The organism is Bradyrhizobium sp. WYCCWR15520 (assembly GCF_056174665.1).
In genome coordinates this window covers 1-57,671 of the sequence record NZ_JBWBWM010000035.1, presented here as the reverse complement: position 1 = coordinate 57,671, position 57,671 = coordinate 1, and the positions used below count along the sequence as shown (strand labels likewise).

Sequence of the window (57,671 nt, the reverse complement as noted above, 5' to 3'; positions counted from 1 at the left end):
CGATCGGCATGTCGGCGGCGATCACCTTCCAGGTCGCGTCAGACGCTACCAGTTCGCGCTTCAGCCAAGCCAGTTGCGTCGCGCCAAAGATACAGGTGTCGCCGTGGTCGTCGCGCTTGTTGAAGGTGGAATCGCGGTAGCTGCGCATGTCGACCATGAAGACGTCGAGCAGCGGGCCGTAGGCGATCTTGCGATAGATACGGCCGTCCTCGTGCGCAGGTCTCGCGCGCATCGGCATGAATTCATGGAATGCGCGGCGGGCCCGCGCCACCAGAAGCGAGGAGCCGTCCTCGGCATAGCCGGTCTCATCGGCGGTGCCGACCGGCGCCCAGTCGTTGGTGACCTCGTGGTCGTCCCACTGCGCGAACAGGGGCACGGCGGCATGGAAGGCGCGAAAGTTCTGGTCGAGCCAGTTGTATTTGTAGTTGCCGCGGAACTGCGCGAGGCTGTGCGCGACGACGGACTTTTCCTCGGTGACGATGTTCCGCCACACCCCGCCGTCGGGCAGTTTCAATTCCCGCTCCACCGGGCAGTCCGCGTAGATGTGGTCGCCGGAATGGATGAAGAAGTCCGGACGGTTGTCGAGCATCGTCCGGTAAGTCCGCATCCCGCCACGGCTTTCATCGATGCCCCAGCCCTGCCCCGTCGTATCGCCGGACCAGGCGAACGACACGTTGCTCTTTGCCGTGGGCGCGGTGCGAAAATGTCCAATCTGCGCCTCGCCGGCGAGCCCCTGCCCATCGATATCTTCAAACCGCACGCGATAGAAGATGTCCTGCCCCGATGGCAGGCCGCCGAGCAGAACCTTCGATGTAAAATCGCTTGCCGGCAATGCATCGGCCGAAGCCGCGCCAATGATGGTCTTGAAGTCTTCGGCGGTCGAACACTCGACCTGCATCCGCGCGGCGCGGTCGGCGCGCGCCCAAACGACAGCGGATTCGGCCGAAACGTCGCCGGATTGAATACCGCTGGTGATGAGCGGCCGATCGGCGGCGCGGCTGAGATAGGGTCTGGCGAGGCTGCCGAGACCGGCGACGGCACATGTTGCGGCGGAGCGGACCAGCCATTGACGCCGGTTCAAGCTTTGCCCGGCGCGTATCGCAATCGGCATCGAAGCACCCTCGTCGAATCACGACGAAGGTGTGCCCGTTGAATTTGACTCGCGGCTGAAGCTTTTACGACAGGTGGATGACGTAGAATCGTAGGATGGGTGGAGCGAAGCTACGAACTAATTCTGCCAGTCGCAGATGCCGCCGGATCTGCACGGCCAGGTCTGAATCCGCGTGTCGCGCGCCTGCGCGTCCAGCGGATTGCTGTGGCGGCGCGCCAACTGGGCGCGGGCCGCACCCCGCGGCTTCTCCACGCGTTCCTGCGCAACATGCGGCTTGCGCTCCGGAGTTTTACGGACAACCACGCGCTCCGTCTTCACCGGCTTGCGATCGGTTCGGGCTTCGATCCGGACTGGAGCGAATTGCGTCTCCGGCCCGAGCCGCTTCGGCGAGAGCACGGCGCTGGAAAGATCGAGTCCGAGCAGTTCGCCCGCGCGATACTCATCGCCGAGCGCGGCGCTACCCGACACCAGGAGCCCCGCGCAAAGTGCCGCGGCAATAGCATTCTTCAGGACCATCGCAGGCCTCGTGAAACCAACCAACAAAGTGAGGAACCATCATCATGTAGTGAGTCGGCCGGACAATTCCAGCTGTTCCCGCCCTCAAGTTACGGTTGAGTGATCCCGGCCGCGAAGAAGTTCACGTGCCGAATCAACTGCCCCTACTCGGCGGCCTGCGCCATCGGCTGGCCGATCGTGGCCTCCAGCCGCGCGCACTCCGCACGATACTTTGCAACATTAGCTTCTTTAATATGGCCGTAGCCGCGAACAAGTTCCGCGGACTTCGCCAGCGCCACCAGACGCGGCCAGTCCTGCGGCTTCGCGCGGTCGAGATGGCGAAGGATCATCGCGGAGTACTCGCCCGGCAGCGCCCGCTCCATCCGCCGCTCGGCCGTGTAGCCAAACGGATCGAACGCGGTGCCGCGCAGAAACTTGAATCGTGTCAGGATATCGAACGCGCGGAAAATCCAGGCGCCGAACTCGCGCTTGCGCAAATGGCCCGTGACCTTGTCGCGTGACGCCAGCAGCGGCGGCGCGAGGCTGACTTTGACACCCTCTTCGCCGTCGAACTGTTCCTTCAACGCTTTTGCGAACTCGCCGTCGGAATAAAGCCGGGCGACTTCATATTCGTCCTTGTAGGCCATCAGCTTGAACAGGCCTTTTGCGAAAGCTTCCGTCAGTTCATGCGAACCGGGCGCGGCCTTGGCTTCGGCGGCGCGGACGCGTTCGATCTCGGCGAGATAGCGCTTCGAATAGACCTCGTTCTGGTAATTGGTCAGGAATTCGGCGCGGAAGGCGATGCTCTCCTCGAGTGTCCGCCGGACCGGCGCTGCGCCCGAACTCTTGAAGCGCGCCGCGGTGACGACGCGCTGCAGGTCGTGCGCGGCAAGCCGGCCCCAGGAGAACGCCAGCTTGTTCATCTCGATCGCCGCGCCGTTGAGGTCGATCGCCTTCATGATCGCCTCCAGCGACAGCGGGATCGCGCCGCGCTGGAACGCAAAACCGAGCATGAAGGCGTTGGTGGCGATGCTGTCGCCCATCAGCGCGGTGGCAAGGCCGGTCGCGTCGAGGATGTCGAGATCGGAGGCGCTGACCGCCTCGTTGAGCGCCTCCCGCATCGCGCCCGCCTCGAAATCGATGTCGGGGTTGATGACGAAGCTCGCAGTCGGTAGCAGGTCGGCATTGACGATCGCGCGCGTGAGACCGCGCTCGGCCCGGCTCAGCGAAGGGATGCTGGTCGCGACCACGATGTCGCAGCCGAGAATAAGATTCGCGTTACCGGGTGCGATGCGAACCGTCGAGAGATCGTCCGCCGTCGGCGCGATGCGGACGTGGCTCATGACCGCGCCGTTCTTCTGCGACAGGCCGGTGAAGTCGAGTGTCGAACACGCCATCCCCTCAACATGCGCGGCCATGCCAAGCAGCGCGCCGATGGTGATGACGCCGGTGCCGCCGATGCCGGTGACCAGGATATTGTAGGGACCCGCGAGCGCCAGGATATCGGGCGTCGGCAGGTCGGCGAACAGCGCCGACGGATCGGCCGCGGTGCGGTCGGCCTTGCGCAGCCTGCCGCCGTGCACGGTGACAAAACTCGGGCAAAAGCCCTCGATGCAGGAAAAATCCTTGTTGCAGTTCGACTGGTCGATCCGCCGCTTGCGGCCGAATTCGGTCTCCAGCGGCTGCACCGAGACGCAGTTAGAAACAGAAGAGCAGTCGCCGCAGCCTTCGCAGACCCGCTCATTGATGAAGATGCGCTTCGGCGGATCCGGATAGAGGCCGCGCTTGCGGCGGCGGCGCTTTTCCGCCGCGCAGGTCTGGTCGTAGATCAGCACCGTGAGGCCCTTGACCTCGCGCAGTTCCTTTTGCACCGCGTCGAGTTCGCGGCGGTGATGAACAGTTGCGCCTGATGGGAAGTAACTGCTGGGGTATTTCTCGGGATCGTCGGAGACAATGACGAGGCGTTTTGCCCCCTCCGCCGCAACCTGGTGCGCGATCTGCGACACGGTCAGGCCACCCTCGGCCGGCTGGCCGCCGGTCATCGCCACCGCGTCGTTATAAAGGATCTTGTACGTGATGTTGACGCCGGAAGCCGCCGCCGCGCGGATCGCCAGCAGGCCGGAATGGGTGTAGGTGCCATCGCCGAGATTCTGGAACACGTGCGGCTCATCGGTGAACGGCGCCTGCCCGATCCATGTGACGCCTTCCGCGCCCATATGCGAGATCGTCTGCGTCCGGCGGTTCGGCACCGACAGCGCCATGCCGTGACAGCCGATGCCGGCCATCGCGCGGCTGCCTTCGGGTATCTTGGTCGAGGTGTTGTGCGGGCAGCCCGAGCAGAAGTACGGCGTGCGCTGCAGCTTTGCTGCGCCGACGCCCTCCGCCGGCCGGTCGAAGGCTTCGAGCTTTGCGAGGCGCTGCTCCAGCGCCGGGCTGCGATGGCCGAGTTTTCGCAAGCGCGCGACCACAGCCGCCGCCACCATGGTCGGCGTCAACTCGCCTTCGCTCGGCAGCAACAGCGCGCCGGTCTCGTCGCGCTTGCCAACCACAGAAGGCCGCTTCGAGGCCTCGACGTTGTAGAGAATGCGAAGAAGCTGGTCCTCGATGAAGCCGCGCTTCTCCTCGACCACCAGCACGTCCTGCAACCCTTCGGCAAACGCGCGCGCGCCGGATTCCTCCAGCGGCCAGGTCAGCGCGACCTTGTAGATGCGCAAGCCTAGCGCCTGGGCCTCGGCGTCGGTAATGCCGAGATCGGCCAGCGCCTGCCGCAGATCTAGATAGGCCTTGCCGGTCGCCATGATGCCGAGCCGCGCCGGCTTTGAGTCCAGCACGATGCGGTCGAAGCGATTGACGCGCGCGAATGCCGCGACTGCCTGCATCTTCGGGCCGTGCAGCCGACGCTCCTGCTCCATCGGCGCATCCGGCCAGCGGATCGAAAGCCCGCCCGGCGGCATCTCGAAATCGTCAGGCGTGATGATCCTGATGCGATCGGGATCGCTGACGATCGACGCCGAGCTTTCGACCGTCTCCGAGATCGCCTTGAAGCCGACCCAGCAACCGGAATAGCGCGACAGCGCAAAGCCCAGAATGCCGAGATCGAGATAGTCCTGCAGCGTCGCCGGGTTGACCACCGGCATCAGCGCCGCGGCAAATACCTGCTCGCTCTGATGCGCCAGCGTCGAGGACTGGCAGCCATGGTCGTCGCCGGCCAGCGCAATCACGCCGCCATTCTTCGACGTGCCGGCAGAGTTGGCGTGCTTGAGCGCGTCCACCGAGCGGTCGACACCGGGGCCCTTGCCATACCAGATACCGAATACGCCATCGACCTTGGCGCCGGGGAACATGCCGACCTGTTGGCTGCCCCATACCGCCGTCGCCGCCAGATCCTCGTTGAGGCCGGGCGAGAACTCGATGTCATGCTGCTTGAGAAAGGTTTTCGCGCGCCACAGCGCGTGGTCGTACATGCCGAGCGGCGAGCCGCGGTAGCCTGATATGAAACCGGCGGTGTTGAGCCCCTGCGCGCGGTCGCGTTCGCGCTGCAACATGGGAAGGCGGACCAGCGCCTGCGTACCGGACAGGAAGATTCGCTTCGCATCCAGCCGGTACTTGTCATCCAGCCCAACTTCCATCAACGCCATTCGTTCGCTCCCCGTCGCACGTTCCGCCGGTTATTTGAACCGATCTAATTGCGAACAGAATGCACCGGTTTTGCTATGCGTGCCCAGCGTGAATTCATGGCCGCAGGACATATCTCGGCCCGCCTTGTGGATCAGCCCGCCTCTTGCGGGCCCCCGCCTTCTTTGAAACGTTTGGGCGTAAAGGGAGACACCAGGGATGACAGAACCGGCATTCAGGACCGAGTTATCGGAGAGCGGCAATCTGCTGGTGGGGCCGTGGCGCAGCCCCAAACAGATGCTCCACGCGCAGGTCTACGACTCGCACGCCTCGATCCACGACGACGCTACCGCGCAAAGACTCGGCTTTCAGGGCGGCACCATCGAGGGCCCGACCCATTTCAGCCAGTTCGCGCCACTATGCGAACGCATCTGGGGCCAGGCCTGGTTCGAGAGCGGATGCCTGTCCGCGCATTACCGCAACCCCGCCTTCGAGGGTGAGGAAGTTCAGGCCAATATCGAGAAGCCGAAGCCGGGCGAGAGGACTTGCGCGATCGGCATGACCAAGCGCGACGGCACCGAGATTTTGCGCGGCACCGCTTCCGTCGGCGACGTGACGGAAACGGCGTTGAGCCGGCGGCTCAGCGAACTGAAGCCGCTCGCCGATCCCGTCATCCTCGCCGACCTCAAGGTCGGCATGAAGACGGGACGGCAGACGGTGAAAATGGATTTCGACCAGCACATGGGCGATCTCTATCCGTTTTCGCTTGCCGACAAGCTCAAGGCCATCACTGAACCTTCGGCCTATTATTCCCAGGAGCTCAATCCCTGGGGGCGCGCGATCATTCCGTTCGAAATGCTGAGCGTGCTGTTTCAATACCGCGCCCGCGAGGACCGGCTGCCGGTGCGCGGGCCCGCCGTCGGGCTGTTCGCCGATCAGGAAATCCGCCTGCTGCGCGGTCCGCTATTCGTCGGGGAAAATTATTCGACCGAACGCGAAGTGGTGGCGCTGAGCGGCAGCCGCCGCACCGAAAGCGTGTGGATGCGCACCACGGTATTCGCTTCGGATGACAAGCCGGTTGCAACCATGTTGCTCAACATGGCCAGCATCAAGGACTCCTACGCCAACTACGAGCGGGAGCACAAAGCGCTCTACGGCTAGGTGAGATCAATCCGCCATCGCCAACAAGGACAATAACAAAATGGCCCGCCTGCCCTATCTCGAAGCCGACCAGGTCGCTCCTGAGTACCGCGATATGCTCAAGCGCAACACCAATTTGCACAAGCTGTTGGTGAACTCGCCGGACATGGCCCGCGCCTTCAACGGCGTCGGCAACTACATCCGCTTCAAGAGCAAGCTCGATCCGCGCTTGCGCGAGCTTGCGATCCTGCAGGTCGGCTGGATGGAGAAATCTGAATACGAGTTCACCCACCACGTGAAGATCGGCAGGGAATTCGGCGTCACCGACGAGGATATCGAAGGACTGATGGCCGAGACCGAGGGCAAGCCATCAATGCTGGAACCGCTCGCAAAGACGATTCTCCGCGGTGCCCGCGAGATGGTGCGGGAGCTTGCGATGTCGGAGGCAACCTTCGGCGAGATCAAGCAAAAACTTTCCGACGAGGAGATGGTCGACCTCGTGCTCACCATCGCCTTCTATTGCGCTGTGGTCCGCGTGCTGGCGACGATGAAGATCGACAACGAACCCTATTACAAAGAGGTACTGCAACAGTACCCGATCCCGGGAGTGGAATGAGATGCGCCTGAAAGATCGTGTCGCCATCGTCGTCGGCGCCGGCCAGAGTCCCGGCGAAGGCATCGGCAACGGCCGCGCCACCGCGCTGACCTTTGCGCGCGAAGGCGCGAAGGTGCTCTGCGTCGATTACAATCTGGAATCGGCGCAGGAAACCGTCGACCTGATTGCCGCGAATGGCGGCACCGCGGCGGCGTTCAAAGCCGACGTCACAGGGAACGCCGAGTTGAAGGCGATGGTGGCGGATGCGCAAACGCGCTGGGGCCGCATCGACATCCTGCATAATAATGTCGGCGTCAGCCTGTCCGGCGGCGACGCGGAACTGCTCGAGATCTCGGAGGAAGCCTTCGACCGCTGCGTGGCGATCAACCTGAAGAGCTGCGTGCTCGCCGCCAAGCACGTGATCCCGATCATGCGCCAGCAAAAGAGCGGCGCGATCATCAACATCTCCTCGATGGCCGCGATCACCACCTATCCTTATGTGGCCTACAAGGCGACCAAGTCGGCGATGATCGCCTTCACCGAACAGCTCGCCTACCAGAACGCGCAATATGGCATTCGCGCCAACGTCATCCTGCCCGGCCTGATGAACACGCCGATGGCAGTCGATACCCGCGCGCGCGAATGGGGGAAGAGCCGCGCCGAGGTCGAGGCCGAGCGCGATGCCAAGGTGCCGCTGCGTCACAAGATGGGCACCGGCTGGGACGTCGCCAACGCCGCCCTGTTCCTCGCCTCGGACGAAGCGAGCTTCATCACCGGCGTGACACTGCCGGTCGATGGCGGGTCGAGCGTGCGGCGGGGATAGAATCGTGGAATCGTAGGGTGGGCAAAGGCGCACCGCGCCGTGCCCACCATCGAACACCTCGCTCACAATGGTGGGCACGCTTCGCTTTGCCCACCCTACAGCAGCAGCGCCGTTTCGCGCTGTGAGCTGAATCACGGTATTCGAACCGGCCCGGCTGTTTACCTTTCGTTAGTAACCTTCTCTTAAGGGTTGCGGCGATTGGGCGGCCTTTTTGCCCCCTGCTCACGCGACCTGTGCCGGCGTAATTTTGTTTTTGGCCCCCGCGTGATTCGACAACATCGACCAATTCCAATGACACGATGATGTGACAGCGCATCGTCGCTTGTCGAAATACCGACTCGTTGCGGTCGCACGAATTTCATGTGCGCTCGCTATGAGACGCCACAAGAATTGTGGAAGCCGAGGCACCATGAACGAAGAATTCGACTACGACCTGACGCCGTCCCAGTGGGAAACACTGAGGGCATTGCGCACTCCGGCATCAAGATTGCCGCGCATGAGCCGCTACACGATCGACGGCCTGATCGTGCTCGAACTCGCCGTCATGAACGGCGACGCGCCCGCCATCACGGCGAAGGGACGCAAGGTGCTGATTCGCGGATCGTCGCTGTTGCTGCAGGATCTGGCCGCCTGACCGCGCGGCATTGCGCACCTGCAGCATAAATTTCGCATTGACCGCACCTGATTCCCTGACATATCGGAGTTCCATCGACTGAGTGGCAACTAGGGTTCCGGATGGCGAAACCGCCATCGCCGGTCCGAGCGTTGCGGAAAGCCGCGGTAGCACGCGGCTGCACCCGAGGGACAAAAGCCCAGAGGAGGAGATGTCGAGATCTTGTTCGCGCCAGATGGCACGGAGGTCTCATGTCGTTGCTCTCACTCTCCTTCGTTGTCCTCGCCGCCTTTATTCACGCCACCTGGAATCTGCTTTCGAAACGCGAGGCGCGGATCCTCGAATACTTCCCGCGCCTGCGCGAGCGCATGGACGTCGCCGCCGACGATTTCGAAATCGGCTACCGCGAGGCGCGCTATCTGTTCGAGAAGATGGGCGGCAAGGGCAAGATCGTCGTCATCGAGGGAACGCCGGCCGCGCCGACCAACCGCGAGCGCGTCCGCGGCTACCAGCGCGCCTGCCCCGAGTGGCGCGACGTCGCGCGCTGACTCAACCCTGAAGAGAGACAGGTTCGCTACACCACCGCAAAGCCGTTCCGAACTTGCCGCTGCCCGGAGCAGGCGTATATTCGACCGATGGCTGTCAGCTCACCCGATCTGAAAGCATTTTTGCTCGCCACGCCTTTCTTCGGTGGCCTCTCCGACGCCAGCCTCGATCGCCTGATCTCGATGCTGGTCGAGCGCCGCTTCGACGCCGGCGCCGCGATCGTCGCGGAAGGAGAACCGGGACGCTCGATGTTCATTGTTCTCTCGGGCGAGCTCGTGGTGAGCAAGCTCGGTGAGTCCGGACGTTCCATCCGGATGTCGATTCTCGAACCCGGCGATTTCTTCGGCGAAATGACGCTGATCGAAATGCAGAACCGCTCGGCCACCGTCGTCGCGCAGAGCGAGACCGTGCTGTACGAGCTGACGGCCGGAAACCTTTACGCGTACTACAAGGCCGACATCCACGGCTACGTGATCGTGATGCAGAATATCAACCGCGAACTTTGCCGGCGGCTCCGCCGCGCCGACCGTCGCATAGCCGAGCTGAGCGCCCGTGCCGATGGCTCATAGCGACGGGGGCAAGCCACTGGCCCATCCACGTCATTCCGGCTACCTTACGAAAGCAGCGAATCTTCCTCCGGCCTCGTCCGCGCGATGATCTCAGCCGCGCCCTTGTCGAGCAGTTCGAGACCAACCGTCCTGCCGAGTTCGCGCGGCCGGTCCGCCGCTCCCTGTCCGGACACTTCGATGAAACGGTCGCCGGCTTCATCCAGCACGGCGGCCGTCAGCGTCATCTCGCGGCCATCAAGCGTGGCATGGCCGGCGATCGGCGAATTGCAGTGGCCGTTCAAGACCCACAACACCTCGCGCTCGGCTTCTGCACAGAGCCGCGACGAGGCGTCCTCGATCTTCGAAAGGCGTTCGCGCGTCAGCCAGTCCTTCTCGACGCATTCCACCGCGACGATGCCCTGCCCCACCGCCGGCAGCATCTCGCGGACTGAAAAATCATAAGCAATCCGCGAGGTCATTCCGATCCGCTCAAGCCCCGACCGTGCCATAACAAGCGCGTCCGCAGGTCCCACCTCGCCGCCGTCGGGCAGCCGCTGCTTGTCGCCGCGATCGAGTTTTGCCACGCGCGTATCGGCCGCGCCGCGGAAATGGATCACGGTGGCTTCCGGAAATAGCCGGCGCAGATAGGCGGCGCGGCGCACCGCATTGGTGCCGATCTTGAAGCCCTTGCCATGCAAAGCGCGGAAGTCGTCGAGCGAGAGGCCGGGACGCAGCACCAGCGCATCGTTCGCGGCGTCGCGCGGCAGGGTCGCGGCGATGATCAGGCCCGGCGTTTCCTCGTTCCCAGGAACGTCCTTCAACGAATGCATCGCCGCCTGCAATTGCCCGGCGCGCATCGCCTCGCGAATCTCCGCGACGAAGGCGCCACCCTTGCCGCCATGGCGGAGCAGCTTGCTGGTCTGGTCCTGGTCGCCGCGGGTTTCGAACTTGACGATCTCGACATCGAGCGCGGGATCGGCCGCGCGCAAGAGCCGCGCGATCCCTTCCGTCTGCGCCAGCGCCATCGCGCTCTTGCGCGTGCCGATCTTCAAGGTCTGTTCCGACACAAGATCTCCGTTCGAAAGCGGTCCAGCGCTGATGTTTCGTGCGTAGGGGATAGAGCAAGCCGCCCATCAGAACAACGGCTTTGGCCGGCCGGCCCAACGTGTCTTCCCGCCAGACCGGCGTGGCCCGCTTCAAGCCCCGCTGGCCGATGGTCTGCCATGCCGAAAACGTTATTTGTGCAATGCACCAAAATCCATAGGGTGCCGCCTGCAAAAGGATTTTTCGTTGTCCGATACCAGTGCCGATGCCTTGGCCGCTTCAGGCCACCGCCCGATGGGCTTTCCCGAATTCGTCATCGTGATCGCCTCGATCATGGCGCTGAATCCGCTTGCGATGGACATGATGCTGCCGGCGCTGCCGAACATCGCGTCCGCCTTCCACATCACTTCAGTCAACCGGCCGCAGATGGTGCTGTCGATCTTTCTGGTCGGCTTCGGCGTTGGCCAGTTCGTGATGGGCCCCTTGTCCGACCGGTTCGGCCGGCGGCCGGTCCTGCTCGGCGGCATGACCGTCTATTGCGCTGCCAGCCTGCTCGCGATCGCCGCGCCCTCGTTCGAGACGTTGTTGCTGGCGCGTGCCTTGCAGGGCCTCAGCACCTCGGCCACGCGCGTGATCGCGACCTCGATCGTGCGCGACTGCTATGCCGGGCGCCGCATGGCGAGCGTGATGTCGCTGACGATGATGATCTTCATTGCCGTGCCTGTCGTCGCCCCGGCATTCGGCCAGGCCGTGCTGCTGGTGTCGCACTGGCGCGGCATCTTCATCGTGCTGATGCTCTATGGCGTGGTGGCGCTGATCTGGAGCGCGCTGCGCCTGCCGGAGACGCTGCCGGCCGAACGGCGCCGCTCGCTTGCCATTGGCGAAGTGTTCGACGCCTTCCGCCAGACCGTGACCAACCGCCAGACGCTGGGTTATGCGCTGGTCGCCGGCGGCGTATTGGGCTCGCTGTTCGCTTTCGTTTTCATCTCGCAGCAGGTGTTCACCGGGATCTACCAGCTCGGGCATTATTTTCCGCTGGCGTTTGCCGGCGTCGCAGTTGGAACGGCTATCGCCGGCTTCGTCAATTCCCGCCTCGTCGGCCGCCTCGGCATGCGCGTGATCTCGCATGCCGCGCTGATCGGCTTCGTCGTCATCGCCGCAACCATGCTGGTGGCGGCAAAACTGCAGATGCTGCCGTTGCCGCTGTTCATGGTGCTTTCGATTTCGATGATGTTTGCGTTCGGGTTGATGATCGCCAATTTCACCGCGCTCGCCATGGAGCCGCAGGGCCATATCGCCGGCACCGCCGCATCGCTGTACGGCTCGATCACCACGCTCCTCGCCATCGGCATTGGCGCCACCATCGGCCAGGATTACGACGGCACGCTGGTGCCGTTCGCGACCGGCTTCCTGCTCTGCACGCTGGCCGCGCTCGCCGTGGTGCTGGTGGTGGAGAAAGGCCGGCTGTTTCAACCGCATGGCATGAAGCTGTGATCGCTGGGCCGGCGTAGCGACGCAACTTGCGCCCTGCCCCGGCCGCATGGCTGAATGTCCGCCGGGCGCTGGCGTCATGTGGCGAAGCTGATAACAATTCCTCTGCTCACATCGCCTTCAGCATCGGGAAATCGGAAGATGGATAACCGCAGCACTATCTGGCGTGGCGTCGACACCATCAAGCCGCGCTTTGTCGCCCTGAGCGACCGGGTCTGGGCGATGCCAGAAGTCTGCTACACCGAAGCGCGCTCTTCCGCCGAGCATCTCGCCGAACTGCGCCACCAGGGTTTCCGCATCACCGAGAACGTCGCCGGCATTCCCACCGCCCTGATGGGCGAATGGGGCGAAGGCGGACCCGTGATCGCCTTCCTTGGCGAATATGATGCCCTGCCCGGCCTCAGCCAGGAGGCGGGCGTGGCCGAGCCGCGGCCGATCGAGGCCGGAGGCCACGGCCACGGTTGCGGCCACAATCTGCTCGGTTCGGCGGCGCTGCTGGCCGCCACCGCCGTGAAGGATTGGCTCGCCGAGCACAAGGTGCCCGGGCGCGTCCGCTATTACGGCTGCCCCGCGGAGGAAGGCGGCGCCGCCAAGACCTTCATGGTGCGGTCAGGCGCCTTCGACGACGCCGATATCGCGATCACCTGGCATCCTTCCAGCTTCTGGGAAGTCGTGGTGACGCCTTCGCTCGCCAACACCCGCGCCGATTTCATCTTCACCGGCCGTACCTCGCATGCCGCGGCCTCGCCGGATCTCGGCCGCAGCGCGCTCGATGCCGTCGAGTTGATGAATGTCGGCGTCAACTACATGCGCGAGCACATGCCGAGCGACGCCCGTGTGCATTACGCCCTGCTCGATACCGGCGGCATCGCCCCCAATGTGGTGCAGGCCCATGCCCGCGTGCGCTATTCGATCCGCGCCCGCGACTTGCCTGGCATGACCGAGCTGGTGGAGCGCGTCCACAAGATCGCGCAGGGCGCGGCGCTGATGACCGAAACCAAGATGGAGATGAAGATCATTTCCGCCGTCTCCAACCTGTTGCCGAACACGCCGCTCGAAGCGGCGCTGCACAACATCATGGAAGAACTCGGCCCGCCGCATTTCGACGACGCCGACAAGGGCTTTGCGCAGCAGATCCGATCGACGCTGACCGAGAAGGACATCGCCAGCGTCTATTATGCGATCGGCATGGATCCGACCGACCGGCCGCTGGCCGATTTCATCGTGCCGCTGGACGCCAGGCGCAATCCTTTGATCGGTTCGACCGACGTCGGGGACGTGAGCTGGGTCGTGCCGACCGTTCAGGTGCACGCCCCGACGGTCGCGATCGGCACCCCGTTCCACACCTGGCAGGTGGTAGCACAGGGCAAGAGCCCACACGCCCACAAGGCCATGGTGCAGGCCGCCAAGGCCATGGCGGGCCTCGGCGTCCGGGCGCTGACGGAACCGGAGCTGATTGCCGCCGCCCAGGCCGACCTGAAGAAGCGGACCGCCCGCACCCCCTATGTCAATCCGCTGCCTGACGGCGTCGCGCCGCCGCTGGACATGTCGCTGACCTGACCGGCTCCGGCCGGTCTAGCGAACAAATTTTTTGCAGTGCAGGGCGCGATTTCGCGCGGTTTTGACGCGCCCTGGCTGCCGGATTGCCAAAGCGATGTGCGACGCAGCGTGTTTCTGCCCAAGCAGAAATCATTTGCCGCTTCCATGCTGCCAATTGTTGACAGCCGGGCGTTGACCTCCGAAGCATTTGATGAGCCTTTTACCGGCGAACAATTTGGCGGCGCCGCCTCCGGCGCGCCTCAACCACAAGAACCAGACGGGGACAACGATGCTGGACACCGAACTGCGCACCATGATCGACGAGGTAAAGGACGGCCGCATGGACCGCCGCGGCTTCGTTCAGCGTATGCTGGCTTTCGGTCTCACCGCGCCCATGGCCACGCAGATTCTGGCGATCGGTGGCGTCGCCATGGCCGAGGGTCCCTCCGTCTACAAGCCGACCAAGCGCGGCGGCGGCGGCGCACTGAAACTGCTGTGGTGGCAGGGACCTACCCTGCTCAATCCGCATTTCGCCACCGGCACCAAGGACCAGGACGGCTCGCGCCTGTTCTATGAGCCGCTCGCCTGCTGGGATCCCGACGGCAACATGAAGCTGGTCCTGGCCGCAGAGATTCCCTCGCTGGAGAACGGCGGCCTGTCGGCCGACGGCATGTCGGTGACCTGGAAGCTCAAGCCCGGCGTCAAATGGCACGACGGCAAACCCTTCACCGCCGATGACGTCGTCTTCAACTGGGAATATGCCCGCGATCCTGCCACCGCCACCGTGACCATCGGCATTCACCGCGACATCACCGTCGAGAAGGTCGACGACCTCACCGTCCGCATCCTCTTCAAGAAGCCGACGCCATTCTGGGCCGACGCCTTTGTCGGCGCCCCCGGCAGCATCATCCCGAAACATCTGTTTGCGGAATACAAAGGCGCGAAGTCGCGCGAGGCCCCGAACAACCTGTCGCCGGTCGGCACCGGCCCCTACAAATTCGTCGAGTTCAAGCCGGGCGATGTGATCCGCGGCGAGCTCAATCCCGACTACCACATGCCGAACCGCCCGCACTTCGACACCATCGAGATGAAGGGCGGCGGCGATGCCGTCTCGGCGGCGCGCGCCGTCATCCAGTCCGGCGAGTATGATTTCGGCTGGAATATCCAGGTCGAAGACGACGTGCTGCTGCGCCTGGAAAAGGGCGGCAAGGGCAAGACCGTCTATGCGGTCGGCGGCGACACCGAATTCATTGCGCTGAACTTCACCGATCCTAATACCGAGGTCGACGGCGAGCGGTCCTCGATCAAGACCAAGCACCCGCTATTCTCCGATCCGGCGGTGCGCAAGGCGCTCTCGATGCTGGTCGATCGCGAGGCCGTCAAGAAAGTCATCTACGGCCGCGCCGGACGCGTCACGCCCAATTTCCTCAACGGCCCGGAAAAATTCGTCTCCAAGAACACGAGCTGGGAATTCAGCATCGAAAAGGCGGCCAAGCTGCTGGAGGACGCCGGCTGGAAAGCGGGCGCTGACGGTATCCGCGAGAAGGACGGCAAGAAGCTGAAGCTGTTGTACCAGACCGCGATCAACGGCCCGCGCCAGAAGACCCAGGCCATCGTCAAGCAGGCCTGCCAGAAGGCCGGCATCGACGTCGAGCTGAAATCGGTGGTCGCCTCGGTGTTCTTCTCCTCCGACGTCGCCAATCCCGACACCTACGCCAAATTCTACGCCGACCTCGAGATGTTCCAGATCCCGATGAGTCAGCCGGATCCGGCCCAGCACATGCGCCGCTATCATTCGCGCAACGTCGCCACCAAGGAGAACAAGTGGCAGGGCGTGAACTTCCCGCGCTGGGTCAACAAGGAATATGACGACACGGTCGACGCCGCCGAGGCCGAGACCGATCTGGTCAAGCGGGCTGCGCTCTACATCAAGGCCAACGACATCATGATGCAGGACATCGTTTTCATCCCGGTGATGCATCGCCTGAAGGTGGAGGCCTGCGCCAACACGCTGCGTCCGGTGGTCAGCGGCTGGGCCAACGAAACCGACAATCTGTTCGACTGGTACCGGGAGGCGACAGGCTAATCATCGAAGGGATTGTTCCCTCATGAGTCAGTATGTCCTGCGTCGCTTGTTGATCGCCGTGCCGAGCCTGCTCGGCATTTCGCTGGTTCTGTACATTGTTCTGGCGCTTGCGCCGGGCGATCCCTTCAGTGAACTGGCAACCAACCCCAACGTGCCGCCCGAAGTCGGGGCGGCGCTTCGCGCCAAGTTCGGTCTCGACGATCCGATCTACCTCCGTTACCTGCGCTGGCTCGCGGCGATGGTGCAGGGCGACTGGGGCTTTTCTTTCGTCAGCCGGATGAACGTGGACACGCTCATCCTGCAACGCCTGCCGACCACACTTTACGTGATCGGCTCGGCGCAAATACTGGCGCTCCTGATCGCAATTCCCGTCGGCGTGTACGCCGCGACCAGGCCCTATTCGATCTTCGATCAGATTGCCAACACGTTTGCCTTCATCGGCTTCTCGCTGCCGACTTTCTTCACAGGGTTGCTATTCATCCTGGTCTTCTCGATCACGCTGGACTGGCTGCCCTTTGTCTATTCAAGTGACATCAAGGCAACCGGAATACGCTGGCTGTTTGAGCAGATAAAGCAGGCCATCATGCCCGTGATGGTGCTCGGCCTGTTCCAGGCGGCTTCGATGACGCGCTTCGTGCGCTCGGCCATGCTGGACGTGATCCGCCTTGACTACGTCACCACCGCCCGCGCCAAAGGCCTCGGGCAACCCAGGGTGATCGTCAAGCACGCGATGCGCAACGCGATGATTCCGGTCGTCACCCTGGTCGCGCTGCAGATGCCGGCGGTGTTCGGCGGCGCCACCGTCACCGAGCAGATCTTTCGCATCCCCGGGATCGGCTCGCTCTTGATCTCTTCCATCCTCTCCAACGACACGCCTGTCGTGATGGCTGTGACCTTCGTGTTCGCCTGTCTCGTCGTGCTGTTCAACCTGATCGCGGATATCCTCTATGGCTGGCTTGACCCTCGCATCTCCTTCCGCTGAGCGGCGGCCGGCCTGGTCGCCCTGGCGCGAGACCTGGCGGCGCTATCGCCGCCACAAGCTCGCCGTGGTCAGCGCATTCCTGCTGCTTGTCCTGATCGCGGCGGTGGTGTTCGGCCCCTTCGTCTGGCGCGTCAGCATCAATGAGATCGATTTCAGCGCGCGCCTGGAGGGCCCCTCGTTCGCCCACCCCTTCGGCACCGACGATCTCGGACAGGATATCCTCGCCCGCATGATCTACGGCGGCCGCATCTCGCTGGCCGTCGGGCTCGCGGCGATGGCGGTCGCCGTCCTCGTCGGCACGCTGATCGGGGCGCTCGCCGGCATGTCGCGCGGGGCGCTCGGGCATGCGCTGATGTGGCTCACCGATCTCTTCCTATCGCTGCCGCAACTGCCGCTGCTGCTCCTGCTCATCTATCTGTTCCGCGACGGGCTCAAAGCCGTGTTCGGTCCCGAGGGCGGCATCTTCATCCTGATCGTGCTCGTCATCGGCGGCCTGCGCTGGATGCCGGTCGCGCGCCTGGTGCGCGCGCAGTTCCTCTCCTTGCGCGAGAAGGAATTCGTCGAAGCCGCGCGCGCGCTCGGCGCCAGCCCGTTGCGGCAGGTAGTGCGGCACATCCTGCCCAACGCCGTCGGCCCCGTGATCATCGCCGGCACCATCGACGTCGCCGCCGCGATCATCGCCGAATCGACGCTGTCGTTTCTCGGCCTCGGCTTTCCGCCGGATACCCCGACCTGGGGCCGGCTATTGTTCGACGCCAAGGATTTCCTCGACATCGGTCCGCATTGGGCGTTGTTCCCGGGCGGGGCGATCTTCGTCGCCGTCGTCGCCATCAATTTCATCGGCGACGGCATGCGCGACGCGCTCGATGCAAGGCGGGTGATCTGATGGCGCCGCTGCTCGAAATCAAGGGGCTGAAAACCCACTTCTCTACTGACGACGGCATGCTGCAGGCGGTCGACGGCGTCGACATCACGATCAACAAGGGCGAGACGCTCTGCGTGGTCGGCGAGTCCGGCTGCGGCAAGACCGTCACCGCGATGTCGATCCTGAAGCTGATCGCGATGCCGCCCGGCCGCATTGTCCAGGGCCAGATCCTGTTCGAGGGCCGCGACCTCGTGCCGCTCACGAGCCACGAGTTGGACGATATCCGCGCCAAGGATATCGGCTTCATCTTCCAGGAGCCGATGACCTCGCTCAACCCGGTGCTGACGGTCGGCGAACAGGTTGCCGAGAGCCTTCGCCGTCACGAGGGCTTGTCGAACAAGGACGCGCTCGCCCGCACCGTGGAAATGTTCAAGCTGGTGCAGATCCCGAACGCCGAGGGCCGCGTGCATGATTATCCGCACCAGTTCTCCGGCGGCATGCGCCAGCGCGTCATGATCGCGATGGCGCTGGCCTGCAAGCCCAAGCTCGTCATCGCCGACGAGCCGACTACCGCGCTCGACGTCACCATCCAGGCGCAAATCCTCGACCTCCTGCAGGACATGAAGGACCGCTTCGGCATGGCGGTAATGCTGATCACCCACGCCATGGGCGTGGTGGCGGAAACCGCGCAGCGTGTCGTCGTCATGTATGCCGGCAAGGTGGTGGAAGAGGCCGACGTTGACAGCCTGTTCGAAAATCCGCGCCATCCCTATACACAAGGCCTGATCCGCTCGATCCCGCGCATCGACCTCGACAGCAAGCACAAGACCCGGCTGGAGGCCATCGGCGGCTCGGTGCCGATCCTGATCAATCCGACCCCCGGCTGCCGCTTCGCGCCGCGCTGCCGCTACGCCTTTGATCGTTGCACCGTAGAGGAGCCGCTGCTGCGCGAGGTCGCGCCCGGTCATCGCATGGCATGTCACCTCGGCGAGAAGCAGGGAGCGATGGCATGAGCGAACCCCTGCTCCGCGTTACCGGCCTGAAGAAGCATTTTTCGGTCAAGGGCGGACTGCTGTCGCGCGAAGTCGGCCGCGTTCACGCGGTCGACGGCGTGTCCTTTGCGGTCAATCGCGGCGAAACGCTCGGCCTGGTCGGCGAGTCCGGTTGCGGCAAGTCCACCACGGCGCGCTGCGTGCTGCGCCTGGTCGAGCCCAGCGAGGGCGAGATCGTCTTTGACGGACAGGACATGCGTGGCCTCTCCGGCGGCGACCTGCGCGCGATGCGGCGTAACATGCAGATCGTGTTCCAGGACCCCTTCGCTTCGCTCAATCCGCGCATGACGGTTGGCGCGATCCTCGGAGAAGCCTTCACCATCCACGAGCTCGCCTCCTCGGCAAGCGAGCGCGACGACCGCGTGGCGAGCCTGTTGGTCAAGGTCGGGCTGAAGGCCGAGCACATGCGGCGCTATCCGCACGAATTTTCCGGCGGCCAGCGCCAGCGCATCGTGATCGCGCGCGCGCTCGCGGTGGAGCCGAAATTCATCGTCTGCGACGAACCGGTCTCCGCGCTCGACGTCTCCATTCAGGCGCAGGTCATCAACCTGCTGGAAGATTTGCAGTCCGAGCTCAACCTTACCTACCTGTTCGTCGCCCACGATCTCTCCGTGGTGGAGCACATCTCCGACCGCGTCGCGGTGATGTATCTCGGACGCATCGTCGAGCTGGCTGACGCCAGCGAGCTCTACCGCAATCCCCGGCATCCCTATACGCAGGCGCTGCTCTCCGCCGTGCCGGTGCCGGACCCGAAGGTGAAGCGCAAGCGGATCCGCCTGCAGGGCGACGTGCCGAGCCCGATGAACCCGCCGCGCGGCTGTCACTTCCACACCCGCTGCCCGATCGCCGAGCCGCGCTGCCGCGAGAGCGCGCCCGAATTGAAGCAAGGGAGCGACGGACATTTCGTCGCATGTCATCTGGCTTGACGGCGGCGCCTGAGCCGCCGCTCTCACGCAGTCGGCGGCGTGAATGCAATCGCTGAAAATAAACGCGGCCCCGCCCCGGCAGCGGTTCAATCGCTTGTTGCCGGGGCGGGGCCGAAATCAGATGTGGGCGTTAGCGCTGAATGCCGTTTTTGCGGATCAGGTCCGATAGCTGTGACAGAAGCTCCCGAAGCCTGGCATTTTCCTCGATCAGCGCGTGGGCTTCGTCGGCCCGCTCTTCGCGGCGAAGGGCAGGCTCATCCCCGCGAAGGGCATTCTCCAGCAATGACAGTGCGTCGTCGGTCGGTTCCTCAACCCAAAATGAAGGTTCAGCGCGGCGGTCTCGCTTATTAAGCTGCGGATGGTCTACTCGCATGATTGATACTCCAATTTTAAAAAGCGGAAACGTGCCCCCAGTCACCACGTCGCGCGCGGAGAATGAGGTGAGTCGGCCGGCAAATTTGCGACTAAAATTGGAATCGTGCGGAGGCGACCCCGGCGCTAAAGCGGCGTGATTGCGGCAAGACCCGAAGCCGGCGCGCACAAAAACAACAGCCTGCGCGTGCGATTTAAAGGAATGTTGCCAATTGATAGAGCCGGTAAAGGACTTCCAGCCCGATGAGAACGAGGGCTGCGATCATCAGATAATAACCAAAATGCATGCGGAAATTGAAACCAATGCCTTTCGCGGCCTGTGCGAATTTTACGCCAAGCCGTAAACCAAACCCGATACGCGTCGGAAGGGACAAGCCTCCGGCGAACTATGCCTCGGCAATCAGAAATGAGAAGGACCTCCGCCGCCGCGGAAGTGACGCCCTGCCCGTGCCTTTGTCGCGAGCCTCTTCTTGATCGGAGGTCTCTGTTCGACGCCAGCTTACCTGCTCACACACCGTGGAAAATCTTGATTCCCCACAGCACGATGACGATGGCCAATACCAGCGTAGCCGCCGTCAGTACACTTTCTAAGGAAGCGACTCTCATACTAACTCTCCGCTTCCCAGCCCCGCTAACGGTCTAGGCGATTCGTTGATTCGACTGCAATCGCGCGATCACAATGCTTTGAACGTTGCTTCGCGGTTGTGTTTTACAGGTCACACATCTGGGTATGGCTGCGCGTTTCGCCGCCACGACGGCGCAGCCGCGCGGCCGCGGAAGCAAGAAATGCCCGCTTCTCCCAACGTTTTCGATTGAAGAAGATCTATTCGGACTGGCTTGCCGGAATGTAGGATCCCCGAGGAACCAACGTGCTCCGCCGCTGTTCGGCGTGCGCTGCCAGACGATCGTATTCTTCCGCCACTTTAAGCAGGCGGCCCTGGTCCTTGACCGCATTCGCGGCTAACGCCCTTGTCTGTTCCGCGCGCTTGCGCCAGTGATCTGCGTTGGTCAGGAAATCCGTCATTGATACGCCCCTACGGTGGTCGCTCCCCAGCCCACCGTCGACGTCAGAAAGGACGGCGATACGTCAAAAATTTGGCCTAATCCGATCTGCCGTGTGACTCAAGCGACGCAGGCGCCATCCGGCGAGCCTTTTCGCCGTTGCCTTTCCGACGCAAATTTGCCCCGGACTCAATGAAAGCTGGGCGTCGAAAACGGCGACTGCGCCACCTTGTGATCAGGAAATTGTCATGAGTACCGAACACCTACCGCTTCGCAAACAGGTCCGCGACAATGCATTCCGGGATATCGGCCGTCGCGATAACGTCGTGCCGCTGCGTGAGCGTAGCGCCGTGGCTCAGGCACAGGAAGCGCCGCTCCGGGGCGACGCGCTGCTCGCAGCTTTATCGCCCCTGCTCGACGAAGCCGACGGACTTCGAGGCGATCAAGCGCGGCAGCAAGATACCGGCAACGTGCTGCAACTGCTCGAGGAGAACGCCCGGCTGCGAAACCTGGCGGTCAGGCTGTCGAATCTCCTCGGCGACCTTCCCGAGCGGGGTACCTGAGATCGGGACTGCCGCCTATCACGCGTAGGTCGCGGTCACGCTCCCGAACGGGCCAAAATCCGCGACAAAGGTGTCGCCCGGCTTGGGCCGCAGCATGCCGGTCAGCGTTCCCGTGCTGACAATCTGCCCCGCCTTGATGCCGACGCCGGTACGCGAGAGTTCGTTGGCGAGCCAGGTCAGCGGCACCATCGGATGATCGAGCGCTTCGCCGGCCGTGCCCTTCCGCCGCAGCGCGCCATTGCAGCTCAACACCACTTCCTGGCCGGCGATATCGCGCGTCTTCCAATCGGAGATCGCGTCACCGCAGGCGATGATGCCGCTTCCGGCGCCATCGGCGAGGATCGCGGGCAGCGGCGGAAACGCCGCGTCGTGGACGAAGCGGCATTCGGCGAGTTCGATGCCTGGATGCAGCGACGCCACTGCCTCGGTGACTTCCTCTACGGTGTACGGCTTTTCACGCGGCGGCAGGTCGGCGCCGAGTATTGCCTGGTATTCGACTTCGGGAATCGGGCTGCAGACCTTGGCGTGTTCGACCGTAGCCGGCGACGGCACAACCGGCATCAACACCCGGCCATAGATTGGTGAGTCCGTGCGAAGCTGACGCTGCAGCCCCTCCTTCATCGCGGCGATCTTCCAGCCCACGACGTCCCAGCCGAGTTCTTCCGCGACCATGCCGGCGACGCGATAGGCCGTTGCGTTGTCCGGCGGCACGAGACGTTGATCCAGGCCGCTCTGCTGGCGGCCTTCACGGCGCAACGCGGCGAGCAGGCTTGCGAGTTCGCGTTGACGAGCAATGTCCACGATCTACCCCTGCACCAGCGCCGAAGCCTGGCTCATCGTGACAGGCGCATCGCCGAGCAATAGATCGATCGCTTCATTCTCCCAGCGCTGCGCCTGCAGATTGGCGGAGGAATGCTCGGCCAGGCGATGCTCGAGCACGAAGCGCGAAAGCAATAGACGCCGCGCATCGCCGCCGGCCTGGCCGAGCCGCGTGCCTTCGGATGCCAACAGGGCAGCCGTCGTCGCGTGATAAAGTTTCCCGGCGGCGATCCGGCAGAACCGCTCGCTCTCCGGATCGGCCGCCACCTCTTCCGCAAAGCGCATGGCATCGGTCAGCGCGCCGGAAAGGCGCGTGCGGAATTGACCCGGCATTCCACTTACGTCTTCCAGGCGGCGGCTGAGATCGTCGCGCAGCGCTTCCTGACCGCGCGCCTTGCCGACCGCGCGCTGCACCGCGTCCAGCGCGTTGATGTTGCTGGTGCCTTCCCAGAGCAGGCCGAGATGGGCATCGCGAATGAGCCGCGCGTTCGGCCAGTCCTCGATGTAGCCGTTGCCGCCGCGGGCCTCCATCGCGCCGGTCGCGACCGTGACGTTGTCGCGGCACGCCCGGTATTTTGCGATCGGCGTCAGCAACCGCAGCACCTTGTCCGATGATGTCGCCGAATAGAGCAGCGCCGACAGCGCCTGCTCGGTCGGCACCATCAGCTTGAGCAATTGCCGTCGCATCAGGGGATGATCGATCACGGCACGCCCGAAGGCGTTGCGATGCCGCGCGGCGACCATCGCCTCGTTCAGGCAGCGCCGCATCATGCCGGCGGCGCGCGCCAGATGCGACACCCGGCTCGAATTCACCATCACCAGCATGTGCTTGAGGCCCTGATCCAGTTCGCCGAGCTGGTAGGCGACCGCGCCCTCGAACACGATCTCGCCGCTCGCCATGGTGCGGCTGCCGAGCTTGTCCTTCAGGCGCATGATCCGGTACGAATTCCGCCGCCCATCGGGCAGCATCTTTGGCATCAGAAACAGGCCGAGGCCGCGCCCACCGGCCGCCGCACCCTCGGGCCGCGCCAGCAGCACCGCCAATTCGGCGTCGACATTGGAGCAGAACCACTTTTCGCCCCACAGCTTCCAGTCCTTGCCGTCGCGCACGGCGAGAAGTTCGCCGGCGCCGACATCGGAGCCTCCGGCCTTCTCCGTCATGAACTGCGCGCACTTGAACAGGGAAGCCGGATCCTGGCTCCACATCCGATCGAGATAGCGCTGGCGCAGCTCATCGTTTCCGAAGCGGCGCACCAGCTCAGAAGAGCTGTCGGTGAGATTGACCGGGCACAGCAGGCCGAACTCGGCCTGCGCAAACAGATAGTGAAAGACGTACTTTGCGAGCGGCGGCATCGGCGACGGCCAGCCCATGACGCCGGCGCGGTTGCACATCGCGTGCATGCCGAACTTTCCGAACGCAATGCTTTCCATCTCGCGATAGGCCGGGTGATATTCGATCCACTCCTCGTCCCGGCCATAACCGTCGCGGGGATGCAGCACCGGCTGATGCCGCTCGGCCTGGTCGGACAAATCATGCAGCCGGCCTGAGGCGAGTTCGCCGAGTTCCGCAAGATGCGGCGAAAGATGCGCCAGCAGGGGCGCCTCCATGTAATGCGGCAACAGGCCCCGCAGGCTCCGGTCGAGCGAATAATAATTCAGCCCGCGGCAGGTCGGCGCCAACGCGCCGGAGCGCCGGGCCACCGCCTCGCGGCTGGTCAGATCGACATGAATGGTCATGGACACCTCCCTCGGCTTCGCCTGCCCGGGCTGAAGCAGCGCCCGGAGTGAAAACCGGCGTATGGCCTGCGGCATATCCGTGCAAACGACTTCTTGGGTCGGCGCCTTGAGCCAGAGTCAACGCTCCCGTTTGCCGGCTGGGCCTTTTCCACTAAGCTTGCGCGATGGCGTCACGACGACTTCCTCCCTTGCATGCGGTGCGGGCGTTCGAGGCCGCCGCGCGGCATCTGTCGATCACGCGGGCGGCCGAGGAGCTGAACGTGACGGTCGGTGCCGTGAGCCGGCACGTCCGCGCGCTGGAAGCGCGCATGGGGACAGCGCTGTTCCTGCGCGGCTCGCGCGGGCTGGCCCTGACCTCCGCAGGTAAAACCTTCGCAGATTCCGCCCGCGAGGCGCTGGACCGGATCGCCGATGCCGCCGACGGGCTTCGGTTGCGGCGTTTCCGGCGGTTGTCGGTCGGCGTCTACGGCTTCTTCGTCTCGCGCTTCCTGCTGCCGATCTGGCCGACACTCCATGCGGCCTATCCCGATCTGGAAGTCGACCTGCACACCAGCTCCAATCCGCTCGACCTTCTCGCCAGCCGTTACGATGCGGTGATCGCCGTTTCCGATGGGCAACCGCGTCCCGGGCTCGTCACCCACTCGTTGATGCCGATCGCGACCGTGCCGGTCTGCGCGCCGGAGTTTTTGCAGAAGGGCGCGGTGGATTTCGCCGCCGTTCCCCTCCTGCATGCGCGGCCGCGTCCGGACGATTGGCGCCGCTGGCTGGATCACGCGCAATTCACCGACGTGCCCGTACAGGGCGGCAGCAGTTTCGAAAGCCTCGGCCTGTCCATTGAAGCTGCGGCCGCCGGCATGGGCGTCGCTATTGCGATCGACGGCCTTCTCGCGCCCGATCTCGCCCGCGGCAACCTCGTCAGGGCCCATCCAACCATTCGCCCGACGCGCCGACAGTTCGTGCTCGAATACGAGCAGCGCATGGCCGACGATCCCGCAGTCACCGCTTTCGTCGCCTGGCTGAACGATACACGCGGCCAGCCCGCGCCGAAGAAGGGCGCGGCGAAGAAGCCCGCGGCGAAGACGGCGGCCGTGAAGGCGGGCGCGGAATATGCGCGTTGAGTTTTACTCAAGGCGCGTTCAGATATGTGGAGCTCAACTTGGCGTGGACGTCAAAGTTCGAGCATTCCCCCGTTAGGTGGCGTACGATGGCGAACGAACAGCTAAAACTGGTCTTTAAATACGATACGTTTGACCCGCAATGGACAATGCGACGAGTGGCGGAAATTCTCGTTTGTCACGGAATCGGCGCGCCAGAGTTCGAATCGGACGGGCTGAAACTGAGCACACCTCGACTGCTATCGAAGCTAACAGGCGTGACTGACTTTGACGTCACCGGGCATGGATTCAATTTTATTTTTGCTTCCTTGCCGAGGTTTCAGCTCGATCTTCTGATTATCACGACGACCGATGGGGCCATGGTCCGCTGGGATGATTGGGTCTCTGGCCTCATTGAAGGTGATCACTTCGTGATGGCCTGGGTCGTCGATATTGAATACGACCATTGGCAGAATGCTGTCGATCCTCAGCAATACGAAGTGGCCGGCAAATCGTTTGCGCATCTTCCCTTGCGGTCGAACGGAATGCCATATCCGTTGGGCCGCATGGAGATCGATACATCGCGCAATCCTGGAAGGTGGCGCTTTGGCGCCGGATACATCGAGGCAGTAGCGGCAACAATGTGGTTGGGTTCGTCATTTTGGGAGCTTACGAGAGCCGACAAAAGGAAACTCGACAATCTCAAATGGTTGCAATGTTTCGAGGAAACGCAAAGCGTCACTAGGATTAAAGCAGCGGATCGTTGCTTCACGACGGGCGAAGGTGAGTTAGGCGAGCGCCAGCTGGCGCTTCGATCACTTCTGTTTCCATACCAAATACCGGATCGGCCCGGAAAGAGGCGTCTTCCCACCTGAAACGGTCGTCCGGGATTATTGCGGTTTTGGCGGATAAGCCGCCGCTTCAAACGCAGCACCAGGCGGCGGGGAGACAAGTCTTGCCACTCTCTCATGCCCGGCGTGTTCCAATGCGGCTTCCATCTGCCGAACCCGACGTAACAGCAACTCGCGAGCCATGCCGGGCGGCGCCTGACTTGCCGCCTCTCTAAAGCACTGGGCCTCTTCCGCCAGCCGCTCTTCGAAAGTCTTCTCGCGCTTGTTACGCCGTGTCTGCATCCTGGTGCTCCTCGTTGACGAGGACGATTAAAATCAACGCTGGATCATCCGTCTGTTCGGAAACGGACTCTCATCGGCCGGACTGCTTCATTCGGCAAGTTCCGGTTCCGGATCGTGCATGAAACTGGAACAGAACAGCCTCGCCGAACTACCCCGTACAACTCAGCCCCCGTAGTTCCCTCGTCTTGCCAGAACGTGATTCGTCTGGCGTGTTGGTTAAAATTGTTGAGGAGGGAACCGTGCTCAAAACTGTTCTGGTGATGGCGGCCATCACCATCATCGCGGGCATCGCGACGATCGCAATTTCCGAGCTCCTCACCCGTCGGCACCCGCAAGCCGGTCCGCCGCCGCGGCGCCGGGCGTTCTAACACCGCCGCAGCCGGCGACCTCGTCACTTCGCGCCGGCCTTTTCCAGGATCGCAACCATGTCGCGATAACCGCGGCTTCGCGCCAGCACGAGCGGTGTCGATCCGCTTCCGTCGGGAATATTGACGTCGGCGCCGGCCTCGACCAGCGCGCGCAAGGTCTCGGTGTGGTTCCTGCCGCCATCGCCAAGCACGATCGATTCGATCAGCGCAGTCCATTGCAGATTGTTGACGTGATCGAGCGGCGCTTTGGCGGCAATCAAAGCCCGCACGATCTCGGCGTGACCGAGATGCGCGGCCGCAATCAGCGCCGTGCCGTCATAACGGCTGGTAACGGCCTTCGGGTTGCCGCCGCCTTCGAGCGCGATCCTGAGCATCGGCACGTCGTTGGCGACCGCGGCGATGGTGACGATGTCATAGCGGTCGACCTCCAGCCTGTTCGGATCGGCGCCGAGCCGGATCAGGGCGCGCGCCGCATCGTGCTTTTTCTGATAGACCGCGACATGCAGCGGCGTGCGATGGCGCGCGTCGAGCGCCTCCTTGTTCTCGAAAGCTGCGATGCGCCTTTCGATATCGGCGACGTCGCCCCGCGCGGCGGCCGCATGCAGGCCGCCATAGGCGCGCAACTCCGCCTCGGTCGGCGCGACCTGCGCCGATGCAGGCAGGACGGTCAGGAGCGCGACAACGAGCGCGGCGAGGAAACGCATGAAAAATGACTCCGGCCACTGGCCATCGGAAAACACTTGCGCATATTGCCGAAAATAGCGCGCGTCCCGCGGAAGGGACGCGAACGTTATTTTACGGAATTATGAAAGCCGAGGGATACCTACGTATTTCCGCTTTTTCCCTTGGTGTCACGCCCCTGTGGCATAGCCATTGCATCCTTGTCAGTGACTGGGATTTCAGGGCCCAGTCTGAGACAAGATGCCGCCGGGACAATCATTTCGAGCCCGGCGGCGTTTCTTTTTGAGACGCCTCGGCAACTACCGCTGCCGGCTTCGCGCCTTATCTGAAGGTTGTTCGTTACCCTTCTCGCCACGGGCGATGCCCTGTTGAGCTGCGGTCTGCGACTCCGGCTTGGGCATTCCTGCCTGTCCGCCGTGCTTGCCGCCCATGTCTTGTCGGCGTTCCAGTCGTTGTCTTTCGGCATTCGAACCTTCCTGGTTCAGCTGCCCCGTAGGACTCACGTTATGAACCACGAACGTTGTCAGGTGCGGCCCGTTCCCTTGAACAATCCCCTGAAGGAGCTGGCGCGCAACAAGCCTTCTGAGGTGATGTCCTTGTACTCCACGTCCGCGTAGAACGTCGGCTCGACCCATGTGGCCTTCGGCTCTCTTATGGGTTTCGTGAGCTTCGACTTGGGGCTGATAACGGTATCGAGCTGCTTGCGGATTTGGCTGGAGACGGTTCGGGACCACCCCGTGCCAACCTTTCCCATGTAGCGCAGCTCCTTGCCTTCCTGCTTGCCCAGATAGAGGGCTGCTATACCCGAGGGATCTTTGACAAAGCCGACGACGGGAAATTTCTCCCTCTGGATGGTCTTGACCTTTATCCAGGCTTCACCGCGCTCCGATCTGTAGGGAGCATCGGCACGCTTGGAGATGATGCCTTCCCAATTCAGTTTCGCAGCGTGTTCGAACATCTTCTGTCCGTCACCAGTGAGGTGTTCGGAATAAAGCACCGGAAGCTCGACATCGTTCTCCCCAAGGAGATCCCGCAGCCGTTGCTTGCGCTCGATTTGCGGGAGTTTGCGGAGATCGCCATTCCGCCAGAGCAGATCGAAGGCGTAGTAGACGAGCCGGCCCTGCCTGCCCGCGGCTAGCTCTGCCTGGAGTTCGGAAAAGTTGGCGCGCCCTTCATGGACGACCACCACCTCGCCGTCGATGATGGCTTCGCCCGGTATGGCGAGCGCGCCGGCAATCTCGGTAAAGCGCTTGGTCCAATCCAGCCCGTTCCGGGTGAAGACCTTCTTCCTTCCGCGGTTGAGATGGACCTGGACGCGATAACCGTCGTACTTGATCTCGTGAAGCCACCGGTCGCCCTTGGGCGCCTTGGACTTCAACGTTGCAAGCTGGGGCTTAATGAACCCCGGCATCTGGATATTCTTGGGCAACAACGCAACTCACAAAAAAGCCTGCGGGAAAAGCAGGCATCTTCGCGCAGTTCTCAGGAATCTCGAACAATCAGGGGACGTGATCCTCGCTGCCACCACCAATGCTGCAGGGCTTATTGAGGAAGGATGCGGTTGCTTGAGCGCCTTGAGCGCCAGACCTGTTTCCGGTTTCGGGCGTCCGGGAACGTTCGTGAAGTTAACACAGAGTGGCGCTGATCTATTTGCCTGGCACCAAGAGCCTAAGCTTCGGGGCGTCGAAGCTTAGACTCCTGGAGGCCAGCCCTTCACCCACAAAGGGCCACGCCGAAATCACAGCAAGGACAGTCGTCTCTGGCTACAACAAAAGTTAACCGCAGAGGACTGCAATAAGACAGATCCGGCCACGCGCCTCGGGCGCCAATGCGTGCAGATACGCCAGCAAGCCGTCACAAATTGAGTATGACGGCAGCGAGTAACATCACCACGAGCAGGCCACTTGCGATAACAACAGCGGTAAACATTTCATCAGTCACCGCGTCTCTTTAGACGGCGCGCGAATTTTTGAGCACTGCCAATTCCGCTGGTCTGCCATTTTTTCCCGACAATGTAGTTGCACGTACTCAATTTGAGCATTGCACTCCATTCCCTCATTTGAATGCACTTATCTACACGACAGAGCCCGGAAGACCGCTAGGAACTTGAACGCCCCCTGGCGCGTTGGGCGGACAAAATCGGGGACGACCGATGAAGTTGTTGACCGAATACCTGGAGCACGCGCTCACCTTCGAGCGATTGGCCGCCGAAGAAACCAATCCGGAGCTCCGAAAGTGTTTCGAGATGCAGGCGGTCGCTTATCGGAAGCTCGTCTCCGAACGCGCGGCCAAGTATGGCCTGCCGCCACCAAGCCCGCCTCCTGTCCGTCCTCACCCGCAATCCTCTACGCAACCCCACGCTCGATTTGCTCTGCCAAAACAACCAGCCTGATTTTCCTCGATAACGAAGCCTGGTGGCATGGCCGGGTGTCAGCAAGATCTGCTGGGACGGCGTCGCCCAGCTTCAAAGATGTGCATGACAATGAATGGCGCAAAGGAATTTATGTGTAGAAATGGATCTACACAACTGAAGATAGGCAGCCGCGCGAATAATCTAATTTGCTGAACAGATTCAATCTGATTTGGGTCGTCCAGTCGTCAGCGCAAAAATATACTGCTTTCCCTCGCACCCAAATCAGCGGCACTTTCCGCCCGTCTCGTCCCGGCAAGAGGGGCGTATCGCGATCGTCACGAACGCGGGACGGGATGCGGTGGACGCAAGCAGCGTCGGTGCGCAGGATGGTTGCAGGGCGAGGTCAAACTCGTGAGCGGCTGACGGCGCGCAAGATGACGGCGCTCGATGCGTACGGCAAAACCGTGTGGTCCTGACACCCGTGGCTGGTGCCAAGCTGCCGGTGGCGTATCAGATCCAACCGGATCGATTTAGCCATCAAGCCGGCAGTGACGGAGGCCAGAGGAATTCGGCTCCGGGGAGACCACGGCATAAGCCGTCAACCCATTGCGCAGGGAATGCCGGACTGCTCCGGCTGTACCTGTATGCTCGTGTGCGCATTTCTATCCACACATGCACACGAGACCGCGGGTGCGGCGAGCACCCGGCATTCCCTGCACCCTCCATATCAGAGGGTAACCTGACAACGCCCGGACGCCACGCGCCGCGGGAACGCAGACCTGTATCCGGCTTTTGGAAGGGAATGGGCGGTTGACTCGGGAACCGCCAGCAATCAGAAAAAGTCCTGAAAAATGAACGGCTAGGATAATGGTCGGAGTGGCAGGATTCGAACCTGCGACCCCTGCGTCCCGAACCCAGTTATCGGACCGCATAGCGCTGAAAAGTCGAGAGTTTTGGCTTCATACGATATTGGTTATTTTCGTTCGTTGCTGACGTAGCCGGGGTTATCCCGGGGTTGGCGCTCCATGTAGAATAGCTTTTCGACCAGAGATTTTCGGTTGGTTGCGGGGACATTCAACCACCTCAAATCGCTATTTCAGGCGGTCGCTTAGCGTTGCCCAAAGGCAAAGGTCACCCTTCGAATCGTTTCGGGTGCGCCATAAAATGAATTACTTAGTCAAACGCCCCTGTAGGGTTAAAGCAAAACCCACCACAAACTCACCAAAAATGATCCAGCTATGGCGCAGAAATCTGCGCCAGTGGGACGACGCTACGGCAGCGTTTGGCTCGGAGGGGACGAAAGCGGGCAACGCACGCCCAGTGCTCGCGCACGCCACCGAAGCATGATGTCGCGGCTTCCCATGTGATCGGCTAAGCGCCCTTCCCCGAAATCAAACCGATTGATTCTCTACCTATTCCTTAGTCGCGGGATGCTGTTTGCGTACGAACGGCCGCTTTGCGCCAGAAGCGGTCGTTCCACACGCGCATGCAATCTCCGACAGGGTGCCTACGCTAAACTTTCTCACGCCGGTTCGTCGTGGCAGGCTTCCCAACCGCTCCCGGCGCAAAGCCGTGCAGGAATAATTCGACCGCCATATCAGCAAATTCCTGCGGATCGACCGCGCCCTTAGGATCGTACCAAGTGTAGGTGAAGTTGATGATGCCGAACAGGATCATCGTGTAGATCTTCTTGGTGCGCTTGACGATTCGACCTTCGGCGTCGAGCCTGAGCAGAAGGTCGGCGACGATATCGACCAGCTGGCGCTCGAGATCCTTGATGGCCTGCTGCTCATCCTCGTTCAGGAACGAGAGATCGTGAATCAGCACGCGCTGCTCATGCGGCGATTTGGCGTTGACCTCCACGATGGCGCGAATGACGTTTTGAAACTGCGTCAGCGTCGGACCGCCCGCCGCGACCGCCGTTTCGACATGCTGGATCATTTCCCTGATGTGGGCGTCGAGGATCGCGAACAGGATCGCTTCCTTGGAGTCGAAATAATGGTAGAGCGCGCCGCGCGACAGCTTGCAGGCGTCCGCAAGGTCGGCGATCGAAGCGCGCATATAGCCCTGCGCCGAAAACAACCGGGCGGCATTGGTCAAGATGCCGAGATGGATGCCGTCGTAATTTTCAGAGCGTGTTCGCGCCATCGGGTAGTGTCCGCTTCCATTTCAGCCTTAGCTCGTCTTCCCAAGGACATGCTTAGCTGATTCAGCAGCCCTTTTTCACATCTCGATGCGTCGGCTGCCCCCGCCGGCCCCGCACGGGCCTGCGGCCGATCGACCACATCGTCCTTATCGCAAAAAATTGTTTGAACGGCCAGTCGGATTATAATAGAATGATCTAAATAAGGACAGCCCGGACCAACCGTGCAGCGCGCTTTGGGAGGTGAAATGACGGTGATTAGGGCGGATGCTGTCGTGATCGGAGCCGGTGCCGGCGGGCTTTGCGCCGCGGCTCGCCTGTCCCATGCCGGGCTCCATACCCTCGTCGTCGACGACAAGGACCGGCTCGGCGGGCGTGCCTCGACCGAAGAGATCGACGGCTTTACCGTCAATATCGGCGCCATCGCCATCGAACTCGGCGGTGTCTTCGAGGAGACCTTCAATACCGTCGGCGCGCCGCTCGATATCCGCACCCCCGAGCCCGCCAGTTCCTTCTTCATCGACGGCAAGCTGATCGATGTCGGGCGCGGCGGCTGGTCACTGCTGCTCGGCCAACTGACCAAGCAGGCCTCCCGCATCCTGGAGAAATTCGCCGACGCCCGCTCCGGCAACCTTCCCGACGGCCGGCAATCGACCGAGGACTGGCTCAAGACCTACACCAGCAATGCCTCGGTGCATGCCATCTTCCGCAACCTCTGCGCGGCGATCTTCGCCTGCAACGCCAATGAGCTGCCAGCGCGCGCCTTCCTGACCTATTTCACCAGCAAGGGCGCCTTCAAGCGTTTTGGCTTCTGCCCGCAAGGCACGATCGGCGTCTGGAATGCACTCGGGGCCGTCATCAAACGGAATGGCGATATCTGGCTGTCGACGCCGGCGGCACAAATTCACACCACCGGGGGCCGCGTCGATGGAGTGACCGTTGTACGCGATGGCCAATGGGTGCGGATCGAGACCGATCTCGTCATCAGCAATGCCGGTCCGAAGACCACCGTGGCCCTTGGCGGCGAAGGCGCCTTCCCGCCCGCCTATGTCGAGCAGGTACGCAGCGGGCTCAAGCCCGCCGCCAACATCGTCATCAATATCGCCAGCCGCGAACCGCTGATCTCCCATCCCGGCATCGTGACCTTTGGCAAAACCCGCCGGCTGTGCAATATGGCGAACCTCACGGCAACCTGCCCCGAACTGGCACCGCCCGGCTGGCATCTCTATGTCGCCTACGCCGTTCCGATCCCGGCGCTCGGCGATTTCGACTCCGAGGTCGAGGTCGAACTCGCACTGACCGATCTGCGCGAGCAGTTCCCGAATTTTGCCCAAGCCAAAATCCTGTCGATCCGCGTCATGCGCGACGACTGGGCGGCCCAGCGCAGCTGCGCCGGATATGACCTGCCGCGAGAGACCGGCATTGACGGACTGTGGTGCGTCGGCGACGCCGTCAAGCAATACGGCAATGGCGGCACGCAAGCTTGTGCCGAAACCGCAAAGATCGTCACCGACGCGATCCTGGCGCAGCGGCCACGCGTGGCACAATCGAGCCGGGTATGAGTGCGATACCGACAACAATCCCGACGCAGGCGAATCTTAGCGGCGCGCAGGCCGCGCCCGATCCGTCATGCCTGCTCGAATTCCGCAACATCCGCGTCGTCTATGACAACGCCATCGAGGCGATCCGCGACGTCAGCATTGCCGTGCCCGAAGGCGGCATCGTCGCCCTGCTCGGCTCCAACGGCGCCGGCAAGTCGACATTGCTCAAGGCGATGTCCGGCATTCTCTACACCGAGGAAGGCGTGATCGAGAATGGCTCGATCCGCTTCCGCAATGAGGAAATCCACCGCCTCGCCCCTGATGAGCTGGTTCGGCGCGGCATCGTGCAGGTGCCGGAAGGCCGCCGCGTGTTTCCGGCGCTGACCATCGACGAAAATCTGCAGATGGGCGGTTACACCAAGACCGCAGCGGAAGCGCGCGAGCACCGCGAAAAGGTGTTTACGCTGTTTCCGCGCCTGTTCGAACGGCGCGACCAGATCGCCGGCTACATGTCCGGCGGCGAGCAGCAGATGCTCGCGATCGGGCGCGCCTTGATGACCGATCCCGTGCTGCTGGCGCTCGATGAGCCCTCGCTGGGCCTCGCGCCCCTCATCATCGACCGCATCTATGAGGTAATCGCCAAGCTGCGCGACGAGATGAAGATGACGGTGCTGCTGGTCGAGCAGAACGCGCAGCGCGCGCTGGATATCGCCGACTACGCCTATATCCTGGAAACCGGACGCGTCGTGCTCGACGGCACGGCGCAGAAGCTGGCGTCGAACGAGGACGTGCAGGAGTTCTATCTCGGCGTTTCCAATTCGGGGCGAAAGAGCCTGCGCGATGTCAAGCATTACAAGCGGCGCAAACGGTGGCTATCGTGATCGCCTTGCTCAGTGTCAAAAACCTCACCAAGCGTTTTGGCGGCCTGCAGGCGGTCGCCGATGTCAGCCTTGATGTCACCGCAGGCGAAATTTGCAGCGTGATCGGCCCGAACGGCGCCGGCAAGACCACGCTGTTCAACATGATCTCCGGCGTGCTGCGGCCAAGCGGCGGCCGCATCCTGTTCGACGGCACCGATCTCGCGACCGTCTCCCCCTCGCGCTTTGCCGCTATCGGGATCGGACGGACCTTTCAGAATCTCGCGCTGTTCAAGCACGGCACCGTGGTCGAGAACATCCTGACCGGCCGGCACACTCATCTGCGTTCCAATGTGCTCGATGCCGTGATCTTCTTCGGCCGCACCCGCCGGGAGGAAATCGAGGCCCGCCAGCGCGTCGAGCACATCGTTGAATTCCTCGAGATCGAGCACATCCGTGACGCCATCGTCGGCACGCTGTCCTACGGCCAGCAGAAGCGCGTCGAACTGGCGCGGGCGCTCGCCTGCGAGCCGAAGCTGCTGCTGCTCGATGAAATGGTCTCGGGCATGAACCAGGAGGAGACCGAGGACATCGCCCGCTTCGTGCTCGATATCCGCGACCAGCTCGGCATCACCGTGTTGATGATCGAGCACGAGATGCGGATCGTGATGGACATCTCGGACCGCGTTCACGTCCTGAATTTCGGTCGCAAGATCGCCGAAGGCACGCCCGCCGAAGTGCGCTGCGATCCGGCCGTCACGGAAGCCTATCTCGGCGGCCATCGCGCGGAAGTGCCTGCGAAGGTGGGTGCATGATGTCCACCCTCGACACGATGCGAACAGCGCATCCGACCGTGCAGGCGGATTCGGCCAAGAGCACGTCCGCCCCCGACACCGCGTCGTTGCGGTCCACGCTGCAGAATGCCGCGATCACCATTCCGCAACTGCTGCAAAAGCGGGCTGAACTGCACGGCGACAAGCTTGCACTGCGCGAGAAGGATTTTGGCATCTGGAACCGCTATTCCTGGAACCATTATTATGAGACCGCGCGTTCCGTCGCGCTCGGCCTGCTGTCGCTCGGGTTAAAACCCGGCGACCGCGTCGCCATCGCGGGCGAGGATACGCCGGAATGGTTTTATGCCGATCTCGGCACCCAGATGATCGGCGCTATCGCGGTCGGCATCTATCCGACCAATCCGTGGGTCGAGCTGCAGTATATCGTCCGGCATTCAGGCGCGCGCGTGATCATATCAGGCGACCAGGAGCAGACCGACAAGGTCCTGGACGCCATCGCCAATAATGACGGCCTGCCGGCACTGGAGGCCATCGTCTGCGTCGACATGAAGGGCCTGCGGCATTACGGCCAGTCGCAATTGATGTCGTTCGAAAAGCTCTGCGAACTCGGCAAGCGTTACGCACACGAAAACCCCGACGCCAATGGCAGGCTCGACCGGCTGATTGCGCGGGCCTCGCCCGACGATGTCTGCATCCTCGTCTACACCTCAGGCACCACAGGTCCGCCCAAGGGCGCCATGCTGACGCATCGCAACCTGATCTATGCATCGTATATCTATGCCGAGGCGGTCGGGATATCGGACAAGCCGTTCGAATCGGTGTGCTACCTGCCGCTCTGCCATGTAGCTGAACGCTGCTATTCCGAGGTGATGCAGCTCGTGCTGGGCGGCACCGTCAGCTTTGCGGAATCGATCGATACCGTCGCACTCAACATCCGCGAGATCGCGCCGACCTTTTTCGTCGGCGTTCCCCGCATCTACGAGAAGCTGCAGCAGAATTTCCTGTTCAGACTCGGCGAGAGCGGCCGGCTGCGGCAGGCATTCGCGAAGGCCTGTTTCGCACTCGGCCGCAAATTGTCGGACCGGCGGCAGAACGGCAGCGACACCCGGCTCGACCAGATCGCTTACGCACTGCTCTACATTTTCCTGTTCCGCAACATCCAGCGCCATCTCGGGCTCGCGCGCAGCCGCCACCGTCTCTGCGCCGGCGCCTCGATTTCACCGGAGACGCTGCGCTTCTTCGACATCATCGGCCGCCCGGTGTCGCAAGGCTATGGCCTGACCGAAAGCGGCGGCGTCGCCTTCATCCAGACTGACCGCCATCACCGGCTCGGCGGCTGCGGCCTGCCCCTGCTCCACACCGAATGGAAGCTCGACGCCGACGGCGAAATCCTGCTGAAGAACCCCGGTGTTTTCAAGGGCTATTTCCTCGACGACAAGGCATCGACGGCCACGCTCGAACCGGGTGGCTGGCTGCGCACCGGCGACATCGTCGAGATCATGGACAATGGCGAGATCAGCGTGGTCGACCGCAAGAAGGCGATCATCATCACCGCCGGCGGCAAGAACATCGCGCCCTCCGAGATCGAGAACGCGCTCAAGGACTCCGAGTTCATCAAGGAAGCGATCGTGGTCGGCGAGGCCAAAAAATATCTCGGCGCCATCATCCAGGTCGATTTCGACAATGTCGGCCGCTGGGCCCGCGACAAGGCGCTGCCCTACACCAATTACAAGTCGCTGTCGCAACTCCCCGAAGTGCATGACCTCGTCGAGCGGATCGTCAATGAGACCAACAAGCGTTTCGCTCGCGTCGAGAACATCCGCCGCTTTGCGATTCTCGAGAAAGAACTCGACCACGACGACGGCGAACTGACCGCCACGCAAAAAGTCCGCCGCGCCATGATCGAGAAGAAGTTCGCGCGTGAACTCGCCATCATTTACCAGGCGGAGATCTGATGCAGTATTTCATGCAGCTGCTGATTTCAGGCCTCGCCATCGGCGCCATCTATGGCCTGATCGCGATGGGCTTTGCTGTGATCTACAAGTCCACGGGCCTGGTCAATTTCGCGCAGGGCGAAATGACCATGATCACGGCCTATATCGCCTGGACCATCTCGACCACGGTCAGCGGCGATGTGTTCGTGGTGGCGCTCGGCGCCATCCTTGCCGCCGTGGTGCTCGGCCTGATCATCGAGCGCGTCGTGATGCGGCCGATGCTGGGCGAGCCGGTGTTCGCCACCGTGATGGTCACCATTGGCCTTGCGGTCATTCTGCGCTCGTCGATCAATTTCATCTGGGACGCCTATCCGCACGGCCTCGACGTGGGCTTCGGCCGCAGCATCGTGCGGATCGGCCCGATCGGCGTACGCACCGGCCAGATTGCCGTCATCGTCACGCTCCTTGTGCTGCTTGCCGCGATCTGGGCGTTCTTCCGCTACAGCAAGATCGGCGTCGCCATGCGCGCCGTCGCCGCCGACGACCGTACCGCGCTGCTGATGGGCATCAGCGCCACCAAGGTCCATGCGCTGGCCTGGGCCGCATCGTCCGTGATTGCCGGAATTGGCGGCGTGTTCTTTGCGCTGTCCTATGACCTGTCGCCGGCGATGTTCCAGCTCGGGCTGAAGGCGTTTCCGGCCACCATCCTCGGCGGGCTCGACGCCGTGCTCGGATCCGGCCTCGGCGGCCTCCTGATCGGCATCACCGAAAACCTCGCGGGCGGCTACATCGGCTCCGGCATGAAGGAGGTCGCAGGCTTTGCCATGATCATCGTGGTGCTGATGGTCCGCCCGTTCGGCATCTTCGGCGAACGCGACATCGAGAGGGTCTAGGGCGATGCGCACCGGTGATTTCAAACAGACCTACGGCGAACTCGTCACCCTCGTCGATTCCCCGCCGGTATGGCTGTGGTCGGCGCTGCTGGTCGCAGGCCTGATCGCCGCGCCCTTTGTGCTGAACTCCTACGTGCTGTCGTTCCTGATGATCATCCTGATCACTGTCGTCGGCGCGTTGGGGCTGAACATCCTGGCCGGCTACACCGGCCTGATCTCGCTCGGCCATGTCGGCTTCCTCGTCACCGGCGCCTATGCCTACGCGATCCTGGTTTCCAAATACCAGATGCACCCGCTGGTCGGCTTCCTCGGCGCCGGCGTGGTGCCGGCACTCGCGAGCCTCATCGTCGGCGCGCCGTCACTGCGGTTGAAGGGGCTTTATCTCGCCATCACCACGCTCGCCTTCTCCTTCATCATCAACACCGTGATCCTGGAAGCGCGGTGGCTGACCAACGGCGCTCGAGGTATTTCGGTGCAGCGACCGGAGATCTTCGGCATCAGCTTCGACAGCGACGCCGCCTTTACCTGGCTCTGCCTCGGCTTTGCAGTCCTCACTTTGTTTGCCACGCTCAACATCCGCCGCAGCCGCGTCGGCCGCGCCTTTGTCGCGATCCGCGATAACGACACCGCCGCCCGGGTCATGGGCATCAATCTGCACGCCTACAAGCTGTTCGCCTTCGTCACCTCCGCCTTCATCACCGGCCTGTCCGGCGCGCTGTACGGAATTTACCTGTCCTTCGTCAGCGTCGAAGGCTTTCCGTTCCTGCTCTCGATCGAGGCGCTGGCGATCCTGATCGTCGGCGGTCTCGGCTCGGCGCTAGGCGCCGTGCTCGGCACCATCCTAATCGTGCTGCTGCCGGAAGCGACGCGGCTGGTCTTCAGTCTGTTCAGCGCGCAGATGGACGCCATGTTCACGACCGGCGCGCAGGAGCTCAAGAGCATGCTCTACGGCCTCGTCATTATCCTGTTCCTGCGCTTCCAGCCGCGCGGTCTGGTCGGCGCCTGGCACGACATCAGGCGAATGTGGGTGAACTGGCCGCTTCGCTACTAACCAGAAAAGAAAATCGAACAGGAGGAGGAAACAATGATCAAATATCTGGCGAGCGCGTCGCTGTTGCTCGCGGGCGCGTATCTCTCGACCGCCCCGGCGCTGGCCGCCGACCCCGGCATCACCGACACCGAAATCGTGATCGGCGACGTCGAACCCCTGACCGGCCCCCCGGCGCTGCTCGGGGTCGCCGCCTCGATCGGCCACAAGATCGCGATCGCGGAAGCCAATGCCGCCGGCGGCATCAACGGCCGCAAGATCAAGTATGTGCTGGAAGACGACGGTTACGTCACCGCCCGCACCATCCAAGGCGTCAAGAAAGTGACCGATGTCGACAAGGCGTTTGCCCTGCTCGGCATCTCCGGCTCCGGACAGTCCATCGCCGTGATGCCGCTGCTGGAGAAAGCCGGCATTCCCACCGTCATCGACGTCGCGCCCGTCAAATTCCTCTGGGAACCGCCACGAAAGAACGTGTTCGTCGTCGGGCAATCCTACGAGGAAGGCATCATCCATCTCGTCAATTATCTCGCCGAGAAGAACCCCGGCAAGAAATGGGGCCTGATCACGCAGGACGACGACTATGGCATCACCGTGCGCGACGGTTTTGATACCGTGGTCAAGGCCAGGAAACTCAATGTGGTCTACAGCGGTAACTACAAAAAGGGACAGCAGGACTTTTCGTCCGACATGCTGCAGCTGAAGGATTCCGGCGCCGAAGTGTTTCTCGCCGGTGGAATCATCGGCGAGAACATCGCGATGATAAAGGAGCTCGAAAAGCTCAGCATCAAGCCGGTGGTCGGCATCTTCTGGCCCGGGCGGGTCGAGCCGGTGCTGAAGCTGATGGGCCCGGCCGGCGACGGCATCTACGCCGTCGACTATGTCGAACCGTTCGCAGGCGCCGCCGGCAAGGCTTTCCTCGAGAAAGCCAAGGAACTACTGCCGGAAGCCGAGATCAAGGGCATCAACCGCTATTCCATGACCGGCTACGCCGCCGCCAAGGTCCTGATTGCCGCCATCGAGCGCTGCGGCAAGCAGCCGACCTGGGCCTGCACCATTGCCGAACTGGAAAAGACCGAGAATGTCGAAACCGGCATCATGGCGCCAATCAGCTTCGGCCCCGGCGTCCGCTTCTCAAACCAGAAGCTGCAGATCATGCAGTCCGAGTTCTCGACGCTGAGCTTCAAGCCGGTGAATTGAGAGTCAAATCCCGCCAGACCGCCGCGACGGCAGTCGGCCCCCTCTCTCGCTTGCGGGGGGTCTATCCCCACGACGGGTTTTCCAAGTGAGAGCCCCCACCCGCCGCGCTCTGGCGCGCAATTGCGCTGCGCCCAGCGCGTCGACCTAAGAGCGAGCTTCGCTCGTCTCGACGCCCGCAGGCGGGAGAGAAGCAACAGCCCCCTCACATCCGCTTCGCAACCTCTTCCAGCATCACCTCCGTCGCCCCGCCACCGATCGTCAGCACCCGGGCATCGCGCACCATCCGCTCGATCGGCGTGCCCCGCATGAAGCCAGAGCCGCCGTGCAGCTGCAGGCAACCATGCACGACCTCGTGCAGCACTTCCGGCGACAGCGCCTTCACCATCGACACTTCGCGCGGACACGGCTTGCCGGCCTCCACCAGTTCCGCCGCATGATAGGCCAGCGCCCGGGCGGCCGCGGCCTTGGTTGCCAGTGACGCGAGCTTGAGCCGCACCGCCTGCTGGTTCCACAAGGGACCGCCGAACGCCTGCCGGGTCTTCACATAATTGGTGGTGAGCTCGATCGCCTTGGCGGATTCGCCGGCGCAGATGCCGCCGATGCAGATCCGCTCGTTCTCGAAGGTCTCCATGATGCCGTAGAAGCCGCGGTTCTCCTCGCCGAGCAGATTTCTGGTGGGGATGCGGACATCCTGAAAACTGATCTCGGCGGTGTCGGAGCAAAGCCAGCCGTGCTTGTCGAGTTTTGTCACCGAAATGCCCGGCGTCGTGCGCTCGACAATGAACAGCGAAATGCCACGGCTCCCCTTGGCCGCGGGATCGGTGCGCGCGGCAACGATGAGGATATCGCCATAGACCGCATTGGTGATGAACATTTTTGAGCCGTTAATCACCCAGCTATCGCCGTCGCGGCGGGCCCGCGTTTTCAGCCCGGCGACATCGGAACCCGCATCGGGCTCGGTCACCGCGATCGAGCAGATCGTCTCGCCGCGGATGATCGCAGGCAGGTATTTCTGCTTTTGCTCGGGTGTACCGCGCAAGGTGATGTGGACCGCCGACATGTCGGTATGCACGAGCACTGACGAGGTGAACCCGCCAAAAGTCGAACGGCCAAGCTCCTCCGCCCACACCATCGACGCCAGCGGGCCCATATCGGTGCCGCCATATTCGACCGCGTGGCGCATGCCGAGAAAGCCGAGGGCGCCCATGCGGCGGTAGATCTCGCGCGGGATCTTGCCGTCGCGCTCCCACTGTTCGCCATGCGGCATGACCTCTTTCTCGACAAAGCGGCGGACCTGCTCGCGCAGCATCCGCAATTCCTCGGACAGCTGCGGCTGCTCCGAGAAATGGAATTCGCTGTCGGTATGACCTCGCGGATCGGCGGGCCTGACGTTCATGATGATACCCTCTCGTCCCTGATGTGAAGGTGCCGGTCGAGAAACCTGGCGATCGATGCGATGGCCTGACGTGCCTCGGCAAGCTCCGCACCGAACATCTGGAAGACATGGATCATGCCATCCCAGACCTCCAGACTGACATCGATACCTGCGGCGCGCGCCTTGTCGGCGAACATGACGGAATCATCCAGCACGGTTTCGCGGTCGCCGACCTGGATCAAGAGCGGCGGCAAGCCTTGCAGGTTGGCGTATAGCGGTGAGATCCTGGGATCGCAGGGATCGCCCTGCCCGCCCAGATAATTTTTCGCCAGCGCCAGGATCATCGGGCGCTGGTGGATCGGGTCGGCTTCGGCGCGGGTGACATAACTCGCGCCGGTCGCCGCCAGATCGGTCCATGGCGACATCAGCACCGCCGATATAGGCAGCGGGAGGCCGCGTTCGCGCAAGGCCAGCATCGCCGCGAGCACGAGATTGCCGCCAGCGGAATCCCCGGCAAAGGCGATGTTGCCGGACTTCAGACCGCGATCGATCATCCAGCCATAGGCCGCAAGCGCATCATCCAGCGCAGCCGGAAAGCGATGTTCCGGCGCGAGGCGGTAGTTGATGGCGAGCACGCGGCAGCCGCTGGCGAGTGCAATCTGCGCGATCAGGTCGCGGTGCGAAGCCACCGAGCCAATGCGAAAGCCGCCGCCGTGGAAATACAGAATGGTCTTGTCATCGGGCGCATTGGCCGGAAAAATCCATTCGCCATCGACGCCATCGGCAGAGACACGTTCGTATGTTACCGGCGCCGTGCTGCCTCCGAAGGCCGTTTCCCAATCCTCGCGCATCTGCGCGACTGACGTATCCCGGTTCCAGCTGCGATAGACCGCGCGGATACGCTCGATCGCAAGATCGATCGGAGCCGTTGCGAGTTCCTCGCCTGCGCGCGCCATACTATCCACCCAGACCCATTCCGCCGGACACACCGATCGTCTCGCCGGTGATGTAGGCCGCCTGATCGGAAGCCAGGAACAATGCAGCTGCGGCGACTTCGTCGGGCTCGCCGAGCCGCCGTAGCAATGTGGCATCGGTCATCGCGCGCAAGATCTTGTCGCCGCCCCGGGCGACTGCCGCTTCCAGCATCGGCGTGCGGATCGGCCCCGGCGCAATGGCATTCGCCGTAATTCCGAAGCGCGCATTTTCGCGCGCCATGCTCTTGGTGAAGGCGATCACGCCGCCCTTGGCGGCGGAATAGACCGCGCCACCTTTGGAGCCCAGCCGGCCCGCCTCCGAGGTGATGTTGATGATGCGCCCAAAGCCGGCCGCCTGCATCGCCGGAAGCGCGGCGTGGGTGCAGGCAAAGGCCGAGACCAGATTGACGGCGAGCAGTTTGGCCCAATCCTCCGGTGCCGTATCGGTGAAGAACGCATGCTGGTCGACGCCGGCATTGTTGACGACGATATCGAACGGTCCGTGCTGCGCCACGATCGCCTGCACCATTTTGGTGTCGCCGGCATCGAGGTGAACAGCAGTCGCACCGACCTGCCCGGCAAGCCCGGATGCCGTTTCGAGATCGAGATCGGCGATCACGACGTGAGCACCGGCATCGGCGAAGCTGCGAACGATCGCCGCACCGATCCCCTTCGCGCCGCCGGAGACGAAAGCGCGGCGGCCGTCGAGCCGTCCGAACGCGCGCGTGCCAGAGGCCGGCACTGGCTAGCGTCCCGTAAAAATGGGCTTGCGCCGCTCGATGACCGCGGCGAGCCCTTCCCGCGCGTCGGCCATGCCGGACAGCTCGGATACGGTGCGCGCTTCTTCCGACAGGCACTGCTCGATGCTGAGCGCGGTCCCGGCCCAGACCAGCCGCTTGGTCGCGGCCAGTGCCTTCGGCGCACCGGCCGCCAGTTCCCGCGCCATCACAAGCGACGCCTCGGTGAGGTCCGCATCCGGAACGACCTGGGTGACGATGCCCATATCCAGAGCCTCCGCAGCCGAGATCACCGGATTTGTCAGAAGGATCGACATCGCCCGGCGCAAACCGACCAGCCGCGACAGCGTGACGGACACGCCGGCGTCGGGCGCCATCGCGACCCGCGTTGCACCCGCCAGGAATTTCGCGGACTCGCCGGCGATAACGATATCGGAGGCGCAGACAAGGCCAAAGCCGCCGCCGCCTGCCGCGAATCCCTGCACCGAGGTAATGACAGGCGCTTCCAGCCGTAGCAATCCCGTCACTGCGTTCTGCAGATAGGCCGTCGCCTGCCTGATGTAGTCAGGCAGCTTCTCGCCCTTCGACGCAAACGCCCTGATATCGCCGCCCGCGCAAAAATTCGTGCCCTCGCCGCTCAGCAGCAGCACGCGCAAATCGGGCTGGCCGTGGCAGACCATGATGGCGTCGCACAGCGCGCTCAGGAGTTCGGCGCTCATGCCGTTGGCCGCATCGGGGCGGTTGAGCCGCAGCCGCGCGATGCCATCGGAGATGTCGAGCAGAACAGGACCTTTGTCGATCATGGCAAGTTTCCGCCTTTACCGGCTAGATCAGGAACGAGAGCGTGAACAGCGCCTTCTCGTTGTTGACCAGGATCACCTTCTTGTACGCCATGCGCAGCTCGCCATCGACATAGCGCAGCCGGTATTCATTGCGCGCGGCCCAGACAGTGTCGTCGCGCAGGCTGGATTCGAACACCATGCTGTTGCTGGCGACCGAAATATCGCCGCCGGGCTGCTCGTCCAGCAGTTCGATGTTGGACACCAGCCGCCGCAGCCGCGATTGCGGCGTCTGGGTGTGGCGTTTGCCGGTCAGCAGTTGCTTGATGCGAAGCGAGATGCGCGAACGGTTGTCGTAAATGATCGACATTTGCTTTTCGGGATCGATGTCGTCGCCATTGGCCGGCACCCAGTAGACGCCGTCATCGGTCCACAGCGCTTCCCAAGCTTCGTATTGATGCTCGTCCTGCAGCCGCGCCTCCTTGTAGATGAAGGCGGTTACGGCTGATATCAGCGTGGCGCTGCTTTCACGCGACAGCATCACACCGCCTCCATCAGGCTGCGGTAGTGGCGCCAGATGCCGCGCGAGGGAATTTCATCGGTGACGTGCCCGACCTTGAAGCCGAGTTCGTCCTGGCGCTCGCGCTTCTCGCCGCGGCCGAGGAAAATCCATTCGGGATTGCGCGCCAGCACGCCGCGATGGCAGCGCTCGTACATTTCCGAATCGTCCGCGAGCAACAATCCGGCCGGGCCGACCGAGCCCATGGTCTGCTGGCGCAGACGCCGGTTTATGTCGGGCGCGCCCTTGAACTGCAAGGCGGTGACATGCTGCACGCTGTCGTCGACCGCGAGCGGCTGGATCACGAACATCTGGATTTCGGCAATGAACAGGTTCGGGAAGATCATCACATGCGGCGTGCCGTCGATCATGATCTCGCGCGCCTTCTGGTCACCATAGGCGGCCTTCATCCGCGCCGTGTAATCCGGCAGCCGCTCTTCGGTGGTGCCGAACCAGCTCATCGGCGTGTCGCGCTTGCGGAATTCGGGCCGCAGGTCGATCTCGGTATGGCCGTTGCCATAATCACGCGTCACCGCGGTCGACGCGCCGCCATAAAGCTTGCCAATCGCGCTGTCGGCGACACCGAAGATCGAGGAATGCACGAAGGCCGGGTGATAACCGTCGCATTCGTTTTCCAGAATGAATTTCCAGTTGGCCTTGACGCGGTGCTTGAGGAAGCCCGCGGTGACCTCGACCTCGCCTTCCGGCGAGAAGCGAACCAAGCGGTCGATGGTCTCGGCCGCACCGCCGAGATGCTCCTCCAATGTCGGGCCTTCGGCCGCAAACGATCCGAACACAAAGCCGCGATAGGACTGCACCCGCGTCACGCGGCCGAGCGAAAGCTTTGACTTGTCCTGGCCTTCATAGCCGTCCGGGAAGGCGTAGCCGACAAGACGGCCGTCATTGGCAAACGTCCAGGAATGGAACGGGCATGTGAAGGAGCGCGCATTGCCCTTGTCGTAGGAGCAGACCTGGTTGCCGCGATGTGAACAGCGATTGAGCAAGAGATTGACCTTGCCCTGCTCGTCGCGGGTCATGATCACGGATTGCGGGCCGATCGACTTGACCACGTAATCGTTCGCGTTCGGCACCTCGCTCTCGTGCCCGACATAGACCCAGGTGCGGTACCAGATGCTCTGCAGTTCGGCTTCGAAGATTGCAGGATCGCTGTATAGCGAGCCGTGCACCTTGTCGGGGCGGATCAATTCGCCCCATTGCGACGCGCGCGGCACCACGTTCATCGCTGCATCTCCCATTGTGTCTTTCGTGGCCGGGTATCTTTTGTGGCCCGACATCTTTCGTTCCGGCCAGGCTCTCTTGCGAAAACCTGCGACTTGGCTTAAAAATAATCCGACTGACCGTTCAAATAATAGCATCGCCGTTCGACGGCTTCAAGGGAATTTTCCCATTCAGGCGCCAAAACAACGAATTCGCTAGGAGGATCATCGGGATGGACGAAGTCACCCCTGCCGGACTCGCCCGCGCCCTCTACGCCGCCCTCGCCGCCGGCGACCGCGATCAGCTCGACGCGTTGCTGCATCCGCAGTTCACCGGCCGCAGCGCAGAGGGCATGCCGTTCGGCATCGGCGGCGATCATGACGGCCCCGCGGCGATGCGGCGCAACGGCTGGGGCGCGATTAGCAGGCATTTCGAGGCACGGGCCGAGCCGGAACGGTTTCTCGATCTCGCCGATGGCCGCCTGCTGGTGACCGGCCGTTACCGCGGCCGCGGCAAACAGGGCGGCGCTGCTCTCGACGCCGCCTTTGCCCATCTGATCACATTCGACGAGGGGCACATCAAGTCGCTCGAGCAATTCACCGACACCGCACGCTGGCATGACGCCGCTGGACCGCTCCGGACCGTGCTGCTCGATTTCGAAGGTGGCGTCGCCACATTGCGCCTGAACCGTCCGGACAAGGGCAATGCGATTGACGAAAGCATGGCCGCCGACCTCGCCGAAGCCGCGACACAGATTGCCGAACGGCCTGACGTTCGCGCTGTCCTTATCACCGGCAACGGGCCGAACTTTACGGTCGGCGGCGACCTCGGCCTGTTTGCCGGTACCGCGCGCGAGCAATTGCCGAACCGGCTGCGCCGCATGATCGACCGCTTTCATCTGGCGATCGAGCGGCTGACCAGCATCGACGCGCCTGTTGTCGCCGCGGTGCGCGGCGGCGTCGGTGGCGGTGGACTCGGCCTGCTCTACGTCGCCGACATTGTCGTTGCAGCTGACGACGCCCGGTTTGCGCTGGGCTATGGGGCGCTCGGCCTCACCGCCGATGGCGGCAACACCTGGTTCCTGCCGCGCATGGTCGGGATGCGGCGCGCGCAGGAGCTGTTCCTGCTCAACCGCCGCCTCACCGCGCAAGAAGCCCTCGCCTTCGGTTTGGTGACGCGCCTGGCGCCGGACCATGATGTCCAGCTAATTCTGCCGCGAGATGAATGCGCACGCATTTCGAACTAACTAATCAACTGTTGAGGAGGTGAAGGATCAGTTCAGGGTGATTTGAACGCCGCGCGCCCGCCTGAGGTCAGCCGTTTCGGCTCCTTCGTCGAACCAACGGCAGATTGGTTCTAGCAGTGCGCGCGCCTCATCGGGCCTTCCTTGCGTCCGCCAGAGTTCTGCAAGGCTTGTGGCGGCGCGTAGTTCCAAGGACTTGGCGCTTTGACCACGCGCCACTTCGACAGACTTCTTAAGATGGGACTCAGCTTCTCTTATGTTCGATGGGTCGAGTGCTACAAGAATTTGCGCTCTTTGCCGATGCAATTCCGATTCCCATGACCTGCCTGTCACGTCACCAATATTGGCTAGGATCCCCTCGACACTCGATAGCGCGCATTCATTTTCGCCAGCTTTGGCGTTCAGGTCCGCCAGCCAGCTATCCATCATTGGAAGCATGAAGCCCACGCCATTGCGTCGTGCTTCGGCGATTCCCAGTGCCATTTCCTCCCGGGCCTCCTCCAGTCGGCCTAGTTCGCCGGCTGCTCGGCCTCGTGAAATTCTCGACAAAATTGCGTACAGCGAAAACCGCTGTTCTTGCGACATTTCGAAGCTTTTTTCGGCGCTTTCGAAGGCGCGAGCGGCCTCCCCGCGCAGGAGGTGCACAACAGAAGTCATGTAATGAGCGAACGCCACGGTGTATGGGTGGCCAAGGTCTTGACCCAAGGCAAGCGCTTCCGAAACGCGGGAAAGGGATTGATCCGGATAGCCCAGAAACCACAAGTCCCAAGATAGGAGCAGAAGCGAAGCCGCTTGGGGTTCCACCATGTAAAGATTGGATAGGGGCTGTTTTCCTTTGCCAATCGAGAGCTTGATTGACTCCGCGAAATGGTTCGCTGACGATTGGAAGTCCCCAATCGTCAATAACGTACTGCCCATCACTCTATGAGCCACCATTAGCGGCACGGGTTGAGACAACGCTCGTGACCGTGACAGGAACTCATCAGCTAAGCGGCGCGCATCATCATTCTTTCCACCCATCCAGGAGTGCCCCCACAACCCAAACAGGGCTTGGAAATACTCAGGGATGTCGCCGAGTTGCAGGCATAAGGTACGAGCCCGCGAAAACGCTTCGCGGGTTTCCGCGGAGGCATACCCTTGAACGGCGATAAGCGGTATTCCCAACGCCAATTGAATGTCGATCTCTTGTCTGATCCGTGCAGGCGTTTCCGGCAAAGCGTCCAGAAGCTGAAGGGCCTTTCGAAAGCTAGCAATCGCTTCGACGTTGGCGGAATGCGCGAGCGCACCCTGTCCAGACTCGAACCAGCGACGAATGGCCAATTGGTGATTGCCTGCTTCTTGATAGTGATAGGCTAGGACTTGGGGTTGATTTTCGGCGAGCTCCGAAAAGTCATGCTCTAAGATTGCCGCGATGTCCGCGTGTATCTGCTGCCTCTTACTCCTAAGCAAAGAGTCGTAGATTGCGTCACGCAACAACGCATGTTTGAAGGCGAAACGAAGGAAAGGCGAAATTCCGACTCGATAGATGATGTCAGCCTGTTCGAGCAACGAGAGGGCCGACAGCATATCGTCATCGTCAATTCGCGATGCAGCCGACAAGAGATCATAGGAGAACTCGCGCCCAATCACAGCCGCAATCTGTGCAAGTCTGCGACTCGGCGCAACGCGGTCGAGCCGCTCCATCAATGCGTCACTCAGCGTGTCCGGAACCCTGAGTAATGCTGACTGTGCTGCGGGCTCGAAGGTGCCTCGGGTTTGTAAAGGCGCACTCAGCATACTGCTTGTCAGTTCCTCTATGAATAGCGGGACGCCATCGGCCTTTTCGATAATCCGGTCGAGCACCGGTTGGGGCATGCTCCCTCCCCTCAAGATATCTCGGATCATCGCCCTCACTTCGGTGAGCGACAATCGAGTGAGCGAGTGCATGGTGGTGTTCGCGTGGGTCATCCATGTGGGGCGGAACTCGGGCCGGCACGACACAATAAGTAGCACGCGGGCGTGGTCGATCCGGCTGATGATCGATTCCAGCAGCTCAAGCGTCGATGGATCTAGCCAGTGCGCATCCTCGAAGATGCAGAGCGTGGGGCGTTGGACAGAAAACGCCAAGATCATGTCGACAAGCGTGCTTATCGTCCTGTTCTTTATTTGCTGCGGCGTAAGATCAGATAGTTCGAGGTTATTTTCCAAAGGGATTGATAACAGTTTGGCAATGAGCAGGACCGGCTCTTTGGAGTTATTAGTTGAGCGCGGAAGGTAAGTTGTAAGCTTGGCAATCTTATCTGCCTCGGCCTCGCGAGCTGTTAGTTGGGCCGCTTGTTCGATCTGCCCGATCACCGGAAAGAATGCGCTCTGACTGTGATAGGGCGAGCACTGATGGTGCAGCAAAATGTGTGGTTCCTGCTGAATATGCGATTTCAATTCGTGGAGGAGCCTTGATTTTCCGACTCCGGGAATACCCGAGAGCAATATGACTTGGCCATCACCTTCTTTGACTTTCTGCCACCTATCGAGCAGCAAGCCTAGTTCGCTTGAGCGTCCAATGAGCGGGGTAAGAGAGCCCGTATGCGCAGCCTCGAAGCGGCTAGCGGTATTTTTTGCCGAGAGCACGCGATACACGTGAAGAGGTTCAGTTACACCTTTGAGTTCCTGGAGCCCGACGTCCTGAAACTCAAAAGCTGCCCATACGAGACGCCTCGTCGAATCCGAGATGAGTACCGTATTGGCAGCGGCAAGGGTCTGTAGACGTGCGGCGATATTCGGCGTCTCTCCCACCGCGTCCATCGACCACGTACCGCTATCTCCAATCTCACCGACAACAACCGGACCCGAGCAAACACCCACTCGACAATTCAAGGTAACTGGCCCTGAAATTTTCGTAACTCCGGACACAATCTCCAGGCCGGCGTGAACAGCACGAACGGCGTCATCCTCGTGTGCACGGGGCCAACCGAAAAATGCCATCACTCCATCGCCGAAATAGCGGGCGACCTCGCCTCCATAGCGCCCAATCGCCGCGTTGCACTCTACCCGATACGCGTCAATGAGTTTTTGGAGATCCTCAGGATCTAACTTCTCCGATAGCTGCGTAGATCCCACCAGGTCACAGAACATCACTGTGATCTGACGGAATTCAGCGTCGCGATGTTGCACAAGAGAGGGTGGCAACACAGTGGCGCTTGAAAGCGCTATTGTTGTGCCGGTGGGCTGGCGCGCGGCCGTCAATGCTTCAATGGCCCTAAGCAGCTTCTTGCGGTGACCTAGCGAAGAAACTCCGAGTTTTTCGAGATCATTTTCCGTCAAATCCGGAAGGACGGAGTAGTCGATATTGTTTTCTGCGAAGGTTTTGGCGTACTGGCCTAGACCGTGTCTACCCAGCCACTCGGCTAAGTCGGTGGTTGTTGTCCTCGTCATTGCAGAGGCCCTTGCCTACTGCCGTAGTTCATTAAGAAGGAGTGGGGCTTCAGACCCACCATGTGGTGCCTCTGTCGCTTAAAACCAGGAAACCTTCTCCTCCGCACGATATCATCTCCCGCACACGATATGATATGAGGGTTCTTTTGACCGCCGAAATATTTGCTTCACCCGGCGTCGAGGCACAACTGCAGCTTGGCGACGACGCCAGCGCCGGTGCCCTACCCAGCTAACCATGGCGGCCGATCGCGAGCAGTCACGCGGCCCTCATCATTTCAAATCGCAACCGTACTATTACCCTATGGGAGAAAGGTTCCTTTCTCGTGCCTCACGCTATGTCAACTGCGATGACTATGGCGCTATTCCGCTCGCGCTGCGGGCCGAGCGCCGCGCTTTCCACTATGCAAAGGATATGTGCTGCGACGATACGGGAGCGCCTCTCCGAGCGCCTGCTCAAGCTCTTCAAGCATCTCCGCTTCGGATTTGAGAAGCTCGTGATTATATCCCTCCGCCAGAATCAATGCTGATTCATAGGTCTCCTGAACGACTCTGATACGATCATTCGCGGGAAGGGAGGCGACGAACTTGATCGTTTCTTCGACGTGAGTGGCCTCGCTTCCGAGGGAGCTGTGACTTCTGAGGAAGCGGGTCGCATCGACGTCATCCGGACACATTGTCTGCACCTTCTCGATATCGGTTTCCTGCTTGAGCGCGGCGATGCGCTCCAGGCAGTACGAATAGCCGATGCAGCCCATCGGATAGTCCTGGATGCAGAGGTCATCGAAGCGCTTGCAAAGCGGCTTGATGCCCTCCGGAATGAAATTGGCGACGAGGCGCTCGCCGGGCACACCCAGCGCACGCAGATCCTTGAGCGCGAGCCGGTCGTGACCGGTCTCCTCGCGAGCACGCTCTTCAAGGTAGGCCGCGACCTCGGGCCTCCCCAGCTCCTTGAAGCGGCTGGCGGCCCGCCGGAGATTTCGAGGCGTGTTGACAGACGTGTGATAGGCGCCGGCCAGGGCGACGATATAGCCGGCGATCGTCGGGTCAGGGCACGCGAGGCGCTTTTCGATTCCCGCAAAACCGAGATTTATCGCGCCGTCGAGCAGCCCGAGCGTGCTGCCCACCGCACCCGCGCCCATCATCGGCGTCGCGAATGGATCTATGCCTTCTTTTGTACCGTCAGGCGTATGAAACCAGACCTCTCCCGACTCGCGAGCGATGATCGAAATATCGCCCGTGACGTTGACCCACTCCGTGACCGACCGTGCCATGCGAAACCTCCCATTTTCGAGTCCTCGCCCGCGCTCGCTTTGGAGGATGCGACTTGTTATGCGGACCGAGCTCGCTTCAAATCAAAGACACATCGCTTGAACCGACTCGCGACAGCGCTAGATCCCGTTCGGCGTAACGGCCATCAGCATCTTGGCCGTCTCAAGCAGAGGCGGAGCCGGCCCAGTCGCAGTCGTCATCGTCGCACGTGTCTTTCTCGGCACCACAAGGACGACTCCGTCAGTTACCGGCAGGCCTGCGTCTGCCAAACTGAAACCCTGGTCGTACTCGTCTTCCGTGATCACGATGGGTTGCGTCAAATAGATGCCCCGATCCTCGAGAACTGCTTTTGCGCGACTCGAGCGTTGTTGGTACTGTTGCTGGGGCGTTCCGACCCCTGCAAGCAGATCAGGGTAGAGGTCTTTCCAAGTATCGACGATCAATTGTGCGAGGGCATCATTTTGGTAGGAGAAATCAGCCACCTTATCTACTAAATTATCATCGTCTCCCCCTCTGGGGTTCAGCCAAACACCGCGCTTTTTTGGTTTAGGTGGTACTGCGTGCGCTGCTACAGGAAGCATTGCGCCGCCGGCGGCTCCTGCAAGGAGCCAACGCCGATTGATGCCGGAATTCGGTTGCGACTTGGTGTGCGAGGCCATGATCAATCCCTCCCTGCTGAAACCAGTTCGGTGTCTTACAGCCGCACTTTGTATTTTAGTTGTAGGATTTCGTCCTGACAAGTCTGCTGCAACACTGCCTAAATTGACCCCATAGAGTAGCGGATTAAGTCGCTGCCGCCGCGTGCGTCCTACTACGAAACCAAGTCGTCGCACGTGCTTTGACTTGCATGTGTGAATACGACTTACATAAGGAACTGTGACGACCTATCGCTGGTAAATCAGCTCGTGGCGAAGCTAGAAAAGGACCTGCGAAACCTCGAACTATCCGCTGAGGCAGCCAAGTACGACGACAAACGCTGACAAGGCGCTCGTTGGCGGCACGCGGCGAGCCATGGCAGCTCGCAATGTATCAGGCTACCGCTGTCAACCTGTTACGGCACCTGGGTTTGCGCAAAGCAGACGCTTGCGAATGGCCCCTTCAACGAGCGCGAGGGCTTCCTTGGCTTGTCGCGCTTCGGCCCGCGCCGCCGCCTTGCGGGCCTCAGCGTCGCGTCCGAGATGGGCGAAAGTGGACGCGAGACAGCGGTAACTTGCCGAATAGGAGGGGCTATGACGTCGGGCCTTCTTGGCAATGACGACGGCCTCGTCAAAGCGACGAAGCTCAATCAAAGGCGCTTCCCATCGCAGCGAACGTTAGGTGTAGCCCCGTGTCAACCGAGATGCGAAGAGCACGTTCAAAGCTCCGGAGCGCCTCCTCCGGCTGCCCCACAATTCTATAGACCCATCCTCAAATGCCATGCGAGAAATGAATTAGAATTGAGCGCAACCGCCCGGTCGGCCATTTCAATCTCACTTTCACAATCGCCGAATTTCGAGCGATTACGAACAACGATTTGAAGCGCGAGAGAGCGCGGTGATGATCTCTTAGACCATCCCATCGGCAAAATACTCCTGATCAGGATCGCCGCTCATGTTCTGAAGCGGAAGCACCGCAATGGAGGGTATGTTCGGAGTCGGGCTTGTCGCTCAATAAGATGAGGATAAGTAGCTTCCTCCGTTTCGCCTAAGGCAGCCACCTGACTGGCTCTTGAATGTTCTTGACGTCCTGGGCACCAAGGTCCGTGAACGCCAATGGCAAAATCTTCCGCATCTGATCGTATGTGACTCTCGAGATACAAACGCCTCCGCCAAGCGGAAGCACGATGAAAACAATTAGCCGAACAAGTCCAGCTTCAACCCCTCCTGCGGGGTCTTTGAAGCGTCCTTGCAAATAAGATGAAATGGCACTCCAAACGACCCCGACCAGCAATCCGCCGATAGCCCACCGCAGCGGCAAGCGGTTTATCCACTTGGCAGCAATCTGATCGTTCAAATCGCTCATCAAACCGACCTTTAGGAGAAATGGCGGGTGCGGCTAAGTACGGGCAGTTCAAGGATTAGCTGCCGCTCACGAAATCATAATCTGCTCTTGCTTGTGCTACTGCATTTTGAGCTTCCTCTATTTTGGGCCGACCCGTCTGCCGTATCGCTAAAATGCGGGCGTGCGCCTGCAATGCTTCGGCGTGTGCTGTCTTGGCCGCGCTCTCCGCCTTGTTCCGCAATGCCAGCATTTCCTGCTCTACCTTCGCGACATCCCTCGGATCAATGGGCTTGGCGGGGTCAAACCTGAACTTCGCCGCAATAGATTGCCGCCATTTCATCAACCGCTCCACTCTCTTCGGGCCAAAGCCGGGCACGGCACTTATGCGGTTCGGAACAAGATCCAGCGCGGTCTCGATGCCATACGAAGCGAGCGTCCGTTTGCGACCGGGCCCTATATCGTCAATCTTCGCGTTTTGCCGTGAACCAACGCAAAATTGCTGGTCGGCTTTGGGCCATTCCTGCTTATACACCTTCCGATCATGGTCCTGGCACGCGAGGATCTCCAGGCTGCTGAAGTAGCCGCGATCGGCAACGGCCTCGAGCGTCTCGGTCTTAAGAACAGCCTTCGCCTGCTTGGCCATATTGGCCAGTTGAGCCCGATCTGAGCCGCTGTTCGTGACCTCATGCGTCACAATCAGATGGTGCTCGGTATCCACGGCGACCTGCACATTGTAGCCGACAACGCCGGAACCACGGCCGCTCGTCGCCATCGATCGGCTGTCGGGATCGGTCAGGGAGATTTGCTGGTCGGGCGACGCGAGCATCTGCTTCTCGTAGACGGCAAGCTTGCCCATTTCCGCCTTCAGCTTCGTCAGTTTCTCGGTGAGCCTTGTTACTTTCTCCGCCAGCGCCTCCGTCGGTTCCTGTCGATCGGCGGTATCAAGTTGGCTCAAATAGCGCGCGACGCTCTCCTCCAGCTGGGCGCGCCGCCGCTCCACTTTCGCCCGTGTGAAGTTCTTGTCCCGGTTGTTCACGGCCTTGAACTTACTGCCATCGATGGCGACGCTCGCCGTCGCGAGAAGGCCCATCTCACGGCAGAGTTCGACGAAGCGAGCACATACCTTGCGCAATGCCAGGCCATTGTCTTTGCGGAAGTCCGCGATCGTCTTGTGATCGGGAGCGAGCCGGCCCAATAGCCACATGACCTCGACATTGCGTCCGGCCTCGCGCTCCAGCCGCCGGCTCGACTGCACTCGGTTCAGATAGCCGTAGATATACAGCTTCAGCAGAACCGAGGGATGGTACGACGGCCGACCAGTTGCCGCTGGCTCAACCCCCTCGAAGCTCATCTCGGCCAAGTCGAGCGCACCGACAAACACATCGATCACCCGAACAGGATTACTCTCGTCAATGAAATCATCGAGGCATTCGGGCAACAGCGTCCATTGCCCACGATCCGCCTCTTCAACGAAGCGCCTCATCAATTCCCCCCGCAGAATCACGAGGGAATCATACCAGCGGCACAGCGTTTTCACACAGCCAGGGTCAATTTCGGACTGGGCGAGCGCAGTTGGGAGTTCCGCTTTACTTCGATGAGCCGACATCGCGAGTTTGACGGCCTACGTCCGAAAAGTGCCAAGATCGGACTCGTGCCTTGGCTTAGCCGGTGGCAAAGAATTCCGGCAAAGGCCGATCCAATAAACTGATTGGAGGCTCACATGCCATGGACCGCAAACTCCATTTTTGAGGCGCGGCGCAATTTTGCACTGCTTGCGCTATCCCCGAAGTCAAATATCCGACGTCTTTGCAAGCAATTTAACATTAGCCCAAACACTGGTTATCAAACCTTAGAAAGGTATCGAGCCGAGGGCGAAAATGGCTTGCGAGATCGTTCGCGGGCCCCACATCGGACGCCGTTGCGCTCTTCCAAGGACACTGAATTGGCTGTCCTTTCCGTACGCGCGGACCACCCGAGGTGGGGCGGTCGAAAAATTGCTTCACATCTTAAATTTTTTGGTGCCGCTGTCGTTCCCGCGCCGTCAACGATCACTGCAATCTTAACTCGCAATGGGCGACTGAAAACGTCCCCCAAACAATCGGCACACATCTGGCTCTTGGCGATGCTTCACAACGACGGCAATCCCGAGGAACTCCCGCGCTCAATCATCGGCCACCCGGATCGGCAGATACTCCTTCAACGACTCAAGCGCGGACACTTGGGGGATCGACGGCGTTCAATAGCCATCTTGGCAAGCCGAAATGGCCTGCAAACTGGCGCGATCTGCAGCGCGCTCAATCTTAGTCGACAAATCTACCGTCGCTACGTCCGTTTGTTCGACGAGGGCGGGGCAGCAGCGCTATTCGCTCCGCGCATCAGCCCCCTTCGGAAATTTGATAGGGAAGCGGTGAAGAAGGCGGTTTTCAGCCTGCTTCATCAACCGCCCAGCAATTTTGGCATAAATCGCACGACGTGGAAAATGGCCGACTTGTCCCGAATAATGAAGGAAACGGGCCAGCCGGCTGGGGACGACGTCATTCGAAAAATTTTGAAGGAGGCAGGATACCGCTGGCGCAAAGCGCGCGTTGCGCTGACCTCTAATGATTCTGAATTTTCCGAGAAGCTCTGCCACATTCAGTCTATTCTCTCCGGACTGAGAGCGGACGAAGCTTTCTTTTCGATCGATGAATTCGGGCCCTTCGCGGTAAAGGCTCAGCCAGGACGGGCGCTCGTTGCCCCAAATGAGAAAACACTCGTCGCGCAGTGGCAGCGATCGAAGGGCTGTCTAATTCTCACAGCTGCCATTGAACTGTCCTCCAATCAGATTACTCATTTTTACAGCACGAAAAAGAACACTGATGAGATGATCCGTATGATGCAGGTTCTCCTCGCTCGATATGGCAATCGTCGAAAATTCTATCTCTCGTGGGATGCAGCATCGTGGCACGTCTCTAAGAAGCTATTTGAATGTATCGATGAGCACAATTTTTTTGCCGGCTATAAGGGTCCAACGGTCGAGACAGCGCCGCTTCCGGCAAGGGCTCAGTTCCTTAACGTGATAGAATCCGTTTTCAGTGGCATGTCTCGCGCGATAATTCAAAACAGCGACTATCAATCGGTGGATGACGCCAAAGCCGCAATCGACCGGTACTTCAGTGAGCGCAACGCCCACTTCAGAGATCATCCACGACGGGCTGGCGTGAAGGTGTGGGGAAAGGAGCCAACGCCGAGCAGATTTTCGGAATTCAACAATTGTAAAGATCCGCGGTTTCGCTAGACGGCGGCCTTGGACGATCTAATTGGCCAGATTTCAGAGCCTTTGGGATCCCCACCGGCGCGAGGCAATCGCCTCGCTTTCGCATCGTTCAGTATTTCCGGCAATTCCGCTTCGGGTCAATTGCGTCATTTTGGCTCTCGGCCGGCTAGTTCCGTTCTTCCCCTGTAAACGGACGTCATAATGGCCGGTCGTCATGTCTCAGAGGTGCCATTAACGGACTCATCCCGCAGGACGTTTTTGCTATTACAGATCAATGGCGCGCAAGATCGGCTCGACACAATATCTCCTGGGAAGGGACGGCCGCCACCGATTACTTGGATGCTTACTTCGACTTTTTCTTCATCTGTTCCGGTACAAGTGCCTCGGGAAGGAAGATCGGCTTGTCAGATGGCCACCAGGGCATCAGCTGAGGATGATAACCCTCCGGGTAGTATTTCTGCGGGGGGATTTCCGCATCACGAATAAATTGTGACTGTACGTCACGGCGCGTTGTTGGCGGCAGCGGCATGATCAATCCGCCTGATGTCGATACATCAAACTGGGGCGGCGCCATGTTCGGATACTTGGGCACGACGCCATCCCGCACCCAGATTTGGTCCTTGGTCATGTTCACCACCACCATGTCCGGCGCGCCAAACTGGAACGGCCCCTTCCAATGGTGGCGCACTTCTGCCACGAGTTCGGGCACCACGTACTCGTCATAGGACACGTGAGTTGCCATTGCGAGACGCGGCTTCACTTCATTGTAGAGGTAGCCAGCGGCGTAGGCGGGATTGTGCCAGCCATCAATGGTCGTGCGGGAAGTCAGGGGCATTGTGCCCGACACCGACGAACTGATGGCCACCGTCT

48 protein-coding genes and 2 pseudogenes (1 of these 50 running past the window's edge) are annotated in these 57,671 nt (G+C 61.6%); 27 read left to right on the top strand and 23 right to left on the bottom strand.

Translation table 11 applies throughout. The annotated features are described in order from the left end of the window. The 3 genes and pseudogenes from AC0QUY_RS32235 to AC0QUY_RS32225 form a co-directional block, all read right to left on the bottom strand. Positions 1-1,111: the 5' portion of an alkaline phosphatase D family protein gene (locus AC0QUY_RS32235; RefSeq protein ID WP_475390169.1), read on the bottom strand. 470 nt of this gene lie to the left of the window's left edge; only the first 1,111 of its 1,581 coding nucleotides appear in the window; it begins with the start codon at positions 1,109-1,111; the stop codon falls past the left edge of the window. A 117-nt stretch (positions 1,112-1,228) separates the two neighbouring features. Then, a complete protein-coding gene (locus AC0QUY_RS32230; protein ID WP_475390168.1) occupies positions 1,229-1,627 on the bottom strand; it encodes a hypothetical protein in 399 nt (132 codons plus the stop codon). Between the two features lie 143 nt (positions 1,628-1,770). Continuing rightward, positions 1,771-5,265, bottom strand: a pseudogene (locus tag AC0QUY_RS32225) (indolepyruvate ferredoxin oxidoreductase family protein); the annotation flags it as partial. 175 nt (positions 5,266-5,440) lie between these two features. Here AC0QUY_RS32225 and AC0QUY_RS32220 point away from each other — a divergent pair. The 6 genes from AC0QUY_RS32220 (at position 5,441) to AC0QUY_RS32195 (ending at position 9,507) form a co-directional block, all read left to right on the top strand. Then, positions 5,441-6,382 carry a hypothetical protein gene (locus tag AC0QUY_RS32220; protein WP_475390167.1) on the top strand — a complete coding sequence of 314 codons (942 nt, stop codon included), beginning with the start codon at positions 5,441-5,443 and terminating at the stop codon, positions 6,380-6,382. Between the two features lie 40 nt (positions 6,383-6,422). Further along, positions 6,423-6,977 carry a carboxymuconolactone decarboxylase family protein gene (locus tag AC0QUY_RS32215; protein WP_475390166.1) on the top strand — a complete coding sequence of 185 codons (555 nt, stop codon included), beginning with the start codon at positions 6,423-6,425 and terminating at the stop codon, positions 6,975-6,977. 1 nt (position 6,978) lies between these two features. Further along, on the top strand, positions 6,979-7,779 hold the full coding sequence (locus AC0QUY_RS32210; RefSeq protein WP_475390165.1) for an SDR family NAD(P)-dependent oxidoreductase: 801 nt from the start codon (positions 6,979-6,981) through the stop codon (positions 7,777-7,779). Positions 7,780-8,188: 409 nt separating this feature from the next. After that, the gene (locus tag AC0QUY_RS32205; protein WP_475390164.1) at positions 8,189-8,413 is read left to right on the top strand and encodes a hypothetical protein; all 225 of its coding nucleotides are present in this window, start codon (positions 8,189-8,191) and stop codon (positions 8,411-8,413) included. 230 nt (positions 8,414-8,643) lie between these two features. After that, a complete protein-coding gene (locus AC0QUY_RS32200; RefSeq protein ID WP_202639276.1) occupies positions 8,644-8,940 on the top strand; it encodes a hypothetical protein in 297 nt (98 codons plus the stop codon). A gap of 87 nt (positions 8,941-9,027) precedes the next feature. Beyond that, positions 9,028-9,507, top strand: a complete 480-nt coding sequence (locus AC0QUY_RS32195; RefSeq protein WP_475390163.1) for a cyclic nucleotide-binding domain-containing protein — start codon at positions 9,028-9,030, stop codon at positions 9,505-9,507. Positions 9,508-9,551: 44 nt separating this feature from the next. Here AC0QUY_RS32195 and hemC read toward each other — a convergent pair whose 3' ends face one another. Then, the gene (hemC, locus tag AC0QUY_RS32190) at positions 9,552-10,538 is read right to left on the bottom strand and encodes a hydroxymethylbilane synthase (RefSeq protein ID WP_475390186.1); all 987 of its coding nucleotides are present in this window, start codon (positions 10,536-10,538) and stop codon (positions 9,552-9,554) included. Positions 10,539-10,776: 238 nt separating this feature from the next. Between hemC and AC0QUY_RS32185 the strand changes: the two genes are divergently transcribed. From AC0QUY_RS32185 to AC0QUY_RS32155, 7 genes are all read left to right on the top strand, one after another. Continuing rightward, positions 10,777-12,024, top strand: a complete 1,248-nt coding sequence (locus tag AC0QUY_RS32185) for a multidrug effflux MFS transporter (protein ID WP_475390162.1) — start codon at positions 10,777-10,779, stop codon at positions 12,022-12,024. Between the two features lie 138 nt (positions 12,025-12,162). Then, a complete protein-coding gene (locus tag AC0QUY_RS32180; protein WP_475390161.1) occupies positions 12,163-13,581 on the top strand; it encodes a M20 family metallopeptidase in 1,419 nt (472 codons plus the stop codon). Positions 13,582-13,849: 268 nt separating this feature from the next. After that, positions 13,850-15,646: a peptide ABC transporter substrate-binding protein gene (locus tag AC0QUY_RS32175; protein ID WP_475390185.1), complete on the top strand. Its 1,797-nt coding sequence runs from the start codon at positions 13,850-13,852 to the stop codon at positions 15,644-15,646. A gap of 22 nt (positions 15,647-15,668) precedes the next feature. Further along, complete coding sequence (locus tag AC0QUY_RS32170) at positions 15,669-16,628, top strand: ABC transporter permease (RefSeq protein WP_475390160.1); 960 nt, start codon at positions 15,669-15,671, stop codon at positions 16,626-16,628. Next, complete coding sequence (locus AC0QUY_RS32165) at positions 16,594-17,514, top strand: ABC transporter permease (RefSeq protein ID WP_161852571.1); 921 nt, start codon at positions 16,594-16,596, stop codon at positions 17,512-17,514. The genes AC0QUY_RS32170 and AC0QUY_RS32165 overlap by 35 nt, the downstream gene beginning before the upstream one ends. Then, a complete protein-coding gene (locus AC0QUY_RS32160) occupies positions 17,514-18,506 on the top strand; it encodes an ABC transporter ATP-binding protein (protein ID WP_161852570.1) in 993 nt (330 codons plus the stop codon). Before AC0QUY_RS32165 ends, AC0QUY_RS32160 begins: the two co-directional genes overlap by 1 nt. Further along, positions 18,503-19,471 carry an ABC transporter ATP-binding protein gene (locus AC0QUY_RS32155; protein ID WP_475390159.1) on the top strand — a complete coding sequence of 323 codons (969 nt, stop codon included), beginning with the start codon at positions 18,503-18,505 and terminating at the stop codon, positions 19,469-19,471. The genes AC0QUY_RS32160 and AC0QUY_RS32155 overlap by 4 nt, the downstream gene beginning before the upstream one ends. A 130-nt stretch (positions 19,472-19,601) precedes the next feature. Here AC0QUY_RS32155 and AC0QUY_RS32150 read toward each other — a convergent pair whose 3' ends face one another. After that, positions 19,602-19,844, bottom strand: a complete 243-nt coding sequence (locus tag AC0QUY_RS32150) for a hypothetical protein (RefSeq protein WP_475390158.1) — start codon at positions 19,842-19,844, stop codon at positions 19,602-19,604. An 822-nt stretch (positions 19,845-20,666) separates the two neighbouring features. After that, the gene (locus tag AC0QUY_RS32145; RefSeq protein WP_161852567.1) at positions 20,667-20,867 is read right to left on the bottom strand and encodes a hypothetical protein; all 201 of its coding nucleotides are present in this window, start codon (positions 20,865-20,867) and stop codon (positions 20,667-20,669) included. A gap of 226 nt (positions 20,868-21,093) precedes the next feature. On the opposite strand from AC0QUY_RS32145, the gene AC0QUY_RS32140 reads away from it, so the two are divergent. Further along, positions 21,094-21,408 carry a hypothetical protein gene (locus AC0QUY_RS32140; RefSeq protein ID WP_475390157.1) on the top strand — a complete coding sequence of 105 codons (315 nt, stop codon included), beginning with the start codon at positions 21,094-21,096 and terminating at the stop codon, positions 21,406-21,408. An 18-nt stretch (positions 21,409-21,426) separates the two neighbouring features. Here the strand turns inward: AC0QUY_RS32140 and AC0QUY_RS32135 are convergent, their stop codons facing one another. Together AC0QUY_RS32135 and AC0QUY_RS32130 are read right to left on the bottom strand one after the other, a co-directional pair. Then, positions 21,427-22,209, bottom strand: coding sequence for a 2-keto-4-pentenoate hydratase (locus AC0QUY_RS32135; protein ID WP_475390156.1), 783 nt, complete (start codon positions 22,207-22,209; stop codon positions 21,427-21,429). 3 nt (positions 22,210-22,212) lie between these two features. Then, entirely contained in the window at positions 22,213-23,964 is a 1,752-nt protein-coding gene (locus tag AC0QUY_RS32130) for an acyl-CoA dehydrogenase family protein (RefSeq protein ID WP_475390155.1), read from the bottom strand. Positions 23,965-24,161: 197 nt separating this feature from the next. On the opposite strand from AC0QUY_RS32130, the gene AC0QUY_RS32125 reads away from it, so the two are divergent. The 3 genes from AC0QUY_RS32125 to AC0QUY_RS32115 all read left to right on the top strand — a co-directional run bounded on the left by AC0QUY_RS32125 (position 24,162) and on the right by AC0QUY_RS32115 (position 26,559). Continuing rightward, positions 24,162-25,082, top strand: coding sequence for a LysR substrate-binding domain-containing protein (locus AC0QUY_RS32125; protein WP_475390184.1), 921 nt, complete (start codon positions 24,162-24,164; stop codon positions 25,080-25,082). Positions 25,083-25,168: 86 nt separating this feature from the next. Next, a complete protein-coding gene (locus AC0QUY_RS32120) occupies positions 25,169-25,933 on the top strand; it encodes a hypothetical protein (RefSeq protein ID WP_475390154.1) in 765 nt (254 codons plus the stop codon). A 497-nt stretch (positions 25,934-26,430) separates the two neighbouring features. Further along, the gene (locus AC0QUY_RS32115) at positions 26,431-26,559 is read left to right on the top strand and encodes a hypothetical protein (RefSeq protein WP_256380325.1); all 129 of its coding nucleotides are present in this window, start codon (positions 26,431-26,433) and stop codon (positions 26,557-26,559) included. A 23-nt stretch (positions 26,560-26,582) separates the two neighbouring features. On the opposite strand, the gene AC0QUY_RS32110 is transcribed toward AC0QUY_RS32115, so the two are convergent. After that, a complete protein-coding gene (locus AC0QUY_RS32110; RefSeq protein ID WP_161852561.1) occupies positions 26,583-27,263 on the bottom strand; it encodes an ankyrin repeat domain-containing protein in 681 nt (226 codons plus the stop codon). Positions 27,264-27,763: 500 nt separating this feature from the next. Next, complete coding sequence (gene ligD / locus AC0QUY_RS32105; RefSeq protein WP_475390153.1) at positions 27,764-28,651, bottom strand: non-homologous end-joining DNA ligase; 888 nt, start codon at positions 28,649-28,651, stop codon at positions 27,764-27,766. Between the two features lie 741 nt (positions 28,652-29,392). Here ligD and AC0QUY_RS32100 point away from each other — a divergent pair. After that, positions 29,393-29,632: a hypothetical protein gene (locus tag AC0QUY_RS32100; RefSeq protein ID WP_202639275.1), complete on the top strand. Its 240-nt coding sequence runs from the start codon at positions 29,393-29,395 to the stop codon at positions 29,630-29,632. A gap of 1,473 nt (positions 29,633-31,105) precedes the next feature. On the opposite strand, the gene AC0QUY_RS32095 is transcribed toward AC0QUY_RS32100, so the two are convergent. After that, positions 31,106-31,741: a TetR/AcrR family transcriptional regulator gene (locus AC0QUY_RS32095; RefSeq protein ID WP_161852559.1), complete on the bottom strand. Its 636-nt coding sequence runs from the start codon at positions 31,739-31,741 to the stop codon at positions 31,106-31,108. 243 nt (positions 31,742-31,984) lie between these two features. On the opposite strand from AC0QUY_RS32095, the gene AC0QUY_RS32090 reads away from it, so the two are divergent. Genes AC0QUY_RS32090 through AC0QUY_RS32060 form a run of 7 tightly spaced genes read left to right on the top strand, consistent with a single transcriptional unit; the run spans position 31,985 to position 40,000 of the window. Beyond that, positions 31,985-33,298 (top strand): phytoene desaturase family protein, encoded by a 1,314-nt coding sequence (locus AC0QUY_RS32090; RefSeq protein ID WP_161852558.1) that lies wholly within the window; start codon positions 31,985-31,987, stop codon positions 33,296-33,298. Further along, positions 33,295-34,158 (top strand): ABC transporter ATP-binding protein, encoded by an 864-nt coding sequence (locus AC0QUY_RS32085; protein ID WP_246738611.1) that lies wholly within the window; start codon positions 33,295-33,297, stop codon positions 34,156-34,158. Before AC0QUY_RS32090 ends, AC0QUY_RS32085 begins: the two co-directional genes overlap by 4 nt. After that, entirely contained in the window at positions 34,146-34,949 is an 804-nt protein-coding gene (locus AC0QUY_RS32080; RefSeq protein WP_371419436.1) for an ABC transporter ATP-binding protein, read from the top strand. Before AC0QUY_RS32085 ends, AC0QUY_RS32080 begins: the two co-directional genes overlap by 13 nt. Then, positions 34,949-36,883, top strand: a complete 1,935-nt coding sequence (locus AC0QUY_RS32075) for an AMP-dependent synthetase/ligase (RefSeq protein ID WP_161852557.1) — start codon at positions 34,949-34,951, stop codon at positions 36,881-36,883. The genes AC0QUY_RS32080 and AC0QUY_RS32075 overlap by 1 nt, the downstream gene beginning before the upstream one ends. Further along, complete coding sequence (locus AC0QUY_RS32070) at positions 36,883-37,755, top strand: branched-chain amino acid ABC transporter permease (RefSeq protein ID WP_161852556.1); 873 nt, start codon at positions 36,883-36,885, stop codon at positions 37,753-37,755. Before AC0QUY_RS32075 ends, AC0QUY_RS32070 begins: the two co-directional genes overlap by 1 nt. 4 nt (positions 37,756-37,759) lie before the next feature. Beyond that, positions 37,760-38,806: a branched-chain amino acid ABC transporter permease gene (locus AC0QUY_RS32065; RefSeq protein ID WP_161852555.1), complete on the top strand. Its 1,047-nt coding sequence runs from the start codon at positions 37,760-37,762 to the stop codon at positions 38,804-38,806. Positions 38,807-38,839: 33 nt separating this feature from the next. Further along, positions 38,840-40,000, top strand: coding sequence for an ABC transporter substrate-binding protein (locus AC0QUY_RS32060; RefSeq protein WP_161852554.1), 1,161 nt, complete (start codon positions 38,840-38,842; stop codon positions 39,998-40,000). Between the two features lie 202 nt (positions 40,001-40,202). Here AC0QUY_RS32060 and AC0QUY_RS32055 read toward each other — a convergent pair whose 3' ends face one another. From AC0QUY_RS32055 to AC0QUY_RS32030, 6 genes are read right to left on the bottom strand one after another with little or no spacing between them, the layout of a single operon-like run. Beyond that, complete coding sequence (locus AC0QUY_RS32055) at positions 40,203-41,396, bottom strand: acyl-CoA dehydrogenase family protein (RefSeq protein WP_161852553.1); 1,194 nt, start codon at positions 41,394-41,396, stop codon at positions 40,203-40,205. Continuing rightward, a complete protein-coding gene (locus tag AC0QUY_RS32050; protein WP_161852552.1) occupies positions 41,393-42,331 on the bottom strand; it encodes an alpha/beta hydrolase in 939 nt (312 codons plus the stop codon). The genes AC0QUY_RS32055 and AC0QUY_RS32050 overlap by 4 nt, the downstream gene beginning before the upstream one ends. 1 nt (position 42,332) lies before the next feature. Continuing rightward, positions 42,333-43,091 (bottom strand): SDR family NAD(P)-dependent oxidoreductase, encoded by a 759-nt coding sequence (locus AC0QUY_RS32045; protein WP_161852551.1) that lies wholly within the window; start codon positions 43,089-43,091, stop codon positions 42,333-42,335. A 3-nt stretch (positions 43,092-43,094) separates the two neighbouring features. Then, a complete protein-coding gene (locus AC0QUY_RS32040; RefSeq protein WP_161852550.1) occupies positions 43,095-43,889 on the bottom strand; it encodes an enoyl-CoA hydratase/isomerase family protein in 795 nt (264 codons plus the stop codon). A gap of 22 nt (positions 43,890-43,911) precedes the next feature. Further along, positions 43,912-44,406, bottom strand: a complete 495-nt coding sequence (locus AC0QUY_RS32035; protein WP_161852549.1) for an aromatic-ring-hydroxylating dioxygenase subunit beta — start codon at positions 44,404-44,406, stop codon at positions 43,912-43,914. Further along, entirely contained in the window at positions 44,406-45,665 is a 1,260-nt protein-coding gene (locus AC0QUY_RS32030) for an aromatic ring-hydroxylating oxygenase subunit alpha (protein ID WP_161852548.1), read from the bottom strand. Before AC0QUY_RS32030 ends, AC0QUY_RS32035 begins: the two co-directional genes overlap by 1 nt. Before the next feature lie 209 nt (positions 45,666-45,874). On the opposite strand from AC0QUY_RS32030, the gene AC0QUY_RS32025 reads away from it, so the two are divergent. After that, positions 45,875-46,888 carry an enoyl-CoA hydratase-related protein gene (locus tag AC0QUY_RS32025; RefSeq protein ID WP_161852547.1) on the top strand — a complete coding sequence of 338 codons (1,014 nt, stop codon included), beginning with the start codon at positions 45,875-45,877 and terminating at the stop codon, positions 46,886-46,888. A gap of 27 nt (positions 46,889-46,915) precedes the next feature. Here AC0QUY_RS32025 and AC0QUY_RS32020 read toward each other — a convergent pair whose 3' ends face one another. The 5 genes from AC0QUY_RS32020 to AC0QUY_RS32000 all read right to left on the bottom strand — a co-directional run bounded on the left by AC0QUY_RS32020 (position 46,916) and on the right by AC0QUY_RS32000 (position 55,028). Further along, positions 46,916-50,296, bottom strand: coding sequence for an adenylate/guanylate cyclase domain-containing protein (locus AC0QUY_RS32020; RefSeq protein ID WP_475390152.1), 3,381 nt, complete (start codon positions 50,294-50,296; stop codon positions 46,916-46,918). 359 nt (positions 50,297-50,655) lie between these two features. Next, entirely contained in the window at positions 50,656-51,567 is a 912-nt protein-coding gene (locus tag AC0QUY_RS32015) for a hypothetical protein (RefSeq protein WP_161852545.1), read from the bottom strand. Positions 51,568-51,684: 117 nt separating this feature from the next. Next, positions 51,685-52,224: a hypothetical protein gene (locus AC0QUY_RS32010; RefSeq protein WP_161852544.1), complete on the bottom strand. Its 540-nt coding sequence runs from the start codon at positions 52,222-52,224 to the stop codon at positions 51,685-51,687. 1,024 nt (positions 52,225-53,248) lie between these two features. After that, positions 53,249-53,566, bottom strand: a complete 318-nt coding sequence (locus AC0QUY_RS32005) for a nucleotidyl cyclase domain-containing protein (RefSeq protein WP_161852543.1) — start codon at positions 53,564-53,566, stop codon at positions 53,249-53,251. Between the two features lie 55 nt (positions 53,567-53,621). Further along, entirely contained in the window at positions 53,622-55,028 is a 1,407-nt protein-coding gene (locus tag AC0QUY_RS32000; protein ID WP_161852542.1) for an IS1182 family transposase, read from the bottom strand. A gap of 237 nt (positions 55,029-55,265) precedes the next feature. Between AC0QUY_RS32000 and AC0QUY_RS31995 the strand changes: the two genes are divergently transcribed. Further along, on the top strand, positions 55,266-56,822 hold the full coding sequence (locus tag AC0QUY_RS31995) for an IS630 family transposase (protein ID WP_475390151.1): 1,557 nt from the start codon (positions 55,266-55,268) through the stop codon (positions 56,820-56,822). A 322-nt stretch (positions 56,823-57,144) separates the two neighbouring features. Here AC0QUY_RS31995 and AC0QUY_RS31990 read toward each other — a convergent pair. Continuing rightward, a pseudogene (locus AC0QUY_RS31990) lies at positions 57,145-57,671 on the bottom strand (guanitoxin biosynthesis MBL fold metallo-hydrolase GntH); the annotation flags it as partial.

Bases quoted from the DNA above. Each gene is read 5' to 3' on its own strand.
- AC0QUY_RS32230 (WP_475390168.1), bottom strand. From the start codon at position 1,627: ATGGTCCTGAAGAATGCTATTGCCGCGGCACTTTGCGCGGGGCTCCTG.
- AC0QUY_RS32220 (WP_475390167.1), top strand. From the start codon at position 5,441: ATGACAGAACCGGCATTCAGGACCGAGTTATCGGAGAGCGGCAATCTG.
- AC0QUY_RS32215 (WP_475390166.1), top strand. From the start codon at position 6,423: ATGGCCCGCCTGCCCTATCTCGAAGCCGACCAGGTCGCTCCTGAGTAC.
- AC0QUY_RS32210 (WP_475390165.1), top strand. From the start codon at position 6,979: ATGCGCCTGAAAGATCGTGTCGCCATCGTCGTCGGCGCCGGCCAGAGT.
- AC0QUY_RS32205 (WP_475390164.1), top strand. From the start codon at position 8,189: ATGAACGAAGAATTCGACTACGACCTGACGCCGTCCCAGTGGGAAACA.
- AC0QUY_RS32200 (WP_202639276.1), top strand. From the start codon at position 8,644: ATGTCGTTGCTCTCACTCTCCTTCGTTGTCCTCGCCGCCTTTATTCAC.
- AC0QUY_RS32195 (WP_475390163.1), top strand. From the start codon at position 9,028: ATGGCTGTCAGCTCACCCGATCTGAAAGCATTTTTGCTCGCCACGCCT.
- AC0QUY_RS32180 (WP_475390161.1), top strand. From the start codon at position 12,163: ATGGATAACCGCAGCACTATCTGGCGTGGCGTCGACACCATCAAGCCG.
- AC0QUY_RS32175 (WP_475390185.1), top strand. From the start codon at position 13,850: ATGCTGGACACCGAACTGCGCACCATGATCGACGAGGTAAAGGACGGC.
- AC0QUY_RS32170 (WP_475390160.1), top strand. From the start codon at position 15,669: ATGAGTCAGTATGTCCTGCGTCGCTTGTTGATCGCCGTGCCGAGCCTG.
- AC0QUY_RS32165 (WP_161852571.1), top strand. From the start codon at position 16,594: ATGGCTGGCTTGACCCTCGCATCTCCTTCCGCTGAGCGGCGGCCGGCC.
- AC0QUY_RS32160 (WP_161852570.1), top strand. From the start codon at position 17,514: ATGGCGCCGCTGCTCGAAATCAAGGGGCTGAAAACCCACTTCTCTACT.
- AC0QUY_RS32155 (WP_475390159.1), top strand. From the start codon at position 18,503: ATGAGCGAACCCCTGCTCCGCGTTACCGGCCTGAAGAAGCATTTTTCG.
- AC0QUY_RS32150 (WP_475390158.1), bottom strand. From the start codon at position 19,844: ATGCGAGTAGACCATCCGCAGCTTAATAAGCGAGACCGCCGCGCTGAA.
- AC0QUY_RS32145 (WP_161852567.1), bottom strand. From the start codon at position 20,867: ATGACGGATTTCCTGACCAACGCAGATCACTGGCGCAAGCGCGCGGAA.
- AC0QUY_RS32140 (WP_475390157.1), top strand. From the start codon at position 21,094: ATGAGTACCGAACACCTACCGCTTCGCAAACAGGTCCGCGACAATGCA.
- AC0QUY_RS32130 (WP_475390155.1), bottom strand. From the start codon at position 23,964: ATGACCATTCATGTCGATCTGACCAGCCGCGAGGCGGTGGCCCGGCGC.
- AC0QUY_RS32120 (WP_475390154.1), top strand. From the start codon at position 25,169: ATGGCGAACGAACAGCTAAAACTGGTCTTTAAATACGATACGTTTGAC.
- AC0QUY_RS32110 (WP_161852561.1), bottom strand. From the start codon at position 27,263: ATGCGTTTCCTCGCCGCGCTCGTTGTCGCGCTCCTGACCGTCCTGCCT.
- ligD (WP_475390153.1), bottom strand. From the start codon at position 28,651: ATGCCGGGGTTCATTAAGCCCCAGCTTGCAACGTTGAAGTCCAAGGCG.
- AC0QUY_RS32100 (WP_202639275.1), top strand. From the start codon at position 29,393: ATGAAGTTGTTGACCGAATACCTGGAGCACGCGCTCACCTTCGAGCGA.
- AC0QUY_RS32095 (WP_161852559.1), bottom strand. From the start codon at position 31,741: ATGGCGCGAACACGCTCTGAAAATTACGACGGCATCCATCTCGGCATC.
- AC0QUY_RS32090 (WP_161852558.1), top strand. From the start codon at position 31,985: ATGACGGTGATTAGGGCGGATGCTGTCGTGATCGGAGCCGGTGCCGGC.
- AC0QUY_RS32085 (WP_246738611.1), top strand. From the start codon at position 33,295: ATGAGTGCGATACCGACAACAATCCCGACGCAGGCGAATCTTAGCGGC.
- AC0QUY_RS32075 (WP_161852557.1), top strand. From the start codon at position 34,949: ATGTCCACCCTCGACACGATGCGAACAGCGCATCCGACCGTGCAGGCG.
- AC0QUY_RS32070 (WP_161852556.1), top strand. From the start codon at position 36,883: ATGCAGTATTTCATGCAGCTGCTGATTTCAGGCCTCGCCATCGGCGCC.
- AC0QUY_RS32065 (WP_161852555.1), top strand. From the start codon at position 37,760: ATGCGCACCGGTGATTTCAAACAGACCTACGGCGAACTCGTCACCCTC.
- AC0QUY_RS32060 (WP_161852554.1), top strand. From the start codon at position 38,840: ATGATCAAATATCTGGCGAGCGCGTCGCTGTTGCTCGCGGGCGCGTAT.
- AC0QUY_RS32055 (WP_161852553.1), bottom strand. From the start codon at position 41,396: ATGAACGTCAGGCCCGCCGATCCGCGAGGTCATACCGACAGCGAATTC.
- AC0QUY_RS32050 (WP_161852552.1), bottom strand. From the start codon at position 42,331: ATGGCGCGCGCAGGCGAGGAACTCGCAACGGCTCCGATCGATCTTGCG.
- AC0QUY_RS32040 (WP_161852550.1), bottom strand. From the start codon at position 43,889: ATGATCGACAAAGGTCCTGTTCTGCTCGACATCTCCGATGGCATCGCG.
- AC0QUY_RS32035 (WP_161852549.1), bottom strand. From the start codon at position 44,406: ATGCTGTCGCGTGAAAGCAGCGCCACGCTGATATCAGCCGTAACCGCC.
- AC0QUY_RS32030 (WP_161852548.1), bottom strand. From the start codon at position 45,665: ATGAACGTGGTGCCGCGCGCGTCGCAATGGGGCGAATTGATCCGCCCC.
- AC0QUY_RS32025 (WP_161852547.1), top strand. From the start codon at position 45,875: ATGGACGAAGTCACCCCTGCCGGACTCGCCCGCGCCCTCTACGCCGCC.
- AC0QUY_RS32020 (WP_475390152.1), bottom strand. From the start codon at position 50,296: ATGACGAGGACAACAACCACCGACTTAGCCGAGTGGCTGGGTAGACAC.
- AC0QUY_RS32015 (WP_161852545.1), bottom strand. From the start codon at position 51,567: ATGGCACGGTCGGTCACGGAGTGGGTCAACGTCACGGGCGATATTTCG.
- AC0QUY_RS32010 (WP_161852544.1), bottom strand. From the start codon at position 52,224: ATGGCCTCGCACACCAAGTCGCAACCGAATTCCGGCATCAATCGGCGT.
- AC0QUY_RS32005 (WP_161852543.1), bottom strand. From the start codon at position 53,566: ATGAGCGATTTGAACGATCAGATTGCTGCCAAGTGGATAAACCGCTTG.
- AC0QUY_RS32000 (WP_161852542.1), bottom strand. From the start codon at position 55,028: ATGAGGCGCTTCGTTGAAGAGGCGGATCGTGGGCAATGGACGCTGTTG.
- AC0QUY_RS31995 (WP_475390151.1), top strand. From the start codon at position 55,266: ATGCCATGGACCGCAAACTCCATTTTTGAGGCGCGGCGCAATTTTGCA.